The organism is Amycolatopsis sp. CA-211722, from assembly GCF_056828465.1.
In genome coordinates this window covers 2523051-2580721 of the sequence record NZ_CP184752.1, presented here as the reverse complement: position 1 = coordinate 2580721, position 57671 = coordinate 2523051, and the positions used below count along the sequence as shown (strand labels likewise).

Genomic DNA, 57671 nt, shown 5'->3' with positions numbered 1-57671 from the left:
CCGACGGTTTCCCCGCGGTACGGCAGCACCAGATACGCCCGGGAGACGGCCTTCGGATCGCGCCAGCCGAGGAATTCCCTGTCGTCCCAAGGGATCTCTTCGGGCCGGGCGGGCAGCGTGACCCCTTTGGCCTCGCCTCGGGTGCAGTTCACGAAGGACGCCCTGATCTCGTCCTGGCCCAGCGGTTCCATACCCGCACGGTAACCACCGCGCCCGGGAACGGGCGAACCGTTTTCCGCCGGAGGTCATACGATCACCGGGTGCGCGGGATGACGATGTCGAGCCGGTTCCGGCTGGTGCTCAGGACCAGTCTCGGCTTCGCCGCGCTCGGTGTCGGATCCAGTGTGTGCGGTGCCGGAGTGGTCGCGTTGCTGCTGCTCCTGCAGGGCCTGCCGAGCGAGGTCGGCGATCGCGGCTGGATCCTCGGCGTCACCGCGGCCGGCATCGTCGCGCTGGCGCTGATCGTCGGCACCTTGTGGACGGCGTGGCTCCAGCGCCGCACGGCGGTCTGGTTCGTGTTCGGCCGCCCGCCGACGAAGGCCGAGGCCGAGCGGGCGCTCCGGCTCCCGGTCGACATGGGGATCGTCAGCGGGACACTGTGGCTGATCGGCACGATCGCGCTCGGCGCGCTCGCGTGGGTGCTCGGGTCCTGGATGGACGCGCTCGGGATGGCGCTGGTGATCGGGCTCGGCGGGCTCACCACGGTCGGCCTCACCTATCTCGCCGCCGAATGGGTCGCCCGGCCGGTGATGACGATCGCGCTCAAGGTGACCCCGCCGAAGGGGACGCTCAAGGTCACCGTGCTGACCAGGGTGGTCGTCACCTGGTCGCTGGCGAGCGGCGTCCCGTTCCTCGGGGTGCTGCTGGTGGCCACGCCGCCGGATCTCGGCCAGGGTGACCACGTCGCCAGCCTGATCATGATTTCGGTGATCGGGCTGGGCGTCGGCGCGATCGGGACGGGCCTGCTCGCCAAGGCCGTCGCGACGCCGCTGCACCGGCTGCGGGTCGCCCTCGACGAGATCGCCCGCGGCAACAAGGAGATCGTGGTCGAGGTCGACGACTCCAGCGAGATCGGCCTGCTCCAGACGTCGGTCAACGACCTGGCCGCCGGGCTCCGCGAGCAGGAACGGATGCGGGATCTGTTCGGCAGGCACGTCGGGGACGAGGTCGCGCGGCACGCGCTGGAGTACGGCGCCTCCCTGTCGGGTGACGTGCGCGAGGTGACGGCTCTGTTCGTCGACGTCGTCGATTCGACGGCGCTGGCGAGCCGCACCCCGCCCGAAGACCTCGTGAAGATGCTCAACCGGTTCTTCACCAGTGTGGTGCTCGCCGTCGGGGCGCGCGGCGGGCTGGTCAACAAGTTCCAGGGTGACGCCGCGCTCTGCGTCTTCGGCGCCCCGACCAGGCTCGCGGACGCGCCGACGGCGGCGCTCGCGGCCGCACGGGCGATCCGGGACGCGGTCCAGGAGACCGGCGAGCTGGACCTCGGCATCGGGGTCGCGAGCGGGCGGGTCTTCGCCGGTCAGCTGGGGACCAGCAGCCGGTTCGAGTACACCGTCATCGGCGACGCGGTGAACGAGGCCGCGCGGCTGACCGAGTACGCGAAAGCCGCCGACGGCCGGATCCTGGCGAGCGAAGCGGTGCTCAAAGCGGCCCTGGAGAGCGAGCGTTCGCACTGGGAGCCGTACGCGGAACTGGAACTGCGCGGTCGCCAGGAACCGACGCACGCCTGGGCGCTCAGCCGGGAATGACGTCCGGCCAGCGCAGCAGCGTCGAGCCCCAGGTCAGCCCTGCGCCGAAGGCCCCCATCACGACGCGGTGCCCCGGCTGGAGGGCACCGTCCTTGGCGGCGTCGGCCAGCGCGATCGGGATCGACGCGGCGCTCGTGTTGCCCACCTTCTCGATGTTCGAGTACATCACGTCCTCCGCGAGCCCGAGCTGCTTCGCGCAGGTCTGCAGGATGCGGATGTTCGCCTGGTGCCCGATGAACCGGTCGACGTCGCCGACCGCCCAGCCCGCGGAGCCCAGCACCGCGCGCGCCGATTCGGCCATGCGGGCACAGGCGTGCCGGAAGACGGTCTGGCCCTGCATCACCAGGTAGTGGTCGCGCGGATCGTCCGAGCGGCGGTTCTTCGCGCCGCCCGCCTCGACCCAGAGCAGCTCCGCGAGCGCGCCTTCGCTGTGCAGGTCGAACGGGCCGAGCGCGCCGAGCTCGTCCGGCTCGCCCGCGCGCAGCAGGACCGCGCCCGCGCCGTCGCCGAAGATCGGCACCGTGCCGCGGTCTTCGGGGTCGACGAGGGAGGTGAAGACGTCGGCGCCGATCACCAGCACCCGCCGCGCGATCCCGGCGGCGATCAGCCCGGCGCCGGTGGCGAGCCCGTAGACGAACCCGCTGCACACGGCGTTGACGTCGAACGCGGCGACCCCGTTCAGCCCGAGCTCGGTCGCGACCTGCGGCGCGCTGGCCGGGCACAGCTGGTCGGCCGTGGACGTCGCGAGGACGACCGCGTCCGCCGCGGTCTCCCCCGCCGACGCCAAGGCCCGGCGTCCCGCCTCGACCGCGAGGTCCACAGTGGACGTCCCGGGGTCGACGACCCGGCGTTCGGCGATGCCGGTCCGCGAGCGGATCCACTCATCGGAGGTGTCCAGCCGCTGGGCGATCTCCTCGTTGCCCACCACGCGCGGAGGCAGCCACGAGCCGAGACCGGCGAGAACGGCGGCCTGAGATGAGGGCACCGAGGAATCCTTTCGCGGGGAATGAGAGGTCTGCCATTCACTTGTAAGCGCTACCATTCAGTAGACCCGTCAGTTGTGTTCCGGGTCACAATTCAAAGAATTCTCACCTTCTTTTCCCGGAGTGACCGGGCACACGGGCCGCCCACCCGAACGGGTGACGCACACCGCGCCGAAGCGCGCGCGGAGAACAGGCGCCCGGGAGAGCCGTCCGGCTAGCCTGACCAGGTGCACACACCCGACCTCGACCGCATGGACGTCGCCATCCTCGCCTGCCTCCAGTCCGACGCCCGCACGATCGCCGAGCACATCGGCGCGAAGGTGGGCCTGTCGGCGGCCGCCGTGCAGCGGCGGATCAAGCGGCTGCGGGAGACCGGGGTGATCGAACGCGAGGTGGCGGTGCTGTCCCCGCGGGCGCTCGGGCTGTCGATGACGTTCGTGGTGATGGTCGAGATGGAACGCGAGAACCTCGCGGTCCTCGACGGGTTCCGGCGTCAGGTGCTCGCGGACGACAACGTCCAGCAGTGTTACTACGTCACCGGTAACGCGGATTTCGTGCTCGTGGTGACCTGCCGGGACATGGCGGATTTCGAGACGTTCACGCGGCGGATGTTCTTCGACAACCCGAACGTCCGGCACTTCACGACGTCGGTGGCGATGGACCGGGTCAAGACGGGACTGTCGCTGCCACTGGAGCCCTGAGGGGGCCGAAGGGGACTTTCCCCGCGTCTCATGGGGCGAAAGCGCCCTTCACCGCGTCGCATGCGGGTATGGCGTCCTTCGGCGCTCCTTCATCCAAAAAGGACCGAGCGCAAGGGGTCTGTGCCCGGCGTTACACCACTATGGACAGATGCAGCCGATAGCGTGAACGTCGTCGCAGTCGCGTCATCCGGCGCAGGTCCGGCCATCTCCTCCCCGAGACGAAAAGTTCGCGCCGCGCGAACCACGAGCACCAGAGGAGTGGCCGTGCACACCGACGCAATTCACCAGAGCCAGTTCGTTCTGCTGAACAACAGCAGCACGCCCGTTCTTTCCCGCCTGTCCTTCCACGCCGGCGAGCCGTTCGCGGTCACCGTGTCGTTCCGGACGGAGCGCGGCCGGTGGGTCGAGTGGACCTTCGCGCGTGAGCTGCTCGTCACCGGCCTCACCGACCCCGCCGGGCTCGGCGACGTCCGTGTCCGCCCCGACCTCTCGGAGGACGAGGCGCTGCTGACGCTCGAAATCGAGTCACCCGACGGTTACGCGTCGTTCGAGCTCGAACGTGAGGACGTCGAGACGTTCCTCGAGTCCACGTACGAGCTCGTCCCGCTCGGCTCCGAGAGCGAGCACTTCGACGTCGAAGCGCTGATCGAGGAGATCAGCAACGTCTGAGACTTTCCCGCGGCACGAAAACGAAGGGCGGCCCGAGTGCGCTGGAGGCACTCGGTCCGCCCTTCGTCCTGTGTCAGCCCAGGACCAGGGAGGTCCCGGTCGCGGACAACGCCGGCCGCACCGGGAAGAAGTACGTCACCGAGCTGTTGCCACCGGACAACATGCCCTGGGCCTGGTTGCCCGCGATGAACGAACCGCCGGAGTCGCCCGCCTGCGAGCGGACGTTGGTGGCGGTCATGCCGTACACCGTGCCTTCGGCGTAGCGGACGGTCTGGTTCTTGGCGCCGACGGTGCCGCAGGTCCATCCGGTGGTCGACCCCGACTTGCAGACCGACGCGCCGGTGGCCGCCACGGTCGAACCGCTCACGCGGGTGCCGTTGTTGATGACCCCGCGCGGCACCCAGTTGCTGTTGACCCGGACGTGGCCGTAGTCGTTCCCGGGGAAGCTGGCGCGGGCGAACGAGCCCATCGCGACCCGGTTGGAGCCGGTCACCGTGCCGGGGCCGCAGTGGCCGGCGGTCAGGAAGCCGCCGTTGACCGAGAAGCCGATCGAGCACCGCGAAGAGCTGTTGATGTAGTACGCGTCGCCACCGCGGACGTCGTACTTCAGCGTCGGCACCGAAGTGGTCTCGACCACCGCGACGGCGGCCTTGTCCACCTTGGTCTTCTCCAGGTACGAGTCGACGACGCCGCTCTTGCCCGGCAGGACGCTCACCGTCACGCGGTTGGTCTTGGTGTCGACTCCCCAGCCGGTGATCGCGCCGTCCGCCGCGCGCTCACCCGCGTTCAGTTTGTCCACAGTGGAATCGAGCTGGGCCGCCGAGAAGCGGACGAGTTCCGCTTCCGCGCCACTGGCGAGGACCTGCCCCAGTTTCGCCGCGTCCGTGACGCCGACGCGGAGCTTGCCGGTGGCCTCGTTGTAGCTCGCGCCGCCGAAGCTGCCGGCGAGCGCCGAGGCGAGTGACTGTTCGAGAGTGCCGGCCGCCGTCTCGCTCTGGATCCGGGCGAGCGCCTGGCCGGCGGTCAGGCCGAGGTCCCGTTGCAGGGCGGGAACCATCTCGGCGTTGAGCAGAGTGTCCGAAGATGCTGAGGTCGCTGCCGCGGGGGTACCCGTGACGAGCGCGCCGGTGGCCAGTGCTGCCGTGGCGGCCACACCGAGGAGCTTCGTGATCTTCATGCTTCTCCCTCGTCATCACGCACGGCTCCGGTTCGCCATGCGATGGCCCTCCCCTGACGGGTGAGGGTTCTGGACTCGGACGAAGGGCGCAATCCGGGTCGGCGCGGGATAGGTATACCCATTCTTCGGGGACCGGATCTCCTGCTCCAGGTGCGGACACCTAGAGCAGGCACCCGGACGGGGCCGTCCGTAAGTAGGGTTTCGAGGCAAATACCTTGCGTAGTCATGGCCACCCCCTGAACGTGGGATGACTCGCTGAATCGGGTTGGTCGCCGACGTTTCGGGTGTCCGGTGATTTTCCAACCGACGATCCGTCAGTCAACCGGTGACGCTGCGTCCGCGAACGGCCTCGGGGGGTGCCCGTGGTGTCCGGGTTGGGTGGTTTACGACTGAGTAGGCAGTGCTTAGGCTCCGCAGGACAACGCACAAGATCGTGTCGGGCTCAGCGGGAACTCCCCACCGAGGAGCGCATGATGTGGCTTGCCACCCCTCGCCCGACCTCGGTTTCGGTCCGCGCCGGATCGACGGCGCTCGTGGGCCGCGACGTCGAGGTCTCGGCGATCGTGAAGATCCTGCTGCGCCGTCCCGCCGCCGTGCTGATCGAAGGCGAACCCGGGATGGGCCGCAGCAGGTTGCTCGAAGAGCTGGCCGGACGCCGTGAATTCGCGGCCGCCCGGGTGCTCCGGGGTGCCTGCCAGCCGATGCGTGAGCCGTTCCCGTTCGGACCGGTGCTCGAAGCGCTGCGTTCGGCGGGCGACCGGCCGCTCGGTCCGCTCAGCCCGGTCGCCGGGGTACTGAGACCCTTGCTGCCCGAACTGGCCGAAAGCCTTCCACCCCAACCGGAACCACTCGCCGACCCGTGCGCCGAACGGCACCGCCAGTTCCGCGCCGTCCGCGAACTCCTGATCGCCTGCGGGCCCGCGCTCGTCCTGATCGACGACCTCCAGTGGGCCGACGAAGGCACCCGCGACCTCATGCGTTTCCTCGCCGCGGCCATGCCCGCCGAACTGGCCGTCGTCGCGGCGTACCGCTCCGGCTCGCCGTCGGGACACGGCGGCGCCGGCATCCCGTTCCGCACCCCGCCGAACGTCCAGACCGCCCGTGTGACGCTGGGCCCGCTCGACGTCGAGGCCGTCGGGAAACTGGCCGAGGAACTGCTGGACCTGCCGCGGGTTTCCGCGCCGTTCACCGCGAAGCTCCACGAAAGCACCGCCGGTATCCCGTTCGTGGTCGAGGAGACCCTGCGGGCGCTGCGGGACGCGGCCGGACGTCTGCCGATCGGCGAGGTCCTGAGCGACCGGCTGCTGGAGAGCCTCGAAGTCCCGATCTCCTTGCGTGAGGCCATCACCGAACGGCTCGACGCGCTCCCCGGGCCCGCCGTCCGGCTGGCCCGCGCGGCGGCGGTGCTCGCCGTCCCGTCCGAGCCCGCGGTGATCGGCGAACTCGCCGGGCTGGACGGTGACGGGCTCCGCGCCGCCCTTTTGTCCACTTTGGATGGCGGCGTCCTCGGCGAACTCGGCGGCGACCGCTACGGCTTCCGGCATCCGTTGGCCCGCAAGGCCGTCTACGACACGGTGAGCGGACCGGAACGCACCCTGCTGCATTCGCGCGCCATCCAGGTGCTCGCCGGACAGCCGGTCCCGCCGCTCACCCTGCTGGCGAACCACTCGCGCGCGGCGGGCCGGACGGAACAGTGGCGTCACTACGCCGAAGCCGCCGCCGACGAGGCCATCGCCCACGGCGACACGTCCCGGGCCATCGACCTGCTCCAGTCCGTGCTCGCCGACTCGGGGCTCGGCGAGGACGACATCGCCCGGCTGGCCACGAAGCTCAGCCAGGTCGCGCTGCGCGGGTTCCGACCGGACGTCATCGAGACACTTGAGCGGATCCTCGAGGACCTCGCCGACCTGCGCCCGAGCGTGCGCGGGACGATCCGGCTCAGCCTCGGGATGCTGCTGGTCCGCACGATCGGGCGGCTCGGCCGCGGCCGGGTCGAGGTGGAGAAGGCGATCACCGAACTGGTCGACGAGCCGGAACTGGCCGCGCGCGGGATCAACCTGCTCGCCCAGCCGATCGACGGGCTGACCCCGTTGTCCTGGCACGAGGTCTGGCTGGAGCGGGCCCGCGAGGTCTTCGGCCGGATCGAAGACCCGGAACTGCGGCTCGCGCTGCTCGGCGACCGGATCTCCACCCAGGCGCATATCGGCGACGGATCGGCCTGGGCCGAGTTCACCGCGCTGCCGGACCAGGCGGGCAGCGTCGCCGAACGGGTCCAGCTGGCGCGGTTGTGGTGCAACCTCGCCGACGCGCAGTCCTGGGCGGGCCATCTGACCAGGGCGGAAAAGCTGGTCACGGAAGGGATCCGCCGCGCGACCGACGCCGGGGCGCTCTACGCCGCCGGGCTCGCGCAGGGCACCCGGGTCCGGCTCGACTGGGTGCGCGGCGACTGGTCCGGTCTCGCGGAGGCCACCGAACAGCTGCGCGACGCCTATCCCGACCTCGGCCCGATCGTCATGGAATGCTCGCTGGTCCTCGGCGGGTTGTCCGCCGTTCGCGGGGAATTCGCCGCCGCGCAACGACATCTGGCCGCGGCCAGCGTCCACGCCCCGGAGCACGGGCCCATCCCCGTCGTCCTTTCGGCCGCCGGGGTCCTGATCCGGGTGCTCCTGGCGACGGACGACGTCGACGGCGCGTGCGCGGCGGCCGACAACGCCGTCGCAGCGGCCCGGCGCAAGGGCGTCTGGGTGTGGGCGGCGGCGCTGGTGCCCGCCGCGGCCGAGGCCTACACGCGGGCCGGGCGCTGGTCGGAGGCGGACGCCGTGGTCGAGGAATTCGCCCGCGGGATCGAAGGCAAGGACTCGCCGGTCTCCGGGGTGGCCCTGCTCGCCGGCCGGGCGATCCTGCTCGACGCGCGCGGGAAACACCCCGCCGCGGCAACGGTTTTCGACGAGGCCGCGGCGGGCTACGAGGCGCTGCCGATGCCGTATCAGGCGATCGGCGCCCGGGAGCGGGCGGCGCTGGCCCGGCTGAACGCCGGCCGTCACGCCGCGGGCGACCGCACGGCGATCGAGGAGCTCACGGCGGCCGCGGAGGCCTACGAGCGGCTCGGCGCGACCAGGGACGCCGGCCGCTGCCGCCACCAGCTGCGGGAACACGGCGCGTGGGCCCCCTCGCAGCGCGGGCGGCGCGGCTACGGCCAGGAGCTGTCGCCTCGCGAACTCGAGGTCGCGCGAATGCTGTCCGACGGACGGACGAACCGGGAGATAGCGGACGGACTGTTCCTTTCCCCGCGTACGGTCGAGCAGCATGTCGCCAAGGTGCTGCGGAAACTCGGGGCCCGGTCGCGGACGGACGTGGCCCGCCGGATGACGACCTACGCGCCCGCTTCGGCGGACCGGTAGCTCGCCACCTGAGGGGCTGGGCAGGGTGCGAAGGCCGCGTTTCCTCGGCTGAGCCGAGGGAAGGGGGCCTTCACGCGCGGCCGTTGTGCCTTTTGGTGCAGGTGGGGCGTACGTGGCGGTCACCGAGGCAGCGAAGGCCTGGAAACATCCCTTGTGGACAGTCGGGAGCGTCGCGACGAGCCCGCGGGGGTGTCGCGAAAGCCACTTTCGGGACTTCAGACGTCGCGAAAGTGGCTTTCGCGACGCCCCCGGACCGGGCCGGCCCGCACCCGGCGGGAGACCGGCCGACCAGGCCGGTCACGGTGCCCGCTATTCCTTTAGGGGCAGGAAAAGTGCCCGATCGGGCATGGTGATCCATTCCATCGGGTTCACCGGTGTACGTATGGTTTCGTAGGTTCATGCGCTGTGCTAGTTTGTTTTGGCCATTAACAAAGTCGGGGCCCGACCCCGTGAGGGAGTAGCGCAGAAGCATGGCTGAGCGAGCCGATTTCGCGCTGGGGACGGTCGAGGCGACAGTGGTCGGGCAGGCGCTTGGCGTCGATGCCCGCTTGTTTCCCTTGCGCGTCCAGAACACTTCGATCGACCCCGAGCGCTACGCGGCGATCGTCCGGAAGGTCTACACCGACCTCGAACGGCGCCGCCTGTCGATCGACGGCGAGCTGAACCAGGCCGTCCGCACCGCGTTCGCGCTGCTCGGGAACCACCGGATCACCGTTTCGATCAACGGTATCGACGGTATCGGCCAGGACATCGCCGTTCTCGCGCTCACCGACGGCAGGCAGGCGCTCGGCATCACGCAGGCCCACGGCGAAGACCTCCTGCAGTTCGCGCTCTTCTCCGACGAAGAGCTGGTCGAGGTCCTCTCCGGGGTGCTGCCCCGGATGCGCCCCGCGTCGACCGGCCGCCGCACCCTCGTGCAGAAGGAGGAGCGCGCCGTCTCCGCGATGGCCGCGCGCCGCCAGGCCGAAGCCGAATTCGACGAGGAAGAGACCGACGCGTTCGGCAACCTCCAGTTCACCGGCGTCGTCCGCGCCCGGTCCGAGGCCCCGGCGCCGCGCAACGACGAGAGCGACGTCGAGGTCCTGGAGAAGGTGCTGTCCGGGACCCGCCTCGGCGGCGGGTACATCATCGTGAGCGGGATCGGCCGCCGCGGCGAACGGCTCCGGTCGACGCCGTTGAGCTGGCTCGACACCGAAGACGGCCGGTACCTGATCCGGACCGAGACCGACGAAGCCTCCGGCGCCGTGATCGGTCACTACGACCCGGCGAGTCAGTCGGGCGTGGCGAACGCGATCCGGGACGCCATCGCGGACATCTACTGACCTTCCTGAATCCGGCGAGAGGACCCTCCGTTGACCGAGGAAGCACAAGAACTGCAGCCGACGACGGCGTGGGCCCCCGTGAAGGTCGGGCTCTCGGGCACGCAGCTGAAGCGTATGGCGGTGCAAGGCGGCTTCGCCGTCGACGAGACCACCGGCCAGGAGATGATCCGTTCACTCCAGGGTGTGATCGACAGCCTTGAGGAGCGCTGGAGCGCGCTGACCAAGCTGCAGAAGTCGCCGCCGATGAGCTCCACCGCGACCGCCCGCTGGGTGTCGGAGCACATGCACGGCACCGCGACGGACGCGCAAGGCCTGCTCACCCAGCTCCAGGCCGCTCGCGCCGAGTTCCCGACCTACATCGAGGCGATCGAGCTCGCCCAGCGGAACTACCGGGAACGCGACACCCAGAACCAGCGCGACCTGAAGCAGATCGACACCGAGATCTGAAGGAGAGACCCGTGACCGAATCCGAGGAGAAGACGGCGAAGGTCTCCGACCCGAACTCGCCCGATTACGACAAGCTCGACCCGCACTACGACCCGACGGCCGACTCGTCGTCCGACTACTACGTCGGGCCGCTGGCGGACGAGGCCGCCTCCGGCGACGAGATCCGGGCCGGGGCCTCGGCGGGTACGGACGCCCTCTTCAACATCCTCGGCTGGGGGCAGACGCCGCTCGTCCTCGTGAAGGACCAGTTCACGCAGAAGATGTACGAGGCGCAGCTGGAGAAGGCACGCGAGGGTCTCGACAAGAACCTGGACATCCGCAAGCCCGGGGAGCCACCGTCCACGGTCTGGGCGAACGCCACCCACGAGCAGATGCAGACCGCGATCGCGGACAACGCGGATCCGGCCGCGGTGGGCGAGACCTCCGAAGAATGGATCCGGGCGGGCAACGACCTGGCCTCGCACCAGCGCAACCTGGCCAAGGCGATCAGCGCGAGCACGGCCAACTGGGAGGGCGAGGGCGGCGACGCGGCCCGCGAGCACCTCGCCGGTGTCGGCAAATGGCTCGGCTCGACCGCGAACGGCGCGACGCTGGCCGGACGGCAGCAGCAGATCCACTCGCAGACGCTCAACGAGACGCAGAAGCAGATGGCGGCGAACCCGCCGGTGGCGTTCAGCGTGCAGGAGGCCAACGCCAACCTGCAGAAGATCACCGACCCGTACGTCTACATGGCGCAGCTCGGGAAGGACCTCAGCACCTTCAAGAAGCAGCAGGACGCGCGGGACCAGGCCGCGAAGGTGATGACCGACTTCGACAGCACGGTCGGCTCGGCGATCGCCACCCCGGCGTTCCCCGCCCCGCCGAAGCTGGCGACCGCGACCCGGCAGCTCCAAGGCAGCCCCGCGGGCGGTGGCGCGGGTTCGCCCGCCGGCACGCTTCGCGACCGGATGGCGCCCGAGGGCGCCGAGGGCACCCCCTTCAGCGCGGTCTCGGACCGGACGCGCCCCGACGGCCTCGTCGCTTCGATGGACGGCACGCCGCAGGGCGGGGCCGGTGGCCCCGGTGGCGTGTCGCCGTTCACCTCGCCGAACGGCGGGCCGGGCGGTTCCTTCCCCGGTGGTGGCGGTCCCGGCGGCGGCCCTGGTGGTGGTCCCGGCGGCTTCCCCGGTGGTGGCGGCCCCGGCTCCAGCCCGGTCATGCCCAACATCGGCGTCCCGAACGGGCCGACGGGCGGCGAGACCTACAAGCCGGCGGCGTCGACGGGCCCCACCCTCCCGAACATGCCCAAGATCGACGACACCACGCGCACCACGGGCTACACCCCGCCGTCCGTGACGCCGCCGTCGTTCACCCCGCCGAACATCCCCATCCCGGAGAGCGGCGGCCCCCGGCCCGGTGGCGGTCTTCCGTTCACGCCCCCGAACATCCCGATCCCCAACGGCCCCAACAGCAACGGCCCCAACAGCGGCGGCCCGAGGCCGGTCATGCCGAACATCCCGCCGATCCCGCGTCCCGGTGGCATCGGCGAGCGGCTCACCGGCCCCTCGTTCCCGGACGGCAACTCCTACAAGGGCACGCCGTACAACCCGCCCAAACTCGGCGGCATGCCGAACATCCCCGGCGGTGGCGGCACCGGCGGGACCAGCGGCTTCGGCGGCGGCGGTACCGGTGCCGGTGGCGCGGGCGGCGGAGGCCTCGGCGGGGCCGGCCGCGCGACGGGTTCGCTCGGCATGGGCGGCGCCGTCGGCGCGGGCGCGATGGACGCCGAAGCGGCCGCGGCCCGTGCGGCGGCCTCCGGTGGCAAGCCGGGTACGCCCGGCGGCATGGGGCCGATGGGCGGCATGGCCCCCGGCGCGGGCAAGGGACAGGGCCAGGACGACAAGGAGCACAAGGTCGCCGACTACGTCGAGTCCGACGACCCGTCCTTCTTCGCCGCCGACGAGGTCGTGGCGCCGCCGGTGATCGGCGACTGGAAGAACAAGGACTGGAAGTGACGGCGTCGTTCGAGGTCGATCCGGACGACCTGACCGCGCACGCGAGCCATCTCGAAGGGCTCGTCGACCGGCTGAACACGGCGCACGGCGCGACCGGTTCGGCGATGTCTTCGGACGCGTACGGCCTGCTGTGCGCGTTCCTGCCGCCGATCGTCAACCCGGCGGGTGAACGCGCGGCCGAGGCGGTCAAGGCGGCCGCGGAAGGCATCCAGTCGACGGCGGACAACGTCCGCACCGCCGCCAAGTCCTATGTAGACGGTGACCAGACCAACGCGGAACCGTTCAAGGCGGACTTCAAGGCCTTGGACATCGGAGGAAAGCAGTGACCGGCGGGAACGAGCTCGGCGAGCTCATGCTGGACCCCGACGAGGCCCAGCGCAGAATGGACCGATGGGCCGCGGGGCTGGAAGAGAAGGCCCAGCGTTACGCGGCCGCGCAGGAGCGGACGGAGCAGCTGAGGCTGACCGCGTCCAGCTCCGACGGCGCCGTCAAGGTCACCGTCGGGGCGGACGGCGGCGTGACGGACATCGAGTTCGGCACCAAGGCCAGGACGTATCCGCTGGAGGAGCTGTCGCGGCAGATCCTCCAGACCATGCACCAGGCCCAGTCCGGGATCGCGAACCAGGTCGCCGAGGTCATGCAGGAATCGCTCGGTGACGAGGACCAGGAGACCAGGGCGCTGATGATCGGCACCCTGCGCAGCCGCTTCCCCGAGCTGGAAGAGGAAGAGCCCCCGGCCCCGCCCGCGCCCCCGGCGTCGTCCGCCGAAACACCGCCTCCTCCGCCGCAGGCGCCTCGCGAAAAGCGTCACGAAGCGCCGGACGACGAAGAGAATTCCCCCTGGTGAGCCGTCGTGGGTAACCCGCTTGTCGCCGAGGTGAAGGATTCGACCAAGGCGTACACCGGCTCGTCACTGCTGGAGTCGGCGTTCGAACTGAAATCGGCCATCGAAAGCGGCGACTGGGCCTCGGTGGCGCTGGGCGCGGTCGGGACCGCGCTCGACGCGCTGTCGATGGCGATGGACCCCTTCGGCGCGATCCTCGCGAACGGCGTCGGCTGGCTGATGGAACACGTCGGCCCGCTGAAGGAGGCGCTCGACGCGCTCACCGGCAACGCCGACGAGATCGCCGCGAACGCCGAGACCTGGATGAACATCGCGACCGAACTCGGCGACGTCGGCGCGGATCTGGCCGGGATGGTCTCCGCCGATCTGCAGAGCTGGACCGGGGTTTCGGCCGACGCTTACCGCGCGCAGGCCAAGGACACGGTCACGCTGCTGGAGTCGGCGAAGGCGGGTTGCGAAGGCGCGTCCAGCGGAGTGAAGACGGCGGGCGAGGTCGTCGCCGCCATCCGCGCGCTGGTGCGCGACATCATCGCCGAGCTGATCGGGCATCTGATCAGCTGGGCGCTCCAGGTGCTGTTCACCCTCGGGATCGGGCTGACCTGGGTGGTCCCGCAGGTGGTCAACGCCGTGGCGAAGACCGCGAGCAAGATCGCGAACCTGACGAAGAAGACCGTCAAGGCGCTCCAGGCGCTGATGCCGCTGCTGAAGCGAGCGGACGATCTGTTCGACAGCGCGGCGAAAGCACTGAAGAAGCTCCAGCCGGGCAAGGGCGCGCCCGCGCCGAAGCCGAACAAGCTGGACGAGGGCACGACGCCCAAGAGCAGCCCCGACGGCGGGGGTACTTCGCCGTCCGGCGCGGGGCCCGGCAAAACCGATCCGCCGCCGGTGAAGTCGGATCCGCCTCCGCCGCCGAAGAACGAGACCCCGGACGGGCCGACCACGCCGTCCGGCTCGCCGCCTCCGCCGCCGAAGGACCGCGGTGGCCCGAAACCCGAGACGAACAACCGGATCAAGGACAACGAAACCACCCCGGGGGACCGCGTCCCGCCCAAGGACCGCGGCGGCTGCGGCGACCCGGTCGACGTCGCGACCGGCTCGATGATGCTGACGCAGGACGACGTCGTGTTCGCCGGTGTCCTGCCGTTGACCGTGTCGCGGACGCATCTCTCGTCGTACCGCCTCGGCCGCTTCTTCGGCACGTCGTGGGCGTCCACTGTGGACCAGCGGATCGAGGTCGAGGACGACGGGCTGCACCTCGCGCTCGCCGACGGGACGCTCCTGTCCTACCCCGTCCCGGTTTCCGGCCCGGTCCTCCCCGAATTCGGACAGCGGCTTCCACTGTCCAAAGTGGACGACGGCTACGCGGTGACCACTCCCGACGGGATGCTGCTCTTCTCCGGCCCCGGTGATTCCCTTCCCCTGCGCGCGATCGTGGACGGTGACGGCCACCGGGTCTCCGTGCACTACGACGACAACGGCGTCCCCCGCGAGCTGGAGCATTCCGCGGGGTACCGCCTGCTCGTCGAGTCGAAGGACGGGCTCGTCACCGCGCTTCGGCTGCCCGGCGCGGAAACCGCGCTGCGCGGCTACCGGTACGACGAGCGGCGCCGGCTGGTCGAGATCACCGACGTCGCGGGGCAGCCCCTCCGGTTCACCTATGACGCCGAAGGCCGGATCGTGCGCTGGGAGGACGTCGACGGTCGCTGGTACGGATACGGCTTCGACTCCGCGGGCCGCGTCGTGCGGGCGCAGGGCACCGGCGGCTTCCTCGACGTCGACATCGAGTACGACCGCGAAAACCTGGTCACCTCGGTCACGAACTCGCTCGGGCACGTCACCCGGTACCAGCTCGACGCACTGCACCGGATCGTCGCGGAGACCGATCCGCTGGGCAACACCACGCGATACGAAATCGACCGCTTCGGCAAGCTGCTCAGCCGCACCGACGCCTTGGGCCGCACCACGCGATGGGAGATGGACGGCGACGGGAACGTCGTCACCGTGCGGCAGCCCGACGGCGGCCGCGCGCTCGCCGAGTACTCCGCGCCCGGCCGCTGGACCAGCCGGACCGGGCCGGACGGCGCCGTCTGGCGTCGCGAGTACGACGAGCGCGGGAAGCTCGTGCGGGCCACGGACCCGACCGGCGCCGTCACCACCTACGGCTACGACGACGCGGGCAACGTCGCGGTCGTGACCGACGCGCTCGGCGGGGTCACCCTGATCGAGTCGAACGCGGCGGGCCTGCCGGTCGCGGTCACGGACCCGCTCGGCGCGGTCACCCGGTACACCTACGACGAGTTCGGGCGGACCACCTCGGTCACCGATCCGCTCGGCGGGGTCACCCGGACGAAGTGGGACGGTTTCGGCGAGATCGCCGAGCAGATCGACCCGGACGGCTCCGTGTGGCGCTGGAATCGCACGACGGCCGGTTCGGCGGACGAAGCCGTGGACGCCCGCGGGCACACGGTGCGCACCGAGTACTCGCAGTTCGACCTGCCCACCGCCGAAGTCGGCCCGGACGGCGATCGCCTGTCCTATGCCTACGACACCGAGCTGCGGCTGGTGTCGGTCACCAACGAGCACGGGCTCGTCTGGCGTTACGACTACGACGCGGCCGGGAACCTGGTCAGTGAGACCGATTTCAACGGCCGCACCACCCGATACGGCTACGACGCCGCGGGGCAGCTGGTGTCGCGCACCAACAGTCTCGGCCAGACGGTCGCCATCGACCGTGACGCGCTCGGCCGCGTCGTCGGCCGCCACGCGGGCGATGACGTCGCGACGTTCACCTACGACGGCGCCGACCGGATGACCTCGGCGCGCAACGCGCATTCCGAGGTCACCATCGCCTACGACGCGCTGGGCCGGATCGTCTCGGAAGCGCTCAACGGCCGGGCCGTCCTCTCCGAGTACGACGCCATCGGCCGTCGCGTCGCGCGGCGCACGCCGTCGGGCGCCGAGTCGTTCTTCGCCTACGACGCGGCGAGCCGCCCCGTCGCCCTGCGGACCGCCGGGCGCACCTTGCGGTTCGGGTACGACCCGGCGGGCCGGGAAGTGTCACGGCGGCTGGAGGGCACGGCGGTCGAGCTGCGCCAGGGCTGGGACGCCGCCGACCGGCTGACCTCGCAGACCGTTTCCACCGGCCGGGGTGTCGTGCAGCACCGCGAATACGGCTACCTGCGGGACGGACTCGTCTCGTCGATCTCGGATTCGCTGTCCGGGCCGCGGTCGCTGCGCGTCGACCGGGCGGGCCGCGTGGTCGACGTCCAGGGGCAGGGCTGGCGGGAGAGCTACGGCTACAACCTCGCGGGCGCGCTCACGCAGGCGGGCTGGCCGGGCGCGGATCCGGCCGTCGGACCGCGGGGCTACCAGGGCACCCTGATGACCGGCGCCGGGTCGACGTCGTACTTGCACGACACCGAGGGCCGCACGATCGCGCGCCGGGAACCCGGGCGAGCCTGGACGTATCAGTGGAACTCCGACGACCGCCTGACCGGCGTCGTCACCCCGGACGGCGAGCGTTGGCTTTACCACTACGACGCGCTCGGGCGGCGGATCGCCAAGCAGCACCTCGACGTCCACGGCCGGATCCTCGAACAGATCGACTTCAGCTGGGACGGCTCGAACCTCGCCGAGGAGATCCGCGGCGGCACCGCCGTGGTCTGGGACCTGGAGCCGGGCACGGAACGGCCGATCACGCAGATCGAGCGGATCCCCGGACAGGACGCCCGGTTCCACGCCATCGTCACCGATCTCGTCGGCTCACCGAGCGAACTGCTCGACGAATCGGGCGAGGTCGCCTGGCATCTGCACACCTCGTTGTGGGGCAAGGTGCTTTCGCCGCCGGGGCGGGCGTACACGCCCTTGCGCTTCCCCGGCCAGTACCACGACCCGGAAACCGGGCTGCACTACAACTTCAAGCGCTACTACGACCCGGCGACCGGGCGATACCTCTCGCACGACCCGCTCGGCCTCGAACCGGCGTCGGACTCGCTGGCCTACGTCGGCAACCCGACGGACCTGATCGACCCGCTCGGCCTGGCGCCGACGAAACCGAAGACGGGCACCTGCGGCAAGGGTTCCCGCGGGGGCGGCGGCAAGACCAAATCGTCGGGGAACCGGGTCACCAAGCCGAAACCGGCGCCGGGGCCGAAGAAGCCGAGGCGTCCGCCGCAGAGCTACCTCGACGGCACGCACGGCGCGAAGAAGCGTGAGCAGAACCGGCTCACCGCGAAGTACGACAACGAACTCAAGGCCGACGGCCGGGAGAAGGTCTCCGGAGATTCCCACGAGTCCGAGCACCCGGTCCCCTACGAGTCGATCGGCCGTGGCAGTGGCGGCGCACGGGGTTCGAGTCACGAGCAAAAGGACCTGGAGAACCACGCTTGGGCGTACCAGGAGGCCAAACCCGCGCACTCGTCGCATATCGGTACCGGTAACAAGGGCGACCAGGACCTGACCGAAGGTTCGGCGAAGCCGAGCGGCTTCAAGAACAGCCAGGACTACCGGGACTCCGAGCGCAACGCGCTGGAAGGCGGGGACGCGAACACCGCGATCCAGCTCAACCAGCTCGACTACGCGTTCCGGGACGGGTTCAAGAACACCGACGGCACCCTCGACGGCAAGATCGCGGACGACTCGTACCACAAGATGATCGACGACGCGCACGCCAGCGGCAAGGGCCTCACCTACTCGACCGGCCCGGGTACGACCGCGACCACGCCGCCGCTGTCCAGCCACGACGTCAAGGAACTGCACATGACCCGGGACACCATCCGGGACGGGGACTGGCCCGAGGAGATGAAGCGGCAGAACCGCGAGACCTACGAGCAGGAAGTCGACCGGATCCACGACAACTACCCGGAGCCGAGCGCGGCCGACCGGGCGAAGTACCAGACCGGCGAGGGCGGCTGGGGCGACCTGGATTACGGCAAGAAGGACCCGAACGCGATGGACGTCGACTGACGCGTTTCGTCCTCTGGATGCGGTCCTTGCGTGTGCAACTACCGCATCAAGAGGACGAAACGCGGGGCGTCAGGCGGCGGCGAGGGAGACGACGCGGTTCCGCCCGCTGTTCTTCGCCTGGTAGAGCGCGGAGTCGGCGACGTGCAGCAGCCGTTCCAGCACGGTCCCCCCGGACGGGTAGACCGCGGCGCCGATCGACACCGAAAGCCCCCGTACGACGCCCGTCCCCGAAGCGGTCGCGACCTCGACTTCGAGCGCCATCACCGCTCGCCGCACGCGCTCGGCCACGGGGAGCACGTCGGTCTCCGTCGCACCGGGAAGCAGCACGACGAACTCCTCACCACCGAAGCGGCCGACGGAGTCGTAGTCGCGGACGTGCTCGGAGATCGTCTTCGCGACGGCCTTGAGCACGACGTCCCCGGCGAGATGCCCGTAGGCGTCGTTGACCTGCTTGAAATGGTCGAGATCGAGCATCAGCACGCCGAGTTTGCTCTTCGCCCTGGCCGCCGACGTGAGCTCCCGTTCACTCAGCACGTGCCACGCGTGCGCGTTCAGGACGCCGGTCTTGCCGTCGATGTTCGCCGCGATCTCCAGCTGCCGCACCAGCACGCTGCGGTGCAGCACCAGCACCGGCAGCAGGACGAACGGCACGAGCGCGGGCGCGTGCACGATGCCCAGCGCGGTCGAGGTCCCGAGCACCAGTGTGGTGATCTCGAGCAGGTTGTCGTCGCCCGTGCCGAACAGCTCACGCGGGGCCATGGCCCCGGTGTGCAGGTACACCGACAACGCCACGACGAACGCGTTGACCACGGTGAACACGGCCGCCGCCTCGACGATCTTCAGCGAGCCGGCGAACCCGACGGGCAACCCGTCCCATCCGGAGACGATGGCCCCCGAAGCCAGGCAGGAGATCACGATCGCGGCCGCGCAGTACACCACGCGATACGCCGGGCGGTGGCTCATCCCCCGCCACACCCGGAGCCAAAGATGCAGGTAGATGAGCAGTCCGAGGGCCAGCGCGAGCCCCTGCGGCAGGACGAGCACCCCCGCGAACGTCCACACCGAGGTCATGTTGATATGCGGCCGGTCACAAAGCGTGCGCCGTAACCGTTCCACCGAACGCGAAAGCTCGGCCTGCAGGATGGCCAGGCCGAGCAGTGATCCAAATCGGACGAATTCCGTAGTCTCGTAGTTCGATCGGAGCAGGGCGACTACGGCGACTGCCGCCGCAAGTCCTTCCACCACAAGAAAAACCGCGGGCACCCCGCGTGGTCCGGACCATAAGTCCCAGTTTCGGACCCAGGTTCTCAGACGTGTACCGGCCCCTTCTCCGGCGAGTTCCGTATCCCCCATAATCATCGTCACCGGTCCCCCTTCCGTACACATTTCAATGTATCCGAGGTAGTACTGAGGGTGGCTCGCGTCATTTCCGGAACACACAGATGGAGCAGTGGGAGGGAGGACCATCATGAACGGTCGCGAGGACTGATCCCATCGATTCAGCCGGTCCGGCCACCGGCCGGAAGCCAGATATCGGGGCCGGTGGCGATGGCGCGTTTCCAGGCCATCGCCATCGGCCCCGCCGAGGCCACGGCCACCGTCGCGGCCACCCCGACGGCCACGAACGGGCCGGTCAGCTGGGCGAGACCGCCCGCGAGCATGATCCCGATTCCTTGTACGGTCACCAAACTCGTCGAGGTCAGACCCATCACCTGCGCCCGGACACCGTCGGGCACCGCGCGGGCCATCAACGCGACCGCCTGCAGGTGGTACGGCGCCGCGAAGGCCCCGCTGAGCCCGATCAACACCAGGCAGACCGGTAGCGGCGGACGAAAGAAGAGAAAGACCAAAGGAACGACGGATGCGACCGCGAGAATACCGACCATTCGCGTTTTCCGTCGCGCCGGAACCCATTTCGTGAAGATCCAAGATCCGATTACCGAACCCACCGGATCCGCCGCGAGAATAAGCCCGACCGCGAAAGTCCCCGCCCCGAGGCCGACGGCGAGCGGCGCCGCGAGCCCCTCCGGCGCGATGGCGAACCCGGCGAGCATCTTCAGCCCGAAGAGCACCCGGATTCCCTTGCCCTGCCACAGTTCTCTGGCACCTTCCCCACTGAAAGCCCGCGCCACCCGGCTTTTCACCGAAGATTCCGCAGCGACAGGCCGCCGACGACGAACCCCTGTGGACACCAGCAGTGCCGAGACCACAAAGGTCACCGCGTCGATCACCAGCCCCCAGTAGGGCGTCACGAACCCGATCACCAGCCCGCCGCCGCCGAATCCGGCGAGCTGTGCCGTTTGGATGGTGATCGTGCGGACGGCCAGCCCGGCGACGTAGCGGTCGCCTTCGAGGACGTCCGGGAGCAACGCGAGCTGCGCCGCCCGGAACGGGCCGCCCGCCATCGTCAGGACCACCAGCAGCCCCGCCAGCACCGAAAGCGGCATTCCCGGCACGGCCATCAGGGCCGCGATCGCCGCGCGCAGCAGGTCGCAGACGATCATCACCGTCCGGCGCGGATACCGGTCCGCCAGACCGGCGAACAGGGTGCCGCCGATCAGTGTCGGCAGATACGTCAGGCCGTAGGTGAGCCCGGTCAGCCCCGCCGAAGCCGTTCTTTCCCAGACCAGTACCGACAACGCGACCCTGGCCAGCTGGTCACCGGCCTGCGAAAGCGCTTCGGCCGCCCACAACGCACGGAACTCGCCGACCGCGAAAGCGGCCCTGAACGCGGTGCCCCGAGCGGAATCCCCCTTCTCCATGAGCCCCTCCCCCTGGCTCACGGTAGTCGATCACTTCCGCAGTGTCAGCGGCCATCCGGACCACGACGTCCGTCAGTGTCCACTGTGGACAGGCAGTTTCGCGTGGTCCACCGCGGCGCGGGCGAAGGCCTCGACGAGCGGATGCGGCCGGGTCCCGTCACCGGCGAGTTCCGGCTGGAACAGCGACGCCACGAAGAACGGATGCTCCGGCAGTTCCGCGATCCGTGCGTCGCCCTCGTCGTCGAATCCACTGAAGACCACGCCGTTCGCCGCCAAGGTGTCCAGGTGCCGGACGTCGAGACCGTACGAACAGTGGTACCGCTCGACGGAACGGTCCGCCCCGAGGATCCGCGCCGCGAGCGTGCCCGGGGTGACATGGACGGCGCCCTCGTGCCCGACGAGCGAGCAGGCCAGCGGGACGATCAGCCGATCGGCCGATTCCGGCGCGTTCTCCGCGTGCCCGATCCCGCCGAGGCCGCAGACGTTCCGCGCGTATTCCAGCAGCGCGTGCTGGAAGCCGGCGCAGGTGCCGAGGAACGGGATTCCGTTCTCGCGGGCGGCGCGCACCGTCTCCACCGCGCCGGCTTCGGACCGGTAGGGGCTGCCGGGCACCAGCCAGACGCCGTCGAAACCGGTGACGTCGCCGACGGCGTCCGTCGGGAGCCAGTAGGCGTCGAGTTCGAGACCGTCCCGCTCGGCGAGCCGCGCGAAGAGCGTCGGGATCCGGACGTGGGAGCGGACGCCGTCCGAACGGTCGCCGACCAGGGCGATCCGGGCTTTCTCTGTCATACGGCCATCCTGACCCGCGAACCGAGTTCAGCGCCAACGATGATCAGTGGTGGGTCGATAAGCGATACTGATGACCATGGAGACCCATCTGCTCCGCACCTTCGTGGCGGTGGCGCGCGGCGGCTCGTTCTCGCGTGCCGCCCGCGACCTCGGCTACACGCAATCCGCGATCTCCCAGCACATCGCCGCGCTCGAACAGGACCTCGGCACCACGCTGCTGACCCGGCGGCCCGTCACGCCGACCCGGGCCGGGGAACGGCTGCTCGAACACGCCGGCCCGCTGCTGACCCGGCTCGACGCCGCCCGCGCGGATCTCGCCCGCCTCACCGCTGCGCCCACCGGCCGGGTCGTCCTCGGGCTGACCCCGCTGTCGCTCACCGCCGACGTCGCCGCCACCGTGCGGCGCGGCACCGAACTACGCGTCCTCGGCCGGGAAGACGTCCTGACCGAGATCGCCGCGGGCGCGCTCGACCTCGGTCTGGTCGACGGGATGACCGCGCCGAGCGATCCGCTCCCGCTGCCGGACACCGGACCGCTCACCACCACCGTCGTCGGCGAACGCCCGCTCGCGGTCGCGCTCCCGGCGGGCCATCCGATGACGGGCCGGGCCGTCCGGCTGGCCGAACTCGCCGACGCCGGGTGGATCGACGCACCGGACACCGCGATCCCCTTGGCACGGTTGAGGAAATCCGCCTCGACCGACGGGTTCCGCGGCCGGCTGCGGTACACCGGGACCGACGTCCGCGGTCTGCTCGGCCTGGTCGCCGCCGGTCAGGGACTGGCGCTGCTCCCGGCGGACGTGCTCACCGGCGTGGACACGCTTTCCCTGTCCTCGCCGCGAGTGGTGCACCGCACCGAACTCGTGCACGGCGACCCCGGCGAGGGCTCCGCGCTCGCCGCCGCGCTGACCGGTCAGCGGCCGTAACTCATCATCCCCTGCGCCATCTCCATCGCCAGCGAACTCGCCACGACGGGATCCATCATGCTTCGGAGGCTCTCCGCCGCCTTGTCCCGCGAGCCGAGGTCGGATCGCGGCTGCTCCGGCGGTTTCGTCTCGGCGGGCGGCAGGGCGACGACCTGCTCCTTGGCGGGCTTCTTCTTCGTCGCGGGCGCCTGCTGTTTCACGGTGACCGGGACGTAGACGGTCACCGGAGCGGCCTGCGGCGCGGGCGGCGCGGCAGGCGGCGCCGGCTGCTGGGTCGCCACGGCGGGCAGCGGCTGCTCGGGCAAGGCGGTGTCGTCGACCGGCTCGACGGCGAAGGTGCCGGCGAACCAGCCGATCGCGAGCAGCGCCACCCCCGCCCCGCCGACCAGCCACGACCGGGCGCGGCGGTGGATGACGACGGCCTTGGGCCGCAGATCCTTGTCCACGACCGGCTCGCACACCGGGGGCCGCACCGGCATCGGCTCCGGCTCGATCTCGTTCTCCGGGCTGCGCCGCCGCTTCGGCAGGCTGGCCGCGATGATCCCCGTCCGGTCCAGGAGCTCGACGGTCTCGACGGGCGCGGAGAAGGCGTCGGTCGACGGACGGCGCTGGGCGGCGCGCGGCATGGGGACCTCCGGAAGCGGAATCACGAACTTGAGCATTGTGGTGCATTTCCGACGCCGCCGTAAGTAACGCACCCCGATCGAGTTATCCCGAGCCGTCCGGAGCACGGAGGGTTACTCCATTCAGAGCCGTTTCATTCCCAGGCGCCCCAACAGGGCGAGTGGCCGCTGGTAAAAGGAGCCGAGCACGCGGGGAATCGCGTCGATGGCATAGGCGTCCGGTCCGATCAGGATCCGCGCCGTCCCCCGTTCGATACCGCGCACGATCGTCTGCGCGGCCTTCTCCGGCGTCGTCCTCGCGATCTTTTCGAAGCCCTCGGCGGCTTTGTCGATGTCCCGTTCGACGCCACCCCGCGCGTCACGCGCGATATTCGTCTTGATGCCACCGGGATGCACGCAGCTGACCTTGACCGGATGCCGGGCGATCAGCATTTCCTGCCGCAGCGCCTCGGTGAACCCCCGCACCGCGAATTTCGCCGCGTTGTAGGCGCTCTGCGTGGGCACCCCGATGAAGCCGAACACGCTCGAAAGGTTGACGACATGCCCGTCACCCGAAGCGATCACCTGCGGCAGAAACGCTTTCGTGCCGTTGACGACGCCGCCGAGATTGATCCCCATCAGCCAGTCGTAGTCGTCCCAGGTCATTTCTTCGACCGTGGCCCCGAGCGCGACCCCGGCGTTGTTCACCACGATGTTGGCGCCGCCGAAATCCACGGCGACCTCCTCGGCGTGCGCGAGGACGGCGTCGCGGTCGGCCACGTCGAGCGCGTACGCCTTCGCGGTCGCGCCCGCCTTCTCGCACTCGGCCACGGTCCCGGCCGCACGGACGGCGTCGACATCGGAAAGCGCCAGCCGGGCACCCCGCCCCGCCAGTTCGATCGCGAGCGCCTTGCCGATCCCCGAGCCCGCGCCCGTGATCACCACGACCTTGTCCGTGAACGACTTCATACCCGCTCCCAACCAGCTCGACTGTTACCGGAGGTAACACATACTACGGCTGTGCGGCTGCGTTCGCGGGCCCCTTATGGTGACCTGGAAACCGGACCGCCGTGGACGAGCGAAGGGAAGGCGATGCGCCGCGTCCTGTTGCTCGCCCTCTGTGCCGTTCTGTCCGGTTGCGCCGCCGCGCCGGATCCCGCCGCCCCCGCCGAGCCTCGCATCAATCCGGCGATCGGCGCGCTCTTCCTCGACGGGACGCATTTCTGCACGGCCAGCGTCGTCCACAGCGGCCCCGGCGACCTCCTGCTCACGGCGGCGCACTGCCTCCACGACGGCGAAGGCGGCGATTACGCGACGGGGATCTCGTTCGCGCCCGGCTATCACGACGGTGTCGCGCCCTACGGCTATTGGGACGTCTCGGATCCGCGGGTTCCCGACGGCTGGGCCGAGTCCTCCGACCCGGATCTCGACGTCGGCTTCGCGACCGCCCATCAGAGCGGGAGCACGAAGACCCTCGAAAGTGTCACCGGCGCCAACACGCTGCTGACCGGCGGCGGGTTCGCCCATGCGATCACCCTGACCGGTTATCCCGACGAACGGGAGGCACCGGTCGTCTGCCACGGCTCGAGTGCCCAGGCCGACACCTACCAGATGCGCGTCGCGTGCCCCGGTTTCACGACCGGCACCAGCGGCGGCCCGTGGGTGGTCGGCGCCGACCCCGAGACCGAACTCGGCACCGTCGTCGGCGTGATCGGCGGCTACCTGTACGGCGGGGACGATCCGGACACGTCCTACAGCAGCTACTTCGACACCGACGTCGCCACCTTGTACCGGAAGATGGACGCCCGGGGATGATCTCCCCATGAGCATCCACGACGTCCCGATCACCGGCGAGCCGATCCGCCTCGGCCAGTTCCTCAAACTGGCCAACCTGGCCGAAGACGGTTCGCACGCCAAAGACCTCCTCGACGCCGAAGAGGTCACGGTCAACGGCGAGGTCGAGGTCCGGCGCGGCCGGCAGCTGACCAACGGCGACGTCGTGGAGGTCGGCGGCGAAGGCGGCCGCGTCGTCCTGGGCTGAAGGGGACTTTCCCCGCGTGCGATGTGGGGAAAGCGCCCTTCACCGCGTCAGATGAGGGGAAAGTCCCCTTCAGCGGCCCTGCAGCGGCGCCAGGCGCAAAGCCCGCGCGAGTGCTTCGAGCTCGCGGTGCACCGGTTCGTTCAGCGGAACCCCCAGCGCCTGGCACTGTTCGAGGTACTGCGCCTCGCGCCAGCCCGGATAGCGGACCGGGGCGCCGCCCTCCCAGCCGAGCAGGCTGCCGAACAGCGCGCTGGCGGCCTTGTAGAACCCGTCGGCGCTGCGCAGCGTCGTCGGCGCGATGGCCATCACCATCAGGCCGGTGTCGTGATCGTGGTCGCCGACGCCCGACAGCACCCCGGCGAAGATCTCCACCAGCAGGGCGAACCCGGCGACGGCCGCGCTGTCTACATCCGCCAGTGTCTCCAGGTCGAGGACGAATTCCGGATACGCCCCGGCCGGGGCGGCCATGCCGAGCGGATTCGCGGCCTTCCCGAGCTCACCGCCCGCCGCCATGACGAGCCCGATCATGGTGTGCGGCAACGCCCTCGCCGCATGGTGCCCGGCACGGCCGAACGGGCCGACGCCGCGGACCGACATGAGCCCGACGCCGTACCGGCCCGCCCGGGACACCGCGCGGTCCATCGCGTCGCCGACGGCCCACAGCCCCGGCGCGCGGCGGTAGTCGATCAGGGCCGCGGCGCCGCGGTCGGCGATCATCAGCGGTTCGGCCCTCGGCCGCACCGTGCCGTCGACCAGCATCGGCAGATGCAGCCGGGTCAGCTCGGCGACACCGGACTCCGGCGTTCCGGTGAGATCGCCGTGGCACAACGCTTCGGCGGCCATCCTGGCGCGCGACCACGGCAGATCGTGTGCGGTGAAGACCTCGGTGACCAGGTCGATCAGGGCGTCGATCGGGACGCGCTGCCAGACCTGTTCCGGAATCGGGGTGGGTTCGGCCGGTTCGGGGATCGGCTCGACGGGCGCACGGCGAAGAGAGCGGGGTCTGAGGGGCACTCCGCCGAGGGTGCCCAACCGCGTTTTTCGGCGTCAACGAACCAGGGCAGCTTCTAACCGACTGTGTGATCGAAGCACTCGGAAACGTCGGTGGCCGGACGTACCATCGGGCCATGTGCCGGAACATCACGACGCTTCGAGGGCTTGAGCCGGCGGCGACGCCGGACGAGATCGAGGCCGCCGCCCGCCAGTACGTCCGCAAGGTGTCCGGGGTGCAGAGCCTGTCGGACGCCACCCGCGAGCCCTTCGAGGCCGCTGTCGCCGAGATCACCGAGATCACCCGGCGGCTGCTGTCCGAACTGCCCGCCCGCCGCCAGCCTCCGGCGACGGTGCCACCGTTGCGCCGCCCCGAGGTCCAGGCGCGAATCGCGGCGAAGGCCGCGAAGAGCCAAGCTTCCTGAACTCCGGCGGTTACGGTGAGCGGGTGACATACCCGCAAGACCCCTACGGTCAGCAGCAGCCCTACGGTCAGCCGTATCAGCAACCGGGCTACGGGTACGGCCCGCCGCAACCGCCGCAGGAACAAGGTCTGGCGATCGCGGCACTCGTCGTGTCGATCGCCAGCCTCGTCGCGTGCAGCGGGCTGCCGTCGATCGCGGGCGTCATCATGGGACATATCGCGCATTCCAAGGCCAAACGCGGGGAAGCCGGCGGTCAGGGGATGGCGCTCGCGGCGATCATCATCGGGTACATCGGCGTCGCGATCATCCTCCTGCTCTTGGCGGGCTTCCTCTTCGTGGGCATCCTGACCGACTGGGACTTCGACTAGTCCATCCATGCCCCCGCCACCACCCTCAACGGAAAGCTGCGCTTCGACCAGATCCGAAGCGTTTCCCCAAAGCCCCGTCGGATACCCTCGACAGCGGTAGCGTGTCCGAGCGGCCGAAGGAACATGTCTTGAAAACATGCGAGGGCTCTGTCCTCCGTGGGTTCGAATCCCACCGCTACCGCCAGTCTTGACCACGACGGCGCCCCCGGGGGCGCCGTCGTCTCCACTACCCTTCCGGCATGCCCAAGTACCTGCTGCTCAAGCACTACCGCGGCGCTCCGGCGGCGGTCAACGACGTGCCGATGGACCACTGGGCCCCGGACGAGATCACCGCGCACATGAACTACATGAAGGACTTCGCCGCCCGGCTCGTGGAGACCGGTGAGTTCGTCCTGGAGCAGGCTCTCGCGCCCGAAGGCACCTTCGTCCGGTACGACGGCGAGGGCAAGCCGCCGGTCACCGACGGCCCCTTCGCCGAGACCAAGGACCTCATCGCGGGCTTCATGATGATCGACGTCGACAGCCACGAGCGCGCCCTCGAACTCGCGGCCGAACTGTCGGCCGCGCCGGGAGCGGGCGGAAAGCCGATCCACGAGTGGCTCGAACTGCGCCCGGTCCAGAGCGAGCAGCTCGTCGTCACGGAGTGAACGCCGAGCTGGACGAGGCCCTCCTCCGGAGTCTCACGCCGAACGTCCTCGGAATCCTTTGCCGCCGCGGCGCCGACTTCGCGGCCGCCGAGGACGCCGTGCAGGAAGCGCTGATCGAAGCAGTCCGCGTCTGGCCCGGCGACCGGCCGAAGGACCCGAAAGGCTGGCTCGTCACCGTCGCCTGGCGCAAATTCCTCGACATGGCCCGGTCGGACGCCTCCCGTCGCCGTCGCGAAGACCTCGTCGACGAGGAGCCCTCCCCCGGCCCCGCCCCCGCGGTGGACGACACGCTGCAGCTCTATTTCCTGTGCGCCCACCCGTCGCTGACGCCGTCCTCGGCGGTCGCGCTCACGCTGCGCGCCGTCGGCGGGCTCACCACCCGCCAGATCGCCGAGGCGTACCTGGTCCCCGAAGCGACCATGGCGCAGCGCATCAGCCGGGCCAAGCGCACCGTCTCCGGCGTGCGTTTCGACCAGGCAGGCGACGTCGCGACCGTGCTCCGCGTGCTCTACCTGGTGTTCAACGAGGGTTACTCCGGCGACGTCGACCTCGCCGCCGAAGCCATCCGGCTCACCCGCCGTCTCTCGGCCTCGATCGACCATCCCGAGGTCGCGGGCCTGCTCGCCCTCATGCTGCTCCACCACGCCCGGCGCGCCGCGCGGACGGCGCCCGGCGGCGAGCTGGTCCCGCTCGCCGAGCAGGACCGCGGCGAATGGGACACACGCCTGATCGCCGAAGGCGTCGAGATCCTGCAGGCGGCGCTGGCCCGCGACCGGCTCGGCGAGTTCCAGGCACAGGCCGCCATCGCGGCGCTCCACGCCGACGCGCCCACCGCCGGGGAGACCGACTGGCCGCAGATCGTCGAGTGGTACGACGAACTCGCACGGCTGACCGGCAGCCCGGTCGTCCGGCTCAACCGCGCGGTGGCCGTCGGCGAGGCGGACGGCCCGCGCGCCGGTCTGGCCGCGCTCGCGGAACTGGACGACTCGCTGCCGAGGTACGCGGCGGTGGCGGCATACCTGCACGAGCGCGACGGCGACCTGGCGACGGCGGCGCGGCTGTACGGCGAGGCCGCCGGCAAGGCGGCCAACCTGGCCGAACGCGCCCACCTGACGCGTCAGGCCGCGCGTCTCAAGAAGTGATCGGCGGCAGGCGCGGAAGGCCGTCGATCTCCGACAGGTGATCCAGCACGCGCCCGAAAACCTGCCCCATCACCCGCTGTTCTTCGGGGCTCAGCAGGTCGATCAGATGCTCCCGGACCCCCTCGACATGCGTCGGCGCGGCGCCCTCCAGCAGCTCCGCGCCGCTTTCCGTCATCTCCGCGACGACACCGCGTTTGTCCGCCGGGTCGCGCGTGCGGCGGATGAGCCCGTCGGCCTCCAGCCGGACCATCTGATGCGAAAGCCTGCTCTTGGTCGAGCCGAGCAGGCTGGCCAGCTCCGTCATCCGCATCCGCCGGTCGGGCTGGAGCGACAGGCAGACCAGGACCTCGTAGTCGGCGAGGGTGACGTCGTGACGGTCGGAGAGTTCGCGATGCAGGCGCTGCCGAAGCCGCATGGTGGCGACGATGTACGAGCGCCAGGCGACCATCTCGGACTCGGACAGCCAGCGCACTTCCTTCTGCTCCACCGCCATCCACGCAGAGTAGAGCGTTGATCGCACAAGGCGCATACCCACCGGTCACTTTTCGGCCCGTGAAAAACCCGGCGGGACATTCGCCCGAAGGAGGGTTACGAAAAGGTTGAGACTCGGCGAGAAAAGGCGCATTCTGCTTGTCAGCGGATGGTCGGGCAAGTAGCGGGCGATCTCCTCGAAGGTCGCCGGGCCTGCTCCCCAGCCGGGAAGGATCAGGTGATGGTATGGCGGGTGATTCTCGCGGTTGACCGCCTGCTGTGTCCCCGCGACCGGAACGGAAAGAACCGGGTCGGTCGCGACTGCGAACAGCGATGAGCGCGGGCATCTCAAGATGCGCTCGACAATTCTCGCGCATTCGGCGTCACTCCGGCCTGTTTCGGGTTCGCGGCCTCTTCGACCGCCTCGGCAGTGCCCGGCGCCGGCCCGGTGATCGCGGCCAACCGGCGATCGGAACAAGACAACCTCGGTAGTCCTGGGTGCGGCCGCACTGCGTGGCCGCACCCAGGCATATCCGGGGTCTTCCGGCTACGCTTCCCCCGTGCGATTCGACGAAGGCGCGGGCCTGGACACCTCCGAGGTCGAGGACCTGCGTGGCGGTGGTGGCGGCGGTATCGGCGGCCGGGTGGCACTCGGCGGCGGCGGGCTCGGCGTGGTCGGTCTCGTCATCTACTTCCTCTTGTCCCAGTTCGGCGGCGTGAGCCTGAACCCGTCGTCCGGCGGGATCGGCAGCCTCGGCGGCGTGGGCTCCGGGCAGCAGATGGACAACACGTCGCTGTCACAGGAGTGCAAGACCGGCGCGGACGCGAACCGGAACCACGACTGCGCGATCGTCGCCTTCATCAACTCGATCCAGGACTACTGGGGGCAGGAGTTCCAGCGGTCCGGGTCGACCTATCGCAAGGCCGTCACCAACTTCTTCAACGGCGGCGTGAACACCGCCTGCGGCAGCGCGACTTCGGACGTCGGGCCGTTCTACTGCCCCGGCGACTCCGAGGTCTACATCGATCTCAACTTCTTCAACGAACTCCGCAGCCGGTTCGGAGCGCAGGGCGGGCCGTTCGCGGAGGCGTACGTGCTGGCCCACGAATACGGGCACCACGTGCAGAACCTCACCGGGGTGTCCAAGAAGGGCACCGGCAGCGGGCCGACGTCCGGTTCGGTGCGGCTTGAACTGCAGGCCGACTGCTACGCCGGAGTCTGGGCGAACCACGCCACGACCACCCCGACCGAATCCGGGCGGCCGCTGATCACCGAGGTCACCCAGGCGGACATCGACTCCGCGCTGGACACCGCTTCGCGGATCGGTGACGACTACATCCAGTCGAAGCTCGGCGGCGGCCGGGTCGACGAGTCGAAGTTCAGCCACGGCACGTCGGCGCAGCGGAAGAAGTGGTTCACCACCGGCTTCGAGACCGGCGAGCCCGCGCGGTGCGACACCTTCGCGGCCAGGAGCCTGGGCTGAGCCTTGGCCTCGAACGGGCGTGTTCGCGGGCGGGCTGAAGGCTCCCTTCGCCGCGTCTGATGCAGCGAAAGCAGCCATCGCGACGATGGTTCCGGGCCTGCCACGGGAGCCGGCCACGCCTTGAGTGTCCACAAGGGACGCTTAGAAGCGGCGGAATGTCTGATTGGTGACTGATGTGCGGTTTTTGAGTGGGTCGTGCGTTCGAAGTCCGCAGGTGCTCGGCGTGCGTAAAGCCGTAACTCGCGTGATCAGGCACGTAACTCGCGTGTCTGGAAGCGCCACTCACGAGTCACCTTCCCTGACCAGGTCAACCGCGCACCCGATAGCGCAGGTGAAGCACCCGCTCGCCTTGGATCACCACGTCGGGATCCTCCAGCAGGTGCTGCGCCCGGACCGATCCGAAGAAGCGTTTGCCGGAGCCGAACACCACGGGTGCGACGTCCATGCGCACCTCGTCGACGAGGCCCGCGGCGAGCGCCTGGCCACCGACGTCACCGGCGGCGACCTCGACCACGCGGTCGCCCGCGAGCTCCCGTGCCTTGGCCACGGCCGCCTCGACGCCGTCGACGAAGTGGAACGGCGCCCCCGGGTCCCACCCCTCGGGCGCCGGACGGTGCGTCACGACGACCACGTGGTCGATCCCGCTCGGCGGCTTCCCGTCCCAGCCGTCCGTCAGGTCGAAGACGCGGCGGCCGGCGATCGTCACCCCGATCTGGTCCCAGTACGCCCGGGTGTGGTCGTAGGACGCCTGCGACACCTTGAGCGCCCCGCTGTCGTCCAGGGGGACGTCACCGCCGGTCAGCCAGTCGAACAGCGGTCCGGGCTGGTCGCTCTCGTCCGCGATGAAGCCGTCCACCGACACCGAGCCGTACATGACCACCTTGCCCACGGGCCCTCCTCTTCTTGGGATGCCCCGAAACTAGCCGGTCGCGCGCCGCCGCTCTTGTAAGAAATCAATCGGCGGGCAGCGGCCAGCCGTCCAGCGCGTGGCCGGGGTGCTCGCGCAGGAACCGACGCCGGACTTCGAGGTACCGGGTCGGCGTGAGCCCGGTGAACTCCCGGAACTCGTGGCCGAAGTGGGCCTGGTCGAAATAGCCGGCCGTACTGGCGAGGGCGCCCCAGTCGATCGGTCCGGCGGGATCGATCGCGAACACGGCGGCGGTGAGGCGGTAGGTCCGGGCCAGCCGCTTCGGCGTGACACCGACGAGCCGTTTGAACCGTTGTGCCAGATGAGTGCCGCTGACCCCGGCCGCGACGCTCAGGTCGCCGATCGCCGCCGTCCCTCCGGTCGCCGCGAGAACGCCGCTCGTATGGCGGACCAGTCCCAGGCCGGCGGTCTCGCGCAGCCGTCGCAGCAGCTCGTCTTCGAGCAGCGTCAGCATCTGTCGCGGCCCGGCCGCCATGGCCAGCCGGTCTCGCAGCTCGGCGACGGCGGACCTGCCCCAGATCTGCTCCAGGGTCACCGGCCGGTCGCACAGCTCGGCCGCGGGCATCGGCAGGAACTGCGCCGGCCCCCACGGTTTGAAGTGCACGCCGACCGACCGGGTCCCGGGTGGGTAGCCGAACTCCACCGCCCGGGTGGGCGTGGTGACCAGGCAGCCGTCGGCGTATTCGGCCGCCTCGATTTCGGCGCCGGCGCGGATGCGGAACGGCGGCCCGAGGTTGACGATGAGGAACGCGCCGGGCATCGGCGGCAGCGTCAGCCGGGCGTACGGCGGCGCGCCCCGCAGGTAGTAGAGGTCGTCGATCAGCCCGTCGAGCGGCGGTCGCGGCACTCTGGAGACGTACTCCACGCCCCCAAGCATCGTCGAAGCCCCCTCCCTCGCGCCAGGCGAGGAAAGGGGCTTCGGCGTACTTGGATCAGGCGGCGACGTGGTGGTCGTCGGCGTGGACGGAAGCCGTCAGGCTCCGCTGCTGCGACCGCTCCGCCGCGCGAAGCGCCTTCGCCTTCGTGGCCTTGGCACCCGAGACACCGTTGATGTTCTCGGTGCTGGTCGCGTACACGCCCAGCGCCCAGGCGACGGCGTCCGAGTTGCGCTCGAGCGCGACGCGGTCGACGTTGCCGAGGTTGTCGCAGGCCTGGTGGTAGCACTTGTCGTAAGGAACGTCGGCGCTACCGCCCCACTTCGCGGCCTGTGCGGCGGTCTTCACGCCTTCGGCACCGGTGAACAGGCCACCGGCCGGGATGCCGACCGCGATGAACTGGCCGTAGTCGGAGCGACCGGTGAAGTCCGTGCCCTCGACCGGGACACCCTTGCCCTGCTGGAGGTAGTCCACGAGGGTCTTCTCGAGCTGCGCCGAACCGTACGGGCCCGCGCCCGCGCCGACACCGTCGGAGTTGTCACCGTCGTAGGCGAAGTACGCCGCGTTCGGCGAGCCGATCATGTCGTAGTTGTAGTACAGCGCGATGTTGAGCTGCTCTTCGAAGCTCAGCGAGTTGACGTAGTGGGTCGAGCCGACGAGCCCGAACTCCTCGGCGCTCCACCAGCCGAAGCGGACGGCGTTGTTGGCCTTGGGCTTGCTGCCCAGCTGCAGCGCGGTCTCCAGCAGCGCGGCGGAACCGGTGCCGTTGTCGTTGATACCGGGGCCCTCGGTGACGCTGTCGAGGTGGGCACCGAGCATCACGACGTTGTCCTTGCGGCCGGTCTTGGTCTCGGCGAGGACGTTGTAGCTGGTCCGCGCCTCTTGGAAGGCACGCAGGTCGAGGGTGACCGAGGCGCCTGCCTTGCCGGCGAGGGCCTGGCCGTCGGCCTGGGTGATGCCACCGGTCGGGATCTTGCCCGCGGCCGGGTCGCCCAGGGTGCCGTTGACCGGGCCCGGGACGTTGTTGTAGACGATCGCGCCGATGGCGCCCGCCTCGGCGGCCGTCGCCTGCTTCTGCGCGAAGGAGCAGCCGCCGCGCTGGATCAGCGCGATCTTGCCGGCGACCCCGCCGGCGTAGTCGGCCGCTTCGCAGCCGCTGGTGTCGTCGACCGGGACCACCGCGAGCGGCGCGGTGATTCCGCCCGCGGGCGTCGACGGGCTGTAGGACATGATGATGATCGGGACGTCGGCGCCCGCGACCGTCAGGTTCTCCGCGAGGGTCTCCGCGTAGGTGAAGGGGAACTCCTGCCGCGTGACCGTGAAGCCCGCCTGTTCCAGCTTCGTGGCGACGTACTCCGCCGACCGCTTGTGGCCCTCGGTGCTGGCGGCGCGGCGGCCTCCGGTCGCGTCCGAGATCCGCTGGAACGCGATCAGGTGGCGGTTGACGTTGTTCACGTTGACCTTGTTGACGAGCTGCTTCGCCAGCGCGGGGCCGTCGATCCCCGTGGCGGCCGTCGCAGCGGGAGCCATCCCGACCGTGAGCGCGGCGGTGGCCGCCACCACGATCGAGGGAACAATGCTTCTTCGCGAATATGACATGGGCGTCACCTTTGTGTGGTTCGCGCCACAGGTCAACCGACGTTCGGCGGACTTTATGACACCGGGATAAGGTCGTTCGTATGTACGCGATCACCATCCGTGAGCCCGGCGATCCCGATGTTCTCGAATGGACCGAGGTCCCCGATCCCGTGGCCGGTGAAGGCGAAGTCGTCATCGAGGTCGCCGCGAGCGCCGTCAACCGTGCTGACCTGCTGCAACGTCAGGGAAACTATCCGCCGCCACCCGGTGCGAGCGAAATCATCGGACTCGAATGTTCGGGCACGATCAGCGAAATCGGCGAAGGCGTCGAAGGATGGCGAATCGGCGACGAGGTTTGTGCTTTGCTCGCCGGTGGGGGCTATGGGGAAAAGGTCGCTGTCCCGGCAGGACAACTGCTTCCGCTTCCCGCCGAAGTCGAATTGCTCGCGGCCGCCGGACTGCCCGAAGTCGCGTGCACCGTCTGGGCGAACGTGGTGATGCACGCCGGCCTGTCCGAGGGCGAGGTCCTGCTCGTCCACGGCGGAGCGGGCGGCATCGGCACGCACGCGATCCAGGTCGCGAAGGCGCTCGGCGCGACGGTCGCGGTGACGGCGGGTTCGGAGGAGCGGCTGGAGAGCTGCCGCCAACTCGGCGCCGACATCGCGATCAACTACAAGGAGCAGGATTTCGTCGAGGTGCTGCGCGCCGAAACCGGCGGCGCGGACGTCATCCTCGACAACATGGGCGCCAAGTACCTCGACCGCAACATCGACGCGCTGAAAGCCGACGGCAGGCTGGTGATCATCGGCATGCAGGGCGGGGTCAAGGGCGAGCTGAACATCGGCAAGCTGCTGGGCAAACGCGTGAGCGTGTACGCCGCCGGGCTGCGGTCGCGGCCGCTGGAGCAGAAGGCGGCGATCGTCGCCGACGTCCGCGAGCGGCTGTGGCCGTTGGTGGAGCAGGGTTCGGTGAAGCCGATCGTCGGCCAGGTCGTCCCGATGGCCGAAGCCGCTTCAGCGCACCGCGCTTTGGAGGACGGCACGGTTTTCGGCAAGGTCTTGCTGGCGGCGAAGTCCTGACCCTCCCGCAATTCGTCCTCTAGTTGCGGTACTTGCGTGTGCAACTACCGCAACTAGAGGACGAATTGCGGCGTCAGCGGATCTCTTCCAGCACCCGGACGAGCTGATTGACCTCGAAGACGTTCGAGTAGTGCGCGAGTCCGATGCGGACGGCGCCACCGACTTCGGCGGCGCCGAGCGAGCCGAAGACACCGCTCGTTCCGTCGTCGGCGAAGGCGCAGAGCCCTTGGGAAGCCAGGTATTCGGCGACCTCGGGCGCCTTCTTGCCCGCGACGGCGAACGCGAGCGCGGGGATCCTGCGCATGGCGTCGCCGATGACCATGACGTGCCGCAGCGAACGCAGCTCCGTGGACAGCTGCGCCAGAAGTCCCGCGTGGTACGACTTCGCCGAACCCAGCGACGTCACCAGCTTCTCGCGCCGTGAACCCATCGCGGCGTCGTCCAAACCGGCCAGATAGTCGATCGACGCGATCAGGCCGGCCAGCAACGGGTACGCGTGCGGCCCCAGTTCCATCCGGGCCGGCCCGCGCGCGGCCGGATCGAGCGACACCGACGGCAGGCGTTCGAGCAGCTCGGGATCGCGGAAGACCAGCGCCCCCACCGACGGGCCGCCCCAGGCCTGCGCCGAAACCACCATCACGTCGGCACCGAGCGCGTTGAGGTCCAGCGGGACGAACGGCGCCGCGTACGTCGCGTCGACGACCACCAGCGCGCCGACCCGTTTGGCGAACTCGATCACCGTCGGGACGTCGGGCCGGGTGCCGACCGAACCGGACGCCAGTGTCACCGCGACGGCCTTGGTGCGCGCGGAGACGAGGTTCTCGTACTGCCAGGCGGGCAGCTCGCAGGTCTCGATGTCGATCTCGCCCCAGCGCACGACCGCGCCGACGCGTTTCGCCGCGCGGCGCCACGGCGCGAGGTTGGCCTCCTCGTCGAGCCGGGAGACGACGACCTCGTCGCCGATCGTCCAGCGATCGGCCATCGCGTCGACGAGACGGCGGATGAGATCGGGCGCGTTGGGGCCGAGCACGACCCCGGCCGGATCGGCGCCGACCAGGTCGGCGACCGCCCGGCGAGCGGCCGTGACGATGCTTTCCGCACGCTGGGAGGCCGGAAACGCTCCACCCGGCCCGGACACCGGAGCGCGCATCGCCGTGGATACGGCCGAAGCGACCTGTTCAGGTACGAGCATTCCGGCGGCGCCGTCGAAGTGAATCCAGCCGTCACCCAGCGCGGGAAACAGCCCACGGATACGAGCGACGTCGAACGCCATGGGGACACCGTACGGACGTGCGGTTTGGCGCTTTACCCGGGGTTGGCTGCCCGGACACGGGGTGCGACGATTCCCGCTACGCTCGGAGACGGCGCCGAAAACCACACTGCGCTTCGCGCCCGACGTAGGCCAGGATGGAGCACATGACCGACCCAGTTTCCCGCGAATCGACCACCCCCGGTGACGGCGGCGGAGACTCCCCACACCATGTGGTGGTCGTCGGTCCCGACGGCACCCCGGTCGGCACCGCACGCCTCGCCTCCCCCGGCTCCGAGTCCGGTTCCGGCGAGGAGGGGCACGAGGAGTCCCTCGGCGACCTCGTCGAAGAACCCGCCAAGGTGATGCGCATCGGCACGATGATCAAGCAGCTGCTGGAAGAGGTCCGCGCCGCGCCGCTGGACGACGCCAGCCGCACGCGCGTGCGCGAGATCCACCAGACCTCCATCCGCGAGCTGGAGCAGGCGCTGGCGCCCGAGCTGCAGGACGAGCTGGAGCGGCTGGTGCGGCCGTTCACCGAGAACTCGACGCCGTCCGATGCCGAGCTGCGGATCGCTCAGGCTCAGTTGGTCGGCTGGCTGGAAGGGCTGTTCAGCGGCATCCAGACCGCGTTGTTCGCGCAGCAGATGGCCGCGCGAGTGCAGCTGGAGCAGATGCGGCGCGGCCTCCCGGCCGGTCCTTCCGCGGGCGGCGCCGCTTTGGGCGGGCACGGGGCCGGCGAGTCTCACGGGCCTGGCCAGTACCTCTGACAGGGGTCAGCGGAACCGGCGGAAGAACGTCCGCAGGTCGTCGATGAGCAGATCCGGCACCTCCAGCCCGGGGAAGTGACCCCCTCGGTCCGGAGTGGACCAGTGCACGATGTTCTCGGTGCGCTCGGCGAGGTGCCGGATCGGCAGGCCGGTGTCCTTCGGGAACACGGCCACCCCGGTGGGCACCGTGGACTTCGCAGGCCCTTCGCCCCAGGCCGGGCCCAGCGCGGCGTAGATCCGCGAAGACGAGTTCGCCGTGCCGGTGAGCCAGTAGAGCATCACGCTGGTGAGCAGGTCGTCGCGATCGATCGCGTCTTCCGGGACGTCCCGCGAGTCCGAATAGGACTTGAACTTCTCCACCAGCCAGCCCAGTTGCCCGGCCGGTGAGTCGGTGAGCCCGTAGGCAAGCGTTTGCGGCTTGGTCGCCTGGATCATCGCGTAGCCCAGCTCGCCGGTCTGGAACTCCCGCCCACGCGCCAGCGCCGCCTCTCCCCGCGCGAGTTCTTCACCGGTGAGCCCTTCGAGATCGGCCTCGGATTCCGGCACCGCGTGCGGCAGCATCGTCAGATGCGCGCCGATCACCCGCTCCGGTGACCGGACGCCCACGTCGCGCGACACGATCGCGCCCCAGTCACCGCCGTGCAGCCCGAACCGCTCGTACCCGAGCCGCGACATCAGGACCGTCCAGGCATCGGCGATGCGGCCCGTGCCCCAGCCCGCGTCGGTCGTCGGCCCCGAGAAGCCGAACCCCGGCAGCGACGGCACGACGACGTGGAACGCGTCCGCGGGGTCACCGCCGTACGCGCGCGGGTCGGAGAGCGGGCCGACGACGTCGAGGAATTCCACAATGGACCCCGGCCACCCGTGGGTGAGCACCAACGGGACCGCGTCCGGCTCCGGCGACCGCGCGTGCAGGAAGTGGACGTTCGCGCCGTCGATGTTCGTCGGGAAACCCGGGAAGCCGTTGAGGCGCTCCTCGTGGGCGCGCCAGTCGTAGCGGAGCCGCCAGTACTCGGCCAGCTCCTGGAGGTACCCGAGCGGCGTCCCGAGCCCCCAGCCGACGCCGTCGATCTCGTCGGGCCAGCGCGTGTTCGCCAGGCGGGCGGCGAGGTCGTCGAGGTCCCGCTGGGGGACGGCGATGGTGAACGGCGAGATCTCATCGGTCATGGGGCGACGGTAGGGAGGATCGAGGACAGTCGCGGTCCTTGATTCCGATCAGACTCGGAACTCCGGCAAGGCCCACGACGTCATCAGCTCCGCGATGTCGGCGACTTCGTCCTCGTCGGCCTCTCGGCCCTCCGCGCGGAGGAACAGCATGAGGTCCATGAGCTCTTCGAACAGGTCATTACGAGAGGTTCCGCGCTCGAGTTCCTCGATGAGCAATGGCCTGGCCTTGCCATAAAGCCTGTTCGTGACGATGTCGAGCAGTTTTTCGCGGAAGTCGCTGCTCACAGCCACACGTCGCCCCCTGGAATCGGAAAACCCTCGTTCCAGTGTCCCTGTCACTACAAACGATGTTCGGGCGGAACCCAGTCCGACATCAGATCCGCGACATCCGCGACCCGATCTTCCTCTGCTTCTCGTCCCTGCGCACGGAGAAGCAAGATCGTGTCGAGCAGTTCCTGGTACAGCTTCTCCCGCAGGACACCCCGCTCGATTTCGGCGGCGAGCAGAGGGCGGATCTCGAAGATGGTCAGCTCCGTGGCGACAGCACTCAGGAGCCTCACCCGGAAGTCCCCACTGACTTCCCTGTCTTCAGCCAACGCCGTCGTCCAGCCGGTCCAGCACGCGGTCCACCCCATGGCCGTCCACGACGGACGCGGCCGTCTCCGAGAACCGCCGCCGCGTCTCCCCGTCCAGCAGGAGGGCCCGCAAGGTCTCCACGGCATCGTCGTCCAGCGCCGCCGCGCTTCCCAGTCCAGCCGCCAGCCCGAGATCCAGTGCGCCCCGGTACCCGGTCTCCTGGTTGTCGACCAGCTTCACGACTCCGGTTGGTACTCCAAGGCAGCAAAGCTCCAGCAGCGTCACGCCGGCCGCGCTCACGGCCACGTCCGTCTCCACCAGCAGATCCAGCAGCCCTGGCCCGGGCGGCGCGATGCGGAATTCCTGGCCGGGCAAGGCGTCTGGCACCACAGGTTCACCGCGTACGAGCACGTCGGCGACGAAGGGCAGTTTCGTGTCACGTAAAGCGTGCAGGAGCACACTGACCGTCCCGGCCCATTCCGTCCCACCGCCGAGCACCACGGTCACATGCGGCCGCTCGGCCTCCTCACGGCCGCGACGCTTCTCCCGCGCACTGCGGACGACGTCCCGCATCGGCGCATACGCCACGCCTCTGAGCAGGTCGCCGGAGCCGTCGTCGGGCCGCGGCGCGGGAGCGAAACCACAGTCGACGACCAGATCCGCCGCGCGCCTGCCGAACACGTCGTCCTCGATGGACACCAGGAGCGCGCCGGCGGCGTTGACTTCCCCGCGTATCTCGCCGATGCCGTAGTGATCGACGACCACGGCGTCGAAGCCGTCGAAGGGCACGGACGGCACCACCGGAACCGACAGTTCACCGAACCGGGCGGCCAGCCATTCGGCGTTGTCCACGGCGCCCGCGAACACGACATCCCAGCCCCGCGCGACGGCGCGTTCGGCATAGGCGACCATGCGCGAGACATGGCCGGCGCCGATCGTCCCGGAGGCGTCGGCCCGCAGCACCAGCTTCGTCACCCGGCCACCTTCTTCTGCTCGACGTGTTCGTTGAGCCGCGCGAGATCGGGCCGGGACCGCAGCACCCCGACGACCTCGCGCCAGTCACCGACACGGTCCCCCAGTTCCGCCACGACGCCGTCGATGACCGTCCAGTCCTCGACGGTGTCCAAGGTCACGCGCAGGTCGTCGGCGGCCGGGCTCACCACGACACCGGAACACGAGTACGTCTCCGGACGCGAGTAGATACCCGAAGTGACGTGTTCACGATCGGCGCCACGGGCGATCTCGACCTGTTCGGCCAGCACCTCCGCACGCACGAGTTCCGCGTCGAAACCTCGGGGCAGCGTGCGGACGAGGGTCGTGCTCAGGTAGTCCAGCGACGGCCGCGCCCGCCACATCGCGACGAGGTGCCCGATCAGCTCCGGGTCCAGCAGCGGGCAGTCGGCGGTGAGCCGCACCACGGCGTCGGCCGGATACGACTCGACAGCGACCGCGAACCGCGCGAGGACGTCGTCGAGCGGCCCTCTGGCGACGAACGCGCCGTGCCGGGCGGCCTCTTCGGCCACCGCGTCGTCGTCGGCCTCCGTCGAGGTCGCGACGACGACATGGTCGATTCCCGGCGAGGCCGCGGCGGCGCGGACGACCCAGCCGAGCACACTCCGGCCCGCCAGCGGACGGAGCACTTTGCCAGGTAGCCGGGTGGACGACGCTCGCGCCTGGATGACGGCGTTGACCACGTGGGCCCCGGGGGCTGGATCCATGGGTGACATGATGGCCTGCGGCAGCAGCACCGAAACGCGGAGGTCAACGATGTCCGAGCTGGATGGCTCCAGCATCCTGCTCACCGGCGGGACCGGTTCGTTCGGCAAGGCGTTCATCACCTACGCCCTGGCCGAGCTGAACCCGCGACGGCTGGTCGTGCTCTCCCGCGACGAGCTCAAGCAGTACGAGGCCCGGCAGCAGTTCGACAACGACCCGCGGCTGCGGTGGTTCATCGGCGACATCCGGGACCGCCGCCGCCTCGAGCGCGCGATGCACGGCGTCGACTACGTGGTGCACGCCGCCGCGCTCAAGCAGGTCGACACGGGTGAGTACAACCCGTTCGAATTCGTGCAGACCAACGTCGTCGGCTCGCAGAACGTCATCGAAGCCGCGATCGACACGGGTGTGAAGAAGGTCGTCGCGCTGTCGACGGACAAGGCGTCCAGCCCGATCAACCTCTACGGCGCCACGAAGCTGTGCGCTGACCGGATGTTCATCAGCGCGAACCACTACGCCGCGACACATCCGACCAGGTTCGCCGTGGTCCGCTACGGCAACGTGATGGGCTCGCGCGGCAGCGTGATCCCGTTCTTCCGCGCGCTCGCGGCCAAGGGCGAGTCGCTGCCGATCACGCACAAGGAGATGACCCGCTTCTGGATCACGCTCCCGCAGGCCGTGCAGTTCGTGGTCGACTCCTTCGACCAGATGAACGGCGGTGAGCTGTACGTGCCGCGTATCCCGAGCATGCGGCTGGTCGAACTCGCGCAGGCCATCGCGCCCGGTTCACCGATGCACGAGGTCGGCATCCGTCCCGGCGAGAAGCTGCACGAAGAGATGATCGCCCCCGACGACGCCCGTCGGACGGTGCGGCTGAGCGACCGCTACGTCGTCCAGCCGCACATCGCGGGCTGGGGCTACGAGCCGCCTTTGGACGGCCAGGCAGTGCCGGAGAACTTCGCGTACCGCTCGGACACCAACGACCTGTGGCTCGACGCGGACGAGCTGCGCGACCTGGTCGAGCAGTATGGCTGAGTTCCTTCCCTACGGCCGTCAGTCCGTTTCCGACGAGGACGTCGCCGCCGTCACCGAGGTGCTGCGCGGCGACTGGCTGACCACCGGCCCCGCCGTCACCCGCTTCGAGGAAGACCTCGCCGAGCACACCGGCGGCACGCCCGCGGTGGCCGTCACCTCGGGCACGGCCGCGCTGCACGTCGCGTACGCGGCGGCCGGGATCGGCCCCGGCGACGAGGTCGTCACCTCGCCGATGACGTTCGTCGCCACCGCCGCGACGGCCGCGCTGCTGGGCGGCAAGGTCGTGTTCGCCGATGTCGAAGCGGACACCGGCAACCTCGACCCGGCGGCGGCTTCGGCGGCCGTCACCTCACGGACCAAGGTCGTCGCCGCCGTGGACTACGCCGGCCACCCGGCCGAACTGGACGAACTCGGCCGGATCGCGCACGACAACGGCGCGCTGGTGCTGGAAGACGCCGCGCATTCGGTGGGCGGCAGCTGGCAGGGCAGGCCGGTCGGTTCGCTCGCCGACCTCACCACGTTCTCCTTCTTCCCCACCAAGAACCTCACCACGGCCGAGGGCGGCGCGGTGGTGGCCGCTTCGGACGAACTGCTAACGCGTGCCCGGGGTTTCCGCAATCACGGTCTGGTGCGGGACAAGACGTCGCAGCGTTATCCGGACGAGGGCCCGTGGCATCAGGAGGTGCACGAGTTCGGCCTCAACTACCGCTTGCCGGATGTGTTGTGCGCCTTGGGAAGCAGCCAGCTTCGCAGGCTCGCCGAGTTCAAGAAGCGCCGCGCGGAGATCCACGCGCGGTACACCGCCGAACTGTCCTCTTTGGATGGAGTGCTGACGCCTGCCGTGCGCGAAGGCGCGGACCCGGTGTGGCACCTGTACCCGCTGCGAGTCCTCGAAGGACGTCGCCGCGAGCTGTTCGATCACTTGCGTGCCAAGGGAATCGGCGTGCAGGTCAACTACATCCCCGCGTACTGGCACCCGGTGTTCGAGGACCTCGGATACCGGCGCGGGATGTGCCCGAACGCGGAGCTGTACTACAGCCAGGAACTTTCGCTGCCGCTGTTCCCGGCGCTGACCGACGCCGACGTGGACCGCGTCATCGACGAGGTCCACAGCTTCTTCGGCTAGATCAGGCCCCAGGTGAGCGCGGTGCCCTTCGGGACGTCGGACGCGAAGGTGCGGCCGAGCACGTTCACGATCTCGGCGGGCGCGAGCCCACCGGCGGGCCGGATCGAGCGGACGTTCTCCCGCGTGACCGTGTCACCGGCACGTACGTCTTGGACGACGTAGAGAGAACGCCGGAAGCGGAGCCCTTCCTTTTCGCTCTCGCGCGGCCCGATCACGGCGGCGCCCAGCGCCTCCCAGGCACGGTGCGACTCGGTGACCAACGCGGCCAGCTCGGCAGGCTCCAGTGAGAACTCCGAGTCGACGCCGCCGTCTTTCCTCGCCAGCGTCACGTGCTTCTCGATCGCGACGGCACCGAGCGCGACGGCGGCCAGCGGGGCACCGATGCCGGGTGTGTGGTCGGACAGGCCGACGAGCGTGCCGGTCACGCCCGCCAGTACGGGCAGGCCACGCAGGTTGCTCTCGGCGGGCGACGCCGGGTAACTCGCGGTGCAGCCGAGCACGATCAGCTGGTCGTTGCCCGCCTCACGCGCGGTCCGGACCGCCGCGTCGATCTCGGCGACGCTGGCCATCCCGGTCGAGATGATCAGCGGCTTGCCGGTCTTCGCGCACAGTTCGATCAGCGGCAGGTCGACGATCTCGGATGACGCGATCTTGTACGCGGGCGCGTCCAGCGACTCCAGCAGCTCGACGGCGGTCGGGTCGAACGGGCTGGAGAAGATCTCCAGGCCACGGGCGCGGGCACGCTCGAACAGCGGCTCGTGCCATTCCCACGGCGTGTGGGCGCGCTCATAGAGCTTGTAGAGGTTCTCGCCACCCCACAGCGAATGCGAGTCGCCGATCCGGAAGTCCGGCGTGTCCACGTCGATGGTGATCGTGTCCGGCCGGTAGGTCTGCAGCTTGACCGCCTGCGCGCCGGTTTCGGCGATCGCGTCGACGATCTCCAGCGCCCGGCCGAGGTCGCCGTTGTGGTTACCGGACATTTCGGCGATCACGAACGGCGGACGCGCCGTCGAGAGGACATGTGCGCCGATGCGCACCTCGGTGGCGGTCATCGGGGTGGGGCTACCTCTTCTTCCTGGTCCGGCGGTCGGCGGCACGCAGTTCGGTCCAGACGACCTCGCGCGGCTCGCCGTCGACCTCTCGAACATACCTGCGTGTTTCGGTGAAGCCGAATCGCTTGTGGAGCTGCAGCACCTGCCGGTTGTCCGCAAGCGTCGCACCGCCGAGCAGGTTCAGGCCGAGCACGTCGAAACCGTAATCGACGGCGGCGCCCTCCAGCTTCAGCCAAGCGGGGAGGAGTTCCCGGCCGAGGCCCTCGACGTCCAGGTAGAAGTGCCATTCCGCGCTTCCGGCCTCGGTATCGATGTCACTGAACAACACGACACCGGCGGGCACGCCGTCGTGCCGGTAGACCAGAACACGACGGCTCGGATCCGCGCGGACGGCTTCGAACCAGCCACGGTGTTCTTCGACACCGATCTCGTGCGTGGTGAAGCTGACCTGCCGGACCGACGGGTGGTTGCGCCACCGCCGGATCTGGTCGAGGTCGTCCTCGCCGGCTTCGACCAGCAGGCCGGTCATTCGCCCGCGGGGGCGGTGATGGTGTCCTCGATCCGGCGCAGCCGGTCCTCGTACCTGGCGATCCCGGCGAGCCGGACGCGGATCTGGGCGTGCTGGCGCTGGATCTCCTGGATCAGGCTGCGCGCCTCGGCCAGCTCGGGCTTGTCGGCGTGCACGGACAGCGACAGCGACTCGCGCAGATCCTCCAGCTGGGCCTCCTGGGCCGCGACGCTCGGGATCAAGCGGTCCAGCTCGGCGCGGGTCCAGCGCAGGTCGCCGCGGGCGTGCTCGATGCCGCTCTCGGTGCCGTCGAGCCGGCGGCGGTGGTCCGCGGTGGCGTATTCGAGGTCGTTGACGCGCCCGTTGAGATCGCGGAGCCGCTCGTCGATCCGGAAGTCGATGAGCCGGGCGATCCGGGCGATCACGCCGCTGCGGAGTTTCTGCACTGCCATGGGTGGTTCCTTCTCGGGGTGGGCTGGCTGGGACTTCAGCGCAGGAGTTCGGTCTCGCCGGTCTTCGTCCACGAATCCAGCAGCCTGCCCTCGGCGGCGATCTGGTGTTCCGGACCGACGATGCAGGAATCGCCCGCGGCGTGCTCCCAATGTGTCTGGTTCGGGTCGTCGATGAACGAGAACCCGGAGAGGATCAGGTTGGCGTGTGGAAACGACGTGCGCGCGATCCAGGCGGCCAGCGTCCCGGTGGTCGACCACAGGCCCTGTTCACGGCTCGGCAGCCCGAGCGCGTCCGAGAGCGGCAGGACGACTTCACGGTTCGGCACCGGCACGAAACCGAGATCAGCGGGCCACCAGCCTGGGATGTCTTCGGGTTCCCAATGCATCCGCCCCGGCTCGACCAGCAGGTAGAGCCGCTTGCGGTAGTCGCGGAAGACGTGCTTGGTGGCGCGGACGGCACGGTTGAACACGACGACGTGCACCCGGCTGCCGACGGTCTCCGGACCACCCGGCTCGTCGACGACGAAGCCGTTGACGCGGATCACGAGATCGCAGGCGTCGATGGCCTTCGCCCGCCGGGGGTCCGGCGGAAGCGGCTGATTGCCGACCACGGCCACCGAACGGGGCTCCGGCCGGTCGGCGTATGCGGCGAGCAGATTGACCATCAGGCTCGCGTCGCCGAGTGCAGCAGTCATGAGGGCAGAAAGTACCAGCACACGCACCGCGTTCGACTGCGAATGCGACGGTAGCTTTCCGTGGTCGGGCGGGGCGGCCCCAGCATCATCGGCCCCATCGGTACCCTCGTTCCCGTGCATGCCACCAGCACGGTTCACGCCGCCGACGGTGCTGCGCCGACCTCGGTTCCACCGATTTCGGACAGCAAGACCTTTTCGCGCGCGTTCGCCGACATCAAGACCGGTTTCGCCGCCAAAGAGCTGTGGGGACACCTCGGCTGGCAGGACATCAAGCAGCGTTATCGCCGCTCGGTGATCGGCCCGTTCTGGATCACCATCAGCCAGGGCGTCATCGCGCTCGGCCTGGGGCTGCTGTACTCGCAGCTGTTCGGCATGCCGATCGACACCTTCCTGCCCTACCTGAGCACGGGCTTCATCATCTGGGGCTTCATCAGCGGCTGCCTGACCGAGGGCATGGAGACCTTCATCTCCAACGAGGGGCTGATCAAGCAGCTACCGGCGCCGCTCTCGGTCTACGTGCTTCGCACGGTCTGGCGCCAGACCCTGATGCTGATGCACAACCTGATCGTCTACGTGATCGTCATCGCGATCTTCTTCTCCTCGCTCAACCACGATTATTCGCTGAACACCGGCAACTGCAATCCGGGTTTCTCCGGCATCTGCCATCCCGGCATCGGCTGGTACTCGCTCACCGCGATCCCCGGCTTCTTCATGCTCGCCCTGAACGCCGGCTGGGTCACCCTGCTGCTGGGCATCATCTCGACCCGCTACCGCGACATCCCGCAGGTGATCAGCTCGCTCATCCAGCTGCTCTTCTACATGACGCCGATCGTGTGGCCGATCGACCAGCTGCTGGCCGGCGGCGCGCGGGCCGCCACCTCGTGGGCCCTGCCGTTCGTCCACGGCAATCCGCTGTTCCACTTCATCCAGATCGTGCGCGCACCACTGATCGGGCAGGAAGTCAGCGTCAACAGCTGGTACGTGGTGGCAGGCATCACCGTCGTCGGCTGGATCCTCGCGCTGGTCGCGATGCGCAATTACCGTTCCCGCGTCTCTTATTGGGTGTGACAGATGGTCAGCATTGATGTGCACAACGCCTACGTCGACTTCCCCATTTTCGACGCGAAGACCCGCTCCATGAAGAAGAAGGTGCTGGGCAAGGTCGGCGGCAAGATCGGCACCGAGACCAAGGTGCCGATCATCGAGGCCCTCCACGACGTGAGCCTTCAGCTCCGCGAAGGCGACCGGGTCGGCCTGGTGGGCCACAACGGCGCCGGGAAGTCGACGCTGCTGCGGCTGCTGTCCGGCATCTACGAGCCCACCCGCGGTTCGGCGAAGATCTCCGGCAAGATCGCGCCGGTCTTCGACCTCGGCATCGGCATGGACCCGGAGATCTCCGGCCTGGAGAACATCATCATCCGCGGCCTGTTCCTCGGGATGACCGCGAAGCAGATGGAAGCCCGCGTCGACGACATCGCGGAGTTCACCGAGCTCGGCGACTACCTGCAGATGCCGCTGCGGACGTACTCGACCGGTATGCGGGTGCGCCTGGCGCTGGGCGTGGTCACCTCGATCGACCCGGAGATCCTGATCCTCGACGAGGGTATCGGCGCGGTCGACGCGGCGTTCCTCAACAAGGCGAGGGATCGGCTGAAGGCCCTGGTCAAGCGGTCGGGCATCCTGGTCTTCGCCAGCCACTCGGACGAGTTCCTCTTCGAACTGTGCGACTCCGCCATCTGGATGGACGAGGGACATGTCAAGCAGCGCGGCTCGCTGCGCGACGTGCTCACCGGCTACAAGGGGCGCGACCCGTTCGAGAACATGAGCAAGGAAACGCTGGAGCGGTTCGGTGTCGAGCCCCAGCCGGCGACGACGAACGGCGGCCAGGGATGACCAGCGAGACCCGGCAGTTGCCCGAAGGCGCCGTCGTCGGCGTCGTCGTCACGCGCCATCGGCGGGAACTGCTCGCGGACTCGCTCAAGGTGATCGCCGCGCAGACGCGCCCGGTCGACCACCTCGTCGTGGTCGACAACGGGCCGGACAAGTCGGCGCGGGACATCGTCGAGAACTACCCGCTCCCGTTCACGTACCTGCCCTCGCACCGCAACCTCGGTGGCGCGGGCGGGTTCGCGCTCGGCATGCTGCATGCGCTCTCGCTGGGCGCGGACTGGGTCTGGCTGGCGGACGACGACGGCCGTCCCGCCGACGAGAACGTCCTCGCGATCCTGCTGGACGAGGCCGAGAAGCGGGATCTGGCCGAGATCTCCCCGGTGGTGTCCAACATCGAGGCGCCGGACAAGCTCGCGTTCCCGTTGCGGCGCGGGCTGACCTGGAAGCGTTCGTCCTCGGAGCTGGGCGTCGACTTCCTGCCGGGGATCGCCTCGCTGATGAACGGCGCGTTGTTCCGCGCGTCCACTCTGGACGTCGTCGGCGTGCCGGACCTGCGGCTGTTCTTCCGCGGCGACGAGGTCGAACTGCACCGGCGCCTGGTGCGTTCCGGGCTGCCGTTCGGCACCTCGCTCAAGACCGCGTACCTGCACCCGGACGGCTCGGACGAGTTCAAGCCGATGCTGGGCGGCCGGTTCCACGCGCAGGACCCGGAAAACGAGGTCAAGCGCTACTACACCTACCGCAACCGCGGGTACCTGCTGTCCCAGCCGGGCATGCGCAAGATCGGCGCGCTCGAAGTGGTGCGGTTCGGCCTCTACTTCATCGGGGTGAAACGGGACCCGAAGGCCTTTCTGCAGTGGCTGAAACTCGTGCGCCAGGGACGCCACGAAAAGTTCTACCGCTACTGACCGGGTAGTACATCAGCAGCACGAAGATCAGGGCGGCCGCCGCGTCGACGAGGAAACTCGTCGGCGCCGGCACCCAGCCCAGGCTCAGCGCGATGTACAGGAACAGAAGCAGCCCGACCCACAGGCGCCGGCGTTCACCGCGCTGTCCGTCCAGCACCACGGCGACGACAGCGAGCACCAGCGGCGCCATCATCACGAAGACCCGGCCGGTGTCGGTCGCGACGAGCCGGCCAGCCACACAGCAGCCGAAGAGCCAGATGCTCGCGACGAGCAGGTCGCTGCCCAGGCCGTACCGCCGGTATTGCCGGTAAAGCCCGAAGGCGAAGACGAGCCACAGGAAGTGGAACGTCGTGAACAGCACCAGCTGATCGCTGCCCTTGTTGGCCGACAACGCGAACGCGATGTTGTCGAACAGGCTCTTGTTGCCCTGGCCCGCTCCGAAACCGTATTCCCCGCCGATGAGGTTCTGTGCCCAGAGCCGGAAGGCGATGTAAAGCCCGGCGGCGACGACGACGGCGACCACGCCGCCCAGCACGTCGCGGTCACGAAGCTTGCGCCCACGAGTCCAGGCCAGCAGCGGGTACAGCGGCGCGAGCAGGAGCGTGGTCTCCTTGTTGATCGCGCCCACCACGATCACGGCGGTGAAGGCGATCAGCTTCCGTTCGAACGCGAGCCACAAAGCGACGACATACAGCAGGTTGTTCAGCGGGTCGACGAGATACGGATTCGTGAAGGCGTACGGGGCATACCAAAAGGTGCACGCCAGGGCGACCGCGGTCAGGGCCGAGGTGAACAGCTGCAGCTTCAGGTGCGAGCGGAGGAACTCGAAGAACACGATGGCCGCGGCCAGCACGGCCACGACGGTCAGTGCCAGCCACAAGCGGTCGAGCGAGATGCCGGTCACCAGGTTCGCGCGGTGCACGAGCCAGGGGCTCAGCATGCGCAGTGCGAACGGATTGTCCACCGCGGCGCCGGTCTGCTCCGACATCCGGAAATAGTTGATCGCGTCGCCCCACGCCTTTTCGTGCGCGTTGGGCGCCAGATTCGCGTGGGAGATCACGTTGAGCAGCGTGACCATGGCAAGCGTGCCGTATACGCACAGTCGCTGGGTCAGCGCCGTACCGCGGGTACGGGAGATCAGCTCGGTTTGTTCGGAAGTCATCTCTCGATCCGTCGCGTAGGCAACCAGCGCATCCTCAGCGGAGGAGTCCATCGGAATCGTAGTGGGCGCGACCGGTCGGCTCGTCCCCGGTCAGGCGATGGGTGAAACCCTGCGCGGCCGGGTCCGGCCGCGCAGGGTTTCACGATTTCTCAGGAATGCGCCTTGCCACCGGTGTACGTCGGCGCGGACGACTCTGCGGCCGCACTGCGCTGCGCTGTCGCCGCCCCGTAGATCCCGCGATAGGTGTAGATCTCACCCTGGGGGTCACGCCAGCTCACGGCCCAGCTGTCGTCCGGCAGCATGACCATCGCCGGATCGGTACCGGCTTCGTGCAGGTCACGCACCATCCACTCACGGAAGACGCCACCAGGGGTCGTCTGACCCGTGCTGTAAATCAAGCTGTCGCTGCTGCGGACAGTGATCTCCACGTTGCCGCGGCTGGTGACGACCGCCGCCGGGGCACCCTTGGCGGTCACGCCGTCGATCGGCTGCCAGACGCCAGGGAAACCTGCCGAGGTCTCACGCTGGGTATAGATCTTGCCGTCAGCGCGGCGGACCACGACCTGGATCTTTCCGTCACTGTGTGCGACGGCGGCGGGGACGTCGGTGACGTCGACGCCACCGAGGTTGCGCCACGCGCCGAGCGTGTCACCGGCCAACCGGGCGACCCGGACCGATCCGTCACCGTGCCTCGCGACGACCTCGAAGCCGTCGCCGTTGCGCACCACGCTCAGATCGGCGGTCAGGCCGTCACCACCCAGCGAACGCCAAGCGCCGTAGCTCCCCTGGACCGGAGCGCCCCAGAGCACCAGTTGCTTGCGGTACCAGAGCTTGCCGTCGACGTCGGCGGCGAACTCGGTCATCAGATTGTCCGAGCCCTTGACCAGGCTGGGACCGGAGAGCATCCGCCCAGAATGGGACTGGACCCCGGCCTGCCACGTGCTGTTCTTCGCCGTTTGCAGCTTGCCACGCACGTCGGCGTCGTCGTAGCTGTGCGCCAGGACCTCGAGCTTGCCGTCGGGGTGGGTGGCCGCCGTGGGCTGCCCGGTGTACTTGAAGTACTCGGGGAACGTCTGGTGGTCGATCAGGTTCCACTCCGACGTCCTGCGCTGTTTGGCGTGGGTGAGGCCGCCGGCGTTGTTGACGTAGAAGTAGTTCATCAGACCGTCGTCACCCTGCACCGCGGTGTTGCGCGCGGTGAAGTTCGCCGGCACCGCGGGCCGCGTCGGCACCGTCTGCCCCACCAGCTTGCAGGCGTCGGACTTGCCTTCGAGGTGCCAGTCGGCGGGCCAGCCATGGCTGGCGATGGTTCCCGAACCATCGGCCCAGGCGCCGTCACCGAGGTAGCGGTACCACTTGAGCTTTCCGGCACCGCCGTCCAAGGCGTAGAAGACGCCACCGCCGATGCCCGCGACGTCACTGAACGCCTGCCATCCGCCACCGCCGACCAGGCGGGCGTACTCGAGCCACCGATCGCTTTCGGCGTGATAGCGGAAGCTGTAGAGCTGACCCGCCGGGGTGCGCGCGAACAGTTGCCCGTCGCCGGACGCGAAGATCATGTCGTACTTCTGGCCCCAGCCGAGGTCGAGCACCCGCTCGGACCAGGTCTTGGCCGTTTCGTCGTAGCGCCACCAGTGCAGCGCGTTGTCCGAGGGGAAGCCGTAGAAGTCACCTTTGGCGTCGACGGCCATCCTGTTACGGGCCGCCTGCTCGCCCCACCCCTGCCAGGTGGTACCGATTCGCTGCGAAATACCGCCGTTCTCCCAGCCGGTGTTCGTCCACCGATGGCGATGCAGCTCGCCGCTCTGGGTGAAGTAGTACACCCGGCCGTCGGGGCCACCCCGCAAGCTCGGCCAGGCATTGCCGATCTTCTTGCTCTGCCAGTTGTCGGCGGGCCGTTCCGGCTCCTGGCTGGTGTACAGGAGCAGTTCCCCGCTCGGCAGCTTCGCGAAGACGTTGGCCGCGGTGTCGCACTGGAGGGTCTCGGCGGCGGCGGCCGGTGCGGCGAGCGGAACCGGAGCGGTCACCGCGACGGTGGTGGCCAGGATGGCGATCCCGGCCGAACGTCTGAATCTGGTCACTACGGTATCTCTTTCTGCCATCAGGGTATGAAATCGGTGGAGAAGCTTGGATTTTCACTCGGAAAATCGAACGGAAAAACGTCGGTACGCAGAACTCCGGTCAGCAGATCGAGCAGAACACCGGTGGAACTCCGCGGCGACACCGTGAAACCCAACTGACCGGACTCTATGACGAGAGTCGGCCAACCAACCGGATCGCCCACAGGTATCCACATGAGAGAGTCCGCGTTATCGGTCCCTCCCCATTGGATCAGCTCACTGGCATCGACACCATACGAGCGTAGGACTTCGCGGATTCCATCGGCAGCATTTCGTCGAAGAATCTTCCTCATCTCATGGGTGCGTGAATGAATATCAAGGTGCTTATTCTCGACCCCCACCCCGTATATCCACAGAAATTCATCGAAGCACCCCGTTCCGTAAGCGTTCAACAAGTCGAGATGACTGGCCGGAATCGCCGGCCCGACGCCCCGGCCAAGAACCGCCCGATCGACAACCGCAGGAGGAGGGCAAAGTGCGACAAGCCGCTCCAGGTCACTCATGTCCCCTACCTCTCTACATGTTGGCCAGCCGACGCCTGAACGACCAGCCAAAGTCGTCAACGGCCTCGATGACAACATGACTTGGCACAACTCCGCCGCCACCATATTCCGGCGTGACACTCATGATGATCGTATTACCACTGAGTTTGACATGCTCGGCAATGAGGTCCTCCGCGTCGCTAATCGGGCCGTTGTTCTGGATTTTCGATTGCGTCACAAGGTTCCTCAAATCGCGACCGTCGCCACCGAACTGCTTTCCGATCAGGTGACCGCGCGAGTGACCAGCCGCGTCACCAAGGAACCCGGCAGGGCTGTAACGCTTTCCACGTCCGGCTGCAGAGCCGATGAGTCCCTGAGCCGCATCAGCCAGTACTTGAGGGGAAACCTCGGCATAGGCCGGACCGGCTCTCCCGTTGTCCAGTTCGCTGTAGAGGGGCCCACAGTTGTGGACAAGGACATCAGCGGCGGTGGACTGACCACTGCCCGCCCCCACGTAGTACGTGTGGATGCCGTCGACCGTCAGGTTGTAGACCTGGCGGACGTCGGAGAACGACCGCGTGCCGGTGACCGTCGCCGGCCGGTTGTCGGCGGTCAGGAACCGATAGCCGGCCTTCAGGTCCTCGGCGCCGAGCCAGCGGCCCAGGCTCTCCACCCAGAACGGGTGTTCGTCGGTCGCGGTGATCTTGCCCTTGCCGCCGGCCGAATCGACGGAGATCTCGTACAGCTTCCCGTCCGCCCGGTGCGCCCGGACGTCCGTGACCTCCTTGACCGCGGTCTTGCCCGTGGTCGGATCCGTCGCGATCACCTTGTCGCCGACCTTGATGTCCTGGATCGGCTTACGCGATCCGTCCGCCATCAGCACGGTGGTCGCGCCGTCGAAACTGTTCCGGTCCAGCTTGCAGGTGACCTGACCACGCGCGCTGCGGCCCGCGTCCTTGGCTTCTTCGGAGCCGCGTTTCCGATGGCCGCCCATCAGGCTGAGCGCGTCGCCGAGGCCCGGCACCTGGGTGTTCGCGAAATCCGACACCGCCTGTTCGGCGACGGACTGGATCACGCTCGTGCCCGGTTTGATGATCGTCGCCTTGACGGTCTCCCAGACCTTGTTGACGTCCTGGACGTGCTCCGCTGTGGCAGCGGCGAACCGCGCCGGGACGTTCGGGGACGAAGAGACCAGGTCCTTCGCGGCGAGCCTCGGCTTCAGAACCGCCTGCTGAACCGGAAGCGGGTTGCGTTTCGCCGCCGAAGCGATGGCCGCCTTGGCCCGCGCGGTCACCGCCAGCTGCGCCCGGCGCAGTGCGGCCGCCGCGGCTGCCGCGGCCGCTCGACGTGCGGCGGCAGCGGCGGCCGCCTTCGCCGCCGATCGGCCCGCCCAGGCCGCGGCATGCCCGCCGACCCTGCGCATACCGCCCGCCACATCATCGGCGTACCGGCGTACACCGCCGGCGACATCGTCGGCGTAGCGACGAACGCCACCTACGACATCGTCGCCATAGCGCCGTCCTGCCGAAGCCACCTGGCCTCCGACCCGCCGGCCCGCGTTGGCCAGGTCGTCGCCCCATTTGACGGCGTACTTGATCCCCTTCGCGATCTTCCCGCCGGGAACGTAGTTCGACACGGCCCAGAGGAAGTTGCCGATACTGGGGTCCTTGATGAACTTCGCGACGTCGTTGTAGCCCGAGACCTCCTTGACGCCTTCCCAGATACCTCGGCCGATCGCGCCCCAGTTCGGCCAGTGACCGTCGGGGTCGATCAGGTCGAGCGGTCGGCCTGCACCGTAGGTGTAGCGGTTGAACAGGGTCGAGGTACCCGACGCCGCCGAAACGGTGTCGCGCGAGGCGAACGCGCCCGTGCCGGGCTGATACCAGCGGGCACCCATGTTGACCTGCTGGGTGTCGGGATCCGTCCAGTCACCCTGGTAACCGACCGATCGTTTACTTCCCGAAGACGCGGTGACCGTGCCGAAAGGATCGAAGGCGGTCGAGTCCGCCAGGCCCGAGTCCGGTTTGGACGGATCGAATCCACCGACGATGTCCCCGTGCTTGTCCGCCAGGGTGAACCGCTTCTCGGCGCCCTGGCCGATCGACAGCAGTTCCCCGGACGGACCGCGGCCGTAGGTCGCCGTGCCGTCCGAAACCGGGTCCAGATCGGCACCCGCGTAGGCGAACTTGGTGCTACCGCGGGACAGCACCCGGTCCATGTCGTCGTAGGTGTACTGAGACTTGCCTACGCTGATCAGCCGATCGAAGGAGTCGAAGGAGAATTTCTCCTCCATACCCGAGCTGGTGCGCGAGGCCATACCACCGCGGGCGGTGTACGAGTACGTGTAGTCCCCGTCGGCCAGCACCCGGTTCCGCTCGTCGAACGTCGCGGTCTTCTCGCCGTTCCGGATCCGGTTACCCGACGCGTCCCAGCCGTACTCGGTGGTCTTGCCACCGGTGGTCCAGCTGGCCAGCCGGTTCGCGAAATCGTAGGTGTAGCCGTTGTCGCCGGCGCCGGCCGTGCCCGCGGCGACCTTCCGGGTCAGGCGGTCGTTCAGGTCGTACTCGTAGGAGACCGAAGACGCCGTGACGCCGGTGGACGCCTTGAGCACGTCCGAAGACTGCCGTCCCAGCACGTCGTAACCGAACTCGCGAGTCCGGCCCTGCCCGTAATCGACCTTGTCGAGCCTGCCGACGGTGTCGTAACCGAATGCCTGAGCCGCACCGGTGACCCCATCGGACACGGTCGACAACCGTCCCTTGAGGTAGCTGAACCGCGACGTGCCCGACGCATCCGAACGAGTGATCGGCCGACCGTCCGCGTCGTACTCGAACGCCGATTCGCCGGAAATGCCGGTGGCGGTCAGCATCGCGCCACGATCGTTGTAGGTGTAGGCGTTCTTGCCCATCCCGGATTCGGTGCCGGTCAGCCTGCCGACGTCGTCGTAGCTCTTGAGCCGCTCACCGTTCACCCCGGCCCCGGTCCCGGTCTCCTTGACCAGCCGGTTGAGGGCGTCGTATTCCCGGGTCCTGCTCACATTTCCCGGCGACACGATCTTGGTGGCGTTACCGGCCGCGTCGTAGACGGAGGTCCAGGTGCGGTCCGCTTCCGCCGGATGCGCCGTGGTCGCCGGTTCCCGTACCGTTTCGGGCAACGACAACGCGTTGAACGTGGAGAACGTCGAGTTCCCGCGGCCGTCGGTGTAGCGGGTCCGGTTTCCCTGCGCGTCATAACCGAACGACGTGGTGATCGAGTTCGTGTCGGACACCGGTTCGACCTGCTTGACCAGCCTGCCGAGCGGGTCGTAGTCGAACTTCGTCGTCTTGCCCAGTGCGTCGGTCGCCGAAACCACCTGGCCTGCCGCGTCGTGGGCAAAGGACGTGCGCCGTTGAATACGGTTGCCGCCATCGAGGTTGACCATCGCGGTCTTGCGGCCGGCCGGGTCGTACTGCGCGAAGCTGGTCAGCCCCTTGGCGTCCCGCTGCCACACCTGACGACCGATCCCGTCATAGCCGAGCTGGGTGGTCACCCCCGCCGGGTCCGTGACGGACGTCCGCTGCCCCAGCGCGTCGTAGGCGCTGGTGGTCACGTCGCCCGAGGGCGAAGTGACCGTGGTCAGGTCGCCGGCCTCGTTGTAGTCGAACTTGGTGGTGTGCGCGCCCGCGACGGGTTTGCGTTCCAAGGCTGTCTGAGTGATCTTGCGGCCGAGGAAGTCGTAGGTCGCCTCCTGCCGCGAGCCGGTCGGGTCGGTGACCGACAGCCGTTCCCCGGTGAGCGTGTAGTCGTACTTCCACACGCCGCCGACCTCGCCAGGCGCGTCCGCCTTTGGCTGCTGTTGCTCGACTTGACGACCGAGCTGGTCGTACCGGAACCGGCTGATCGCACCACGCGGGCCGACCGATTCGATGACGTTGCCCACCGCGTCGTAGACCACGGAGGTGGCGGGGACGACCGGGTCGGCCGAACCCGGCGCACGATAGGCGGGAGCTTCGACCCGCACCGGCCGGCCCACCGCGTCGTAGGACCGCTTGGTGACGTTGCCGTTCGCGTCCTTGGTCGCGGTCTCTTCACCGAAGACGTTGAAACCGACCACGGTCTCCGGCCTGCCGACGGCGGATTTCCCGTCGCCGGACTCCAAGGACGCCGCGGGCAGCTTGGCACCGACCTGCTGCTCCGCCTCGTCGTAGCGGTATTCGGTGGTGAAGGCGGCGGGATCCGCACCCGCGACGTTGCCGCGTGGTTCGGTCTCCGCCACCAGCAGCCCGCGCTGGTCGTATCGGCGTTTGGTGATCAACGCCGACTGCCCGTGGCGGACGCTTTCCGAGGTCTGGTTCCCCGCCGCGTCGTAGGTGAAGTCGATGACCTCCGCCGGACCGCTTCCGAACGGCCCGGTGTTCGAGTTCTTGCCGACCTTGGCGACCTGGGTGACGTTGCCGTTCGGGTCGTAGGTGTACTCGGTCCGGCGGGCGAGCCCGCCGGGGTCCTCGACGGTCGCCCTGGTCCGGCCGACGGCGTCGATTTCATGGGCGGTCAGCCTGCCGCCGGGGCCGAGACGGCGGACGAGGTTGCCGGCGGCGTCGTAGGCGTTCTGTTCCAGGAGGACCTTTTCGGTCGTTCCGTCGGCCTTCTTGCCCTTTTCCGCATGGACCCGGAAGACCAGATCGTTGTGCGTGTACTCGTACGTCGTGGCCCTGCCCATCGCGTCGACGTGACGGATGAGCCTGCCGGCGAGATCGTAGGTATTGGACTCCATCACGAGCAGCTTGGCTTCGGAGTCATCGGGGCTGTCGGAGTTCTTCCCGCCACTGACGGGTTTCCCGTGCCAGCCCCGGAGACGGACCTCGGCGAGTTTGTTGCGCGCGGTGTAGGCGTATTCGATCCGGGTGCCGAGCGCGTCGACCGTCCACATGCGATTGCCGAAGACGTCGAAGCCGAACGACGTCGTGGCTCCGGTCGCGTCGGTGACGGAGTTCTGCCTGCCGTGTTCGTCGTAGGTGTAGCCGGTGACCCTGGTCTGGTCTCCACCGGTGAGATCCGCGACCTCCACCTTCTCCGGCTCGCCGTCGGCCGTGTACGTGGTCGTGGTGGCCCGGGTGTGCTTGACCCCGGTCACCGCGTCGGTCACCGGTGGTTCGGTCACCTTGGCGAGGAGATTGCGTGCGTCATAGGTGAACGTGGTGGTGAGGCCCTGCGGATGGGCGTCGGACACCTCGGTTTCGGTGATCTTGCGGCCGAGCGCGTCGTAGGTGTACCGAGTGACCATCCCCCGGCTTTCACCGTCTCGCCGAGGGCCCTCGGTTTCGGCGAGATCACCGTTCGCGTAATAGCGGTTCCGGGTTTCGGCGCCACGGGCGTCCAGGGTCCGTTGCAGGAGCCCGGCGGGTTCGAGCCCGCCGCCGACGG

The 57671-nt window shown here is 69.1% G+C and carries 52 protein-coding genes and 1 tRNA gene (2 of these 53 cut by a window edge); 26 read left to right on the top strand and 27 right to left on the bottom strand.

The genetic code is table 11. The features are described from left to right. Positions 1-191, bottom strand: partial view of an FBP domain-containing protein gene (locus tag ACOCEP_RS12625; protein WP_482337393.1) — the 5' end (the start) only. It extends 310 nt beyond the left edge of the window; only the first 191 of its 501 coding nucleotides appear in the window; it begins with the start codon at positions 189-191; the stop codon falls past the left edge of the window. An 84-nt stretch (positions 192-275) separates the two neighbouring features. Between ACOCEP_RS12625 and ACOCEP_RS12620 the strand changes: the two genes are divergently transcribed. After that, positions 276-1751: an adenylate/guanylate cyclase domain-containing protein gene (locus ACOCEP_RS12620; protein WP_482339701.1), complete on the top strand. Its 1476-nt coding sequence runs from the start codon at positions 276-278 to the stop codon at positions 1749-1751. On the opposite strand, the gene ACOCEP_RS12615 is transcribed toward ACOCEP_RS12620, so the two are convergent. Then, entirely contained in the window at positions 1738-2736 is a 999-nt protein-coding gene (locus ACOCEP_RS12615) for a beta-ketoacyl-ACP synthase III (protein WP_482337392.1), read from the bottom strand. The two genes, ACOCEP_RS12620 and ACOCEP_RS12615, sit on opposite strands and share 14 nt — an antisense overlap. Positions 2737-2961: 225 nt before the next feature. On the opposite strand from ACOCEP_RS12615, the gene ACOCEP_RS12610 reads away from it, so the two are divergent. Both ACOCEP_RS12610 and ACOCEP_RS12605 read left to right on the top strand, forming a co-directional pair. Next, positions 2962-3435: an Lrp/AsnC family transcriptional regulator gene (locus ACOCEP_RS12610; protein ID WP_192747544.1), complete on the top strand. Its 474-nt coding sequence runs from the start codon at positions 2962-2964 to the stop codon at positions 3433-3435. Positions 3436-3699: 264 nt separating this feature from the next. Next, positions 3700-4104 carry an SsgA family sporulation/cell division regulator gene (locus tag ACOCEP_RS12605; protein ID WP_034319994.1) on the top strand — a complete coding sequence of 135 codons (405 nt, stop codon included), beginning with the start codon at positions 3700-3702 and terminating at the stop codon, positions 4102-4104. Positions 4105-4177: 73 nt separating this feature from the next. On the opposite strand, the gene ACOCEP_RS12600 is transcribed toward ACOCEP_RS12605, so the two are convergent. Then, positions 4178-5281, bottom strand: a complete 1104-nt coding sequence (locus ACOCEP_RS12600; protein ID WP_482337391.1) for a S1 family peptidase — start codon at positions 5279-5281, stop codon at positions 4178-4180. Between the two features lie 473 nt (positions 5282-5754). On the opposite strand from ACOCEP_RS12600, the gene ACOCEP_RS12595 reads away from it, so the two are divergent. From ACOCEP_RS12595 to ACOCEP_RS12565, 7 genes are all read left to right on the top strand, one after another. Then, the gene (locus tag ACOCEP_RS12595) at positions 5755-8682 is read left to right on the top strand and encodes a helix-turn-helix transcriptional regulator (protein WP_482339700.1); all 2928 of its coding nucleotides are present in this window, start codon (positions 5755-5757) and stop codon (positions 8680-8682) included. 470 nt (positions 8683-9152) lie between these two features. Next, positions 9153-10004 (top strand): ESX secretion-associated protein EspG, encoded by an 852-nt coding sequence (locus ACOCEP_RS12590; protein WP_482337390.1) that lies wholly within the window; start codon positions 9153-9155, stop codon positions 10002-10004. A gap of 30 nt (positions 10005-10034) precedes the next feature. Further along, positions 10035-10451, top strand: coding sequence for a hypothetical protein (locus ACOCEP_RS12585; protein WP_482337389.1), 417 nt, complete (start codon positions 10035-10037; stop codon positions 10449-10451). Positions 10452-10462: 11 nt separating this feature from the next. Then, entirely contained in the window at positions 10463-12445 is a 1983-nt protein-coding gene (locus tag ACOCEP_RS12580) for a hypothetical protein (RefSeq protein WP_482337388.1), read from the top strand. Beyond that, positions 12442-12771, top strand: coding sequence for a type VII secretion target (locus ACOCEP_RS12575; protein WP_482337387.1), 330 nt, complete (start codon positions 12442-12444; stop codon positions 12769-12771). The genes ACOCEP_RS12580 and ACOCEP_RS12575 overlap by 4 nt, the downstream gene beginning before the upstream one ends. Further along, a complete protein-coding gene (locus tag ACOCEP_RS12570) occupies positions 12768-13292 on the top strand; it encodes a YbaB/EbfC family nucleoid-associated protein (protein WP_482337386.1) in 525 nt (174 codons plus the stop codon). Before ACOCEP_RS12575 ends, ACOCEP_RS12570 begins: the two co-directional genes overlap by 4 nt. Before the next feature lie 6 nt (positions 13293-13298). Then, positions 13299-18254 carry an RHS repeat-associated core domain-containing protein gene (locus tag ACOCEP_RS12565; protein ID WP_482337385.1) on the top strand — a complete coding sequence of 1652 codons (4956 nt, stop codon included), beginning with the start codon at positions 13299-13301 and terminating at the stop codon, positions 18252-18254. Between the two features lie 69 nt (positions 18255-18323). Here the strand turns inward: ACOCEP_RS12565 and ACOCEP_RS12560 are convergent, their stop codons facing one another. The 3 genes from ACOCEP_RS12560 to ACOCEP_RS12550 form a co-directional block, all read right to left on the bottom strand. After that, complete coding sequence (locus ACOCEP_RS12560) at positions 18324-19499, bottom strand: GGDEF domain-containing protein (RefSeq protein ID WP_482337384.1); 1176 nt, start codon at positions 19497-19499, stop codon at positions 18324-18326. 254 nt (positions 19500-19753) lie between these two features. Continuing rightward, positions 19754-21016, bottom strand: coding sequence for an MFS transporter (locus ACOCEP_RS12555; protein WP_482337383.1), 1263 nt, complete (start codon positions 21014-21016; stop codon positions 19754-19756). A 72-nt stretch (positions 21017-21088) separates the two neighbouring features. Next, positions 21089-21805 (bottom strand): CTP synthase C-terminal region-related (seleno)protein, encoded by a 717-nt coding sequence (locus tag ACOCEP_RS12550; RefSeq protein WP_482337382.1) that lies wholly within the window; start codon positions 21803-21805, stop codon positions 21089-21091. Positions 21806-21875: 70 nt separating this feature from the next. Here ACOCEP_RS12550 and ACOCEP_RS12545 point away from each other — a divergent pair, with 70 nt between their 5' ends. Next, on the top strand, positions 21876-22730 hold the full coding sequence (locus tag ACOCEP_RS12545; RefSeq protein WP_482337381.1) for a LysR family transcriptional regulator: 855 nt from the start codon (positions 21876-21878) through the stop codon (positions 22728-22730). Here the strand turns inward: ACOCEP_RS12545 and ACOCEP_RS12540 are convergent. Further along, complete coding sequence (locus tag ACOCEP_RS12540; RefSeq protein ID WP_482337380.1) at positions 22718-23380, bottom strand: hypothetical protein; 663 nt, start codon at positions 23378-23380, stop codon at positions 22718-22720. The genes ACOCEP_RS12545 and ACOCEP_RS12540 overlap by 13 nt on opposite strands. A gap of 96 nt (positions 23381-23476) precedes the next feature. Continuing rightward, positions 23477-24301: an SDR family NAD(P)-dependent oxidoreductase gene (locus tag ACOCEP_RS12535; protein ID WP_482337379.1), complete on the bottom strand. Its 825-nt coding sequence runs from the start codon at positions 24299-24301 to the stop codon at positions 23477-23479. A gap of 123 nt (positions 24302-24424) precedes the next feature. Between ACOCEP_RS12535 and ACOCEP_RS12530 the strand changes: the two genes are divergently transcribed. Continuing rightward, a complete protein-coding gene (locus tag ACOCEP_RS12530; protein ID WP_482339699.1) occupies positions 24425-25147 on the top strand; it encodes a trypsin-like serine peptidase in 723 nt (240 codons plus the stop codon). 7 nt (positions 25148-25154) lie between these two features. Then, positions 25155-25373: an RNA-binding S4 domain-containing protein gene (locus tag ACOCEP_RS12525; protein WP_016330720.1), complete on the top strand. Its 219-nt coding sequence runs from the start codon at positions 25155-25157 to the stop codon at positions 25371-25373. Positions 25374-25442: 69 nt separating this feature from the next. On the opposite strand, the gene ACOCEP_RS12520 is transcribed toward ACOCEP_RS12525, so the two are convergent. Continuing rightward, positions 25443-26387, bottom strand: a complete 945-nt coding sequence (locus ACOCEP_RS12520; protein ID WP_482337378.1) for an Ldh family oxidoreductase — start codon at positions 26385-26387, stop codon at positions 25443-25445. A 113-nt stretch (positions 26388-26500) separates the two neighbouring features. Between ACOCEP_RS12520 and ACOCEP_RS12515 the strand changes: the two genes are divergently transcribed. From ACOCEP_RS12515 to ACOCEP_RS12495, 5 genes are all read left to right on the top strand, one after another. Then, positions 26501-26788: a DUF2277 domain-containing protein gene (locus ACOCEP_RS12515; protein ID WP_482337377.1), complete on the top strand. Its 288-nt coding sequence runs from the start codon at positions 26501-26503 to the stop codon at positions 26786-26788. Positions 26789-26811: 23 nt separating this feature from the next. Beyond that, the gene (locus ACOCEP_RS12510) at positions 26812-27156 is read left to right on the top strand and encodes a DUF4190 domain-containing protein (protein ID WP_482337376.1); all 345 of its coding nucleotides are present in this window, start codon (positions 26812-26814) and stop codon (positions 27154-27156) included. Between the two features lie 95 nt (positions 27157-27251). Then, a tRNA-Ser gene (locus ACOCEP_RS12505) sits at positions 27252-27340 on the top strand. Between the two features lie 55 nt (positions 27341-27395). Then, a complete protein-coding gene (locus ACOCEP_RS12500; RefSeq protein ID WP_482337375.1) occupies positions 27396-27803 on the top strand; it encodes a YciI family protein in 408 nt (135 codons plus the stop codon). Positions 27804-27811: 8 nt separating this feature from the next. After that, entirely contained in the window at positions 27812-28945 is a 1134-nt protein-coding gene (locus tag ACOCEP_RS12495; protein ID WP_482339698.1) for an RNA polymerase sigma factor, read from the top strand. Here the strand turns inward: ACOCEP_RS12495 and ACOCEP_RS12490 are convergent. Next, positions 28935-29438, bottom strand: coding sequence for a MarR family winged helix-turn-helix transcriptional regulator (locus ACOCEP_RS12490; RefSeq protein WP_482337374.1), 504 nt, complete (start codon positions 29436-29438; stop codon positions 28935-28937). The two genes, ACOCEP_RS12495 and ACOCEP_RS12490, sit on opposite strands and share 11 nt — an antisense overlap. A 538-nt stretch (positions 29439-29976) precedes the next feature. Between ACOCEP_RS12490 and ypfJ the strand changes: the two genes are divergently transcribed. Continuing rightward, positions 29977-30900, top strand: a complete 924-nt coding sequence (gene ypfJ, locus ACOCEP_RS12485) for a KPN_02809 family neutral zinc metallopeptidase (RefSeq protein WP_482337373.1) — start codon at positions 29977-29979, stop codon at positions 30898-30900. A 307-nt stretch (positions 30901-31207) separates the two neighbouring features. On the opposite strand, the gene ACOCEP_RS12480 is transcribed toward ypfJ, so the two are convergent. From ACOCEP_RS12480 to ACOCEP_RS12470, 3 genes are all read right to left on the bottom strand, one after another. Next, complete coding sequence (locus ACOCEP_RS12480) at positions 31208-31789, bottom strand: dihydrofolate reductase family protein (protein ID WP_482337372.1); 582 nt, start codon at positions 31787-31789, stop codon at positions 31208-31210. Between the two features lie 64 nt (positions 31790-31853). Further along, the gene (locus ACOCEP_RS12475; protein WP_482339697.1) at positions 31854-32675 is read right to left on the bottom strand and encodes a helix-turn-helix transcriptional regulator; all 822 of its coding nucleotides are present in this window, start codon (positions 32673-32675) and stop codon (positions 31854-31856) included. Positions 32676-32760: 85 nt separating this feature from the next. Further along, complete coding sequence (locus ACOCEP_RS12470) at positions 32761-34302, bottom strand: M28 family peptidase (RefSeq protein ID WP_482337371.1); 1542 nt, start codon at positions 34300-34302, stop codon at positions 32761-32763. 80 nt (positions 34303-34382) lie between these two features. Here ACOCEP_RS12470 and ACOCEP_RS12465 point away from each other — a divergent pair, with 80 nt between their 5' ends. Beyond that, complete coding sequence (locus ACOCEP_RS12465; RefSeq protein ID WP_482337370.1) at positions 34383-35360, top strand: NAD(P)H-quinone oxidoreductase; 978 nt, start codon at positions 34383-34385, stop codon at positions 35358-35360. Positions 35361-35433: 73 nt separating this feature from the next. Here ACOCEP_RS12465 and ACOCEP_RS12460 read toward each other — a convergent pair whose 3' ends face one another. After that, positions 35434-36633, bottom strand: a complete 1200-nt coding sequence (locus tag ACOCEP_RS12460; protein ID WP_034309809.1) for a cysteine desulfurase-like protein — start codon at positions 36631-36633, stop codon at positions 35434-35436. Between the two features lie 134 nt (positions 36634-36767). Here ACOCEP_RS12460 and ACOCEP_RS12455 point away from each other — a divergent pair, with 134 nt between their 5' ends. After that, positions 36768-37379 (top strand): bacterial proteasome activator family protein, encoded by a 612-nt coding sequence (locus ACOCEP_RS12455; protein ID WP_482337369.1) that lies wholly within the window; start codon positions 36768-36770, stop codon positions 37377-37379. A gap of 6 nt (positions 37380-37385) precedes the next feature. Here the strand turns inward: ACOCEP_RS12455 and ACOCEP_RS12450 are convergent, their stop codons facing one another. The 5 genes from ACOCEP_RS12450 to ACOCEP_RS12430 are packed head-to-tail and all read right to left on the bottom strand — an operon-like array spanning position 37386 to position 40840. After that, entirely contained in the window at positions 37386-38546 is a 1161-nt protein-coding gene (locus tag ACOCEP_RS12450; protein WP_482337368.1) for an epoxide hydrolase family protein, read from the bottom strand. A gap of 48 nt (positions 38547-38594) precedes the next feature. Further along, the gene (locus ACOCEP_RS12445; protein WP_482337367.1) at positions 38595-38831 is read right to left on the bottom strand and encodes a hypothetical protein; all 237 of its coding nucleotides are present in this window, start codon (positions 38829-38831) and stop codon (positions 38595-38597) included. 53 nt (positions 38832-38884) lie between these two features. After that, entirely contained in the window at positions 38885-39106 is a 222-nt protein-coding gene (locus ACOCEP_RS12440) for a hypothetical protein (RefSeq protein ID WP_482337366.1), read from the bottom strand. A gap of 28 nt (positions 39107-39134) precedes the next feature. Beyond that, positions 39135-40097 carry a spore coat protein gene (locus ACOCEP_RS12435; protein WP_482337365.1) on the bottom strand — a complete coding sequence of 321 codons (963 nt, stop codon included), beginning with the start codon at positions 40095-40097 and terminating at the stop codon, positions 39135-39137. Further along, complete coding sequence (locus ACOCEP_RS12430) at positions 40094-40840, bottom strand: cytidylyltransferase domain-containing protein (protein ID WP_482337364.1); 747 nt, start codon at positions 40838-40840, stop codon at positions 40094-40096. The genes ACOCEP_RS12435 and ACOCEP_RS12430 overlap by 4 nt, the downstream gene beginning before the upstream one ends. Before the next feature lie 49 nt (positions 40841-40889). On the opposite strand from ACOCEP_RS12430, the gene pseB reads away from it, so the two are divergent. Then, the gene (gene pseB, locus ACOCEP_RS12425) at positions 40890-41873 is read left to right on the top strand and encodes a UDP-N-acetylglucosamine 4,6-dehydratase (inverting) (RefSeq protein ID WP_482337363.1); all 984 of its coding nucleotides are present in this window, start codon (positions 40890-40892) and stop codon (positions 41871-41873) included. After that, positions 41866-42999: a DegT/DnrJ/EryC1/StrS family aminotransferase gene (locus ACOCEP_RS12420; protein WP_482337362.1), complete on the top strand. Its 1134-nt coding sequence runs from the start codon at positions 41866-41868 to the stop codon at positions 42997-42999. Before pseB ends, ACOCEP_RS12420 begins: the two co-directional genes overlap by 8 nt. On the opposite strand, the gene pseI is transcribed toward ACOCEP_RS12420, so the two are convergent. The 4 genes from pseI to ACOCEP_RS12400 are packed head-to-tail and all read right to left on the bottom strand — an operon-like array spanning position 42996 to position 45676. Next, positions 42996-44051: a pseudaminic acid synthase gene (gene pseI / locus ACOCEP_RS12415; protein ID WP_482337361.1), complete on the bottom strand. Its 1056-nt coding sequence runs from the start codon at positions 44049-44051 to the stop codon at positions 42996-42998. The two genes, ACOCEP_RS12420 and pseI, sit on opposite strands and share 4 nt — an antisense overlap. 10 nt (positions 44052-44061) lie before the next feature. Next, entirely contained in the window at positions 44062-44580 is a 519-nt protein-coding gene (locus ACOCEP_RS12410) for a GNAT family N-acetyltransferase (protein WP_482337360.1), read from the bottom strand. Then, a complete protein-coding gene (locus tag ACOCEP_RS12405; protein WP_482337359.1) occupies positions 44577-45011 on the bottom strand; it encodes a hypothetical protein in 435 nt (144 codons plus the stop codon). Before ACOCEP_RS12405 ends, ACOCEP_RS12410 begins: the two co-directional genes overlap by 4 nt. A gap of 35 nt (positions 45012-45046) precedes the next feature. After that, the gene (locus ACOCEP_RS12400) at positions 45047-45676 is read right to left on the bottom strand and encodes a hypothetical protein (RefSeq protein ID WP_482339696.1); all 630 of its coding nucleotides are present in this window, start codon (positions 45674-45676) and stop codon (positions 45047-45049) included. A 144-nt stretch (positions 45677-45820) separates the two neighbouring features. Between ACOCEP_RS12400 and wzm the strand changes: the two genes are divergently transcribed. From wzm to glfT1, 3 genes are read left to right on the top strand one after another with little or no spacing between them, the layout of a single operon-like run. Next, positions 45821-46774 (top strand): galactan export ABC transporter permease subunit Wzm/RfbD, encoded by a 954-nt coding sequence (gene wzm, locus ACOCEP_RS12395; protein ID WP_482337358.1) that lies wholly within the window; start codon positions 45821-45823, stop codon positions 46772-46774. Positions 46775-46777: 3 nt separating this feature from the next. Beyond that, entirely contained in the window at positions 46778-47599 is an 822-nt protein-coding gene (wzt, locus tag ACOCEP_RS12390) for a galactan export ABC transporter ATP-binding subunit Wzt/RfbE (protein ID WP_482337357.1), read from the top strand. Beyond that, positions 47596-48504 carry a galactofuranosyltransferase GlfT1 gene (glfT1, locus tag ACOCEP_RS12385; RefSeq protein ID WP_482337356.1) on the top strand — a complete coding sequence of 303 codons (909 nt, stop codon included), beginning with the start codon at positions 47596-47598 and terminating at the stop codon, positions 48502-48504. Before wzt ends, glfT1 begins: the two co-directional genes overlap by 4 nt. On the opposite strand, the gene ACOCEP_RS12380 is transcribed toward glfT1, so the two are convergent. From ACOCEP_RS12380 to ACOCEP_RS12365, 4 genes are all read right to left on the bottom strand, one after another. Next, complete coding sequence (locus ACOCEP_RS12380; RefSeq protein WP_482337355.1) at positions 48416-49666, bottom strand: hypothetical protein; 1251 nt, start codon at positions 49664-49666, stop codon at positions 48416-48418. The two genes, glfT1 and ACOCEP_RS12380, sit on opposite strands and share 89 nt — an antisense overlap. A gap of 149 nt (positions 49667-49815) precedes the next feature. Next, positions 49816-51747 carry a tachylectin-related carbohydrate-binding protein gene (locus ACOCEP_RS12375; RefSeq protein ID WP_482337354.1) on the bottom strand — a complete coding sequence of 644 codons (1932 nt, stop codon included), beginning with the start codon at positions 51745-51747 and terminating at the stop codon, positions 49816-49818. Between the two features lie 20 nt (positions 51748-51767). Further along, a complete protein-coding gene (locus ACOCEP_RS12370) occupies positions 51768-52289 on the bottom strand; it encodes a hypothetical protein (protein WP_482337353.1) in 522 nt (173 codons plus the stop codon). Positions 52290-52302: 13 nt separating this feature from the next. Then, positions 52303-57671: the 3' portion of a polymorphic toxin-type HINT domain-containing protein gene (locus ACOCEP_RS12365; protein ID WP_482337352.1), read on the bottom strand. 4333 nt of this gene lie beyond the right edge of the window; only the last 5369 of its 9702 coding nucleotides appear in the window; its start codon lies off the right edge, out of view; it ends in the stop codon at positions 52303-52305.

Coding starts and splice junctions, on each gene's coding strand:
- ACOCEP_RS12620 (WP_482339701.1), top strand. CDS start 276: ATGTCGAGCCGGTTCCGGCTGGTGCTCAGGACCAGTCTCGGCTTCGCC.
- ACOCEP_RS12600 (WP_482337391.1), bottom strand. CDS start 5,281: ATGAAGATCACGAAGCTCCTCGGTGTGGCCGCCACGGCAGCACTGGCC.
- ACOCEP_RS12595 (WP_482339700.1), top strand. CDS start 5,755: ATGTGGCTTGCCACCCCTCGCCCGACCTCGGTTTCGGTCCGCGCCGGA.
- ACOCEP_RS12590 (WP_482337390.1), top strand. CDS start 9,153: ATGGCTGAGCGAGCCGATTTCGCGCTGGGGACGGTCGAGGCGACAGTG.
- ACOCEP_RS12555 (WP_482337383.1), bottom strand. CDS start 21,016: ATGGAGAAGGGGGATTCCGCTCGGGGCACCGCGTTCAGGGCCGCTTTC.
- ACOCEP_RS12550 (WP_482337382.1), bottom strand. CDS start 21,805: ATGACAGAGAAAGCCCGGATCGCCCTGGTCGGCGACCGTTCGGACGGC.
- ACOCEP_RS12545 (WP_482337381.1), top strand. CDS start 21,876: ATGACCATGGAGACCCATCTGCTCCGCACCTTCGTGGCGGTGGCGCGC.
- ACOCEP_RS12535 (WP_482337379.1), bottom strand. CDS start 24,301: ATGAAGTCGTTCACGGACAAGGTCGTGGTGATCACGGGCGCGGGCTCG.
- ACOCEP_RS12530 (WP_482339699.1), top strand. CDS start 24,425: ATGCGCCGCGTCCTGTTGCTCGCCCTCTGTGCCGTTCTGTCCGGTTGC.
- ACOCEP_RS12525 (WP_016330720.1), top strand. CDS start 25,155: ATGAGCATCCACGACGTCCCGATCACCGGCGAGCCGATCCGCCTCGGC.
- ACOCEP_RS12515 (WP_482337377.1), top strand. CDS start 26,501: ATGTGCCGGAACATCACGACGCTTCGAGGGCTTGAGCCGGCGGCGACG.
- ACOCEP_RS12500 (WP_482337375.1), top strand. CDS start 27,396: ATGCCCAAGTACCTGCTGCTCAAGCACTACCGCGGCGCTCCGGCGGCG.
- ACOCEP_RS12490 (WP_482337374.1), bottom strand. CDS start 29,438: ATGGCGGTGGAGCAGAAGGAAGTGCGCTGGCTGTCCGAGTCCGAGATG.
- ACOCEP_RS12470 (WP_482337371.1), bottom strand. CDS start 34,302: ATGTCATATTCGCGAAGAAGCATTGTTCCCTCGATCGTGGTGGCGGCC.
- ACOCEP_RS12465 (WP_482337370.1), top strand. CDS start 34,383: ATGTACGCGATCACCATCCGTGAGCCCGGCGATCCCGATGTTCTCGAA.
- ACOCEP_RS12460 (WP_034309809.1), bottom strand. CDS start 36,633: ATGGCGTTCGACGTCGCTCGTATCCGTGGGCTGTTTCCCGCGCTGGGT.
- ACOCEP_RS12455 (WP_482337369.1), top strand. CDS start 36,768: ATGGAGCACATGACCGACCCAGTTTCCCGCGAATCGACCACCCCCGGT.
- ACOCEP_RS12450 (WP_482337368.1), bottom strand. CDS start 38,546: ATGACCGATGAGATCTCGCCGTTCACCATCGCCGTCCCCCAGCGGGAC.
- ACOCEP_RS12430 (WP_482337364.1), bottom strand. CDS start 40,840: ATGGATCCAGCCCCCGGGGCCCACGTGGTCAACGCCGTCATCCAGGCG.
- pseB (WP_482337363.1), top strand. CDS start 40,890: ATGTCCGAGCTGGATGGCTCCAGCATCCTGCTCACCGGCGGGACCGGT.
- ACOCEP_RS12420 (WP_482337362.1), top strand. CDS start 41,866: ATGGCTGAGTTCCTTCCCTACGGCCGTCAGTCCGTTTCCGACGAGGAC.
- pseI (WP_482337361.1), bottom strand. CDS start 44,051: ATGACCGCCACCGAGGTGCGCATCGGCGCACATGTCCTCTCGACGGCG.
- ACOCEP_RS12410 (WP_482337360.1), bottom strand. CDS start 44,580: ATGACCGGCCTGCTGGTCGAAGCCGGCGAGGACGACCTCGACCAGATC.
- ACOCEP_RS12405 (WP_482337359.1), bottom strand. CDS start 45,011: ATGGCAGTGCAGAAACTCCGCAGCGGCGTGATCGCCCGGATCGCCCGG.
- ACOCEP_RS12400 (WP_482339696.1), bottom strand. CDS start 45,676: ATGGTCAATCTGCTCGCCGCATACGCCGACCGGCCGGAGCCCCGTTCG.
- wzt (WP_482337357.1), top strand. CDS start 46,778: ATGGTCAGCATTGATGTGCACAACGCCTACGTCGACTTCCCCATTTTC.
- glfT1 (WP_482337356.1), top strand. CDS start 47,596: ATGACCAGCGAGACCCGGCAGTTGCCCGAAGGCGCCGTCGTCGGCGTC.
- ACOCEP_RS12380 (WP_482337355.1), bottom strand. CDS start 49,666: ATGACTTCCGAACAAACCGAGCTGATCTCCCGTACCCGCGGTACGGCG.
- ACOCEP_RS12370 (WP_482337353.1), bottom strand. CDS start 52,289: ATGAGTGACCTGGAGCGGCTTGTCGCACTTTGCCCTCCTCCTGCGGTT.